This is a genomic window from Streptomyces ficellus (assembly GCF_030406405.1).
Lineage (GTDB): Bacteria > Actinomycetota > Actinomycetes > Streptomycetales > Streptomycetaceae > Streptomyces > Streptomyces ficellus_B.
In genome coordinates this window covers 57102-113521 of record NZ_JAUEPL010000009.1, presented here as the reverse complement: position 1 = coordinate 113521, position 56420 = coordinate 57102, and the positions used below count along the sequence as shown (strand labels likewise).

Below are 56420 nucleotides of genomic sequence, written 5' to 3'. Positions count from 1 at the left end.
GTGGCCTATGGTGTAATTGGCAGCACGACTGATTCTGGTTCAGTTAGTCTAGGTTCGAGTCCTGGTAGGCCAGCTCGCAGAGCTCATCTGCAAAGCCCCCGTTGTGTAGCGGCCTAGCACGCTGCCCTCTCAAGGCAGTAGCGCCGGTTCGAATCCGGTCGGGGGTACAGATCCTTCCCGCGAGATCGTCTGGGTCGCACCCATGATCTCGATGCAGGATCGCTAGGGCCCCCGTTGTGTAGCGGCCTAGCACGCCGCCCTCTCAAGGCGGTAGCGCCGGTTCGAATCCGGTCGGGGGTACGTTGACGAGAGAAGCCCTCCCCAGCAGGGGAGGGCTTCTTCGTTGTACGTGGTCAGGGCGCGGGCGTACGGCCGTACGGAAGCGAGGAAGCCAACTCCGGCCCACCGCTGCGGCGTTGAAGCGGTGAACCGGGAAGCCGGCGGCAGGGACGGGGGATCAGCCCGAGCGGCGCAGCGCCTCCGACAGGCGGGCCGCCGCGTCGATCACCGCCTGGGCGTGCATCCGCCCCGGGTGGCGCGTCAAGCGCTCGATCGGCCCGGAGACCGACACGGCGGCCACGACGCGGTTCGACGGGCCCCGCACGGGCGCGGAGACGGACGCTACGCCCGGCTCGCGCTCACCGATCGACTGGGCCCAGCCGCGGCGCCGTACGCCCGACAGGGCCGTCGCCGTGAAGCGCGCGCCCTGGAGGCCCCGGTGCAGCCGCTCGGGCTCCTCCCAGGCCATCAGGATCTGGGCCGAGGAGCCGGCCTTCATGGTGAGCGTGGAGCCGACCGGCACGGTGTCCCGCAGTCCGGACAGCCGCTCCGCCGCGGCGACACAGATACGCATGTCGCCCTGGCGCCGGTAGAGCTGCGCGCTCTCCCCGGTCACGTCACGCAGATGAGTCAGTACCGGTCCGGCCGTGGCCAGCAGGCGGTCCTCACCGGCCGCGGCGGCGAGCTCCGCCAGCCGCGGACCGAGGATGAACCGGCCCTGCATATCCCTCGCCACCATCCGGTGGTGTTCCAGTGCCACGGCAAGGCGATGTGCCGTGGGTCGTGCGAGCCCTGTCGCCGCGACCAGCCCGGCGAGGGTGGCCGGACCGGACTCCAGGGCGCTCAATACCAGAGCTGCCTTGTCGAGAACGCCGACGCCGCTAGAGTTGTCCATGCAACGATATTCACGTCTCACTCTGTGAAACGCAAGTTCAAATTTCCCGGGAACTTGCCACCCTGTACGTACGGCCCGCGGACCAACGGGTGCGATGCCGACGTCCGGCACGTGGAACGTGGGGTACGGGCGTGGGCCCACAGATCTCTAGAGGTGCCGGCACAACACGCCGGCCGGAGGGAAAGCGATGGGTAGGACTCTCGCGGAGAAGGTCTGGGACGACCATGTCGTCCGGCGCGCCGAAGGCGAGCCCGACCTCCTCTACATCGATCTGCACCTGCTGCACGAGGTGACCAGCCCCCAGGCCTTCGACGGCCTCCGTAAGAGCGGCCGGCAGGTGCGGCGCCTCGACCTCACCATCGCGACCGAGGACCACAACACCCCCACCCTCGACATCGACAAGCCCATCGCCGACCCGGTCTCCCGGGCCCAGCTGGAGACGCTGCGCAAGAACTGCGCGGAGTTCGGCGTGCGCCTGCACCCGCTGGGCGACGTCGAGCAGGGCGTCGTCCACGTCGTGGGACCGCAGCTGGGACTGACCCAGCCGGGCACCACCGTGGTCTGCGGCGACTCCCACACCTCCACGCACGGCGCGTTCGGCGCGCTCGCCTTCGGCATCGGCACCTCCCAGGTCGAGCACGTCCTGGCCACCCAGACGCTGCCCATGGCCCGCCCCAAGACCATGGCCATCACCGTCGAGGGCGAGCTGCCCGAGGATGTCACCGCCAAGGACCTGATCCTGGCGATCATCGCCAAGATCGGCACCGGCGGCGGCCAGGGATACGTCCTGGAATACCGCGGCCCCGCCATCGAGAAGCTCTCGATGGAGGCCCGGATGACCATCTGCAACATGTCGATCGAGGCCGGCGCCCGCGCGGGCATGATCGCCCCGGACGAGACCACCTTCGCCTACCTCAAGGGCCGCGACCACGCCCCCCAGGGCGAGGACTGGGACGCGGCGGTCGCGTACTGGAAGACGCTCAGGACGGACGACGACGCCGTCTTCGACGCCGAGGTCCTCATCGACGCCTCCGAGCTGGCCCCCTTCGTCACCTGGGGCACCAACCCCGGCCAGGGAGCACCGCTTTCCGCGTCCGTCCCCGACCCGGCTTCGTACGAAGACGCTTCGGAGCGCCTCGCCGCCGAAAACGCCCTGAAGTACATGGGGTTGACCGCCGGACAGCCGCTGCGCGACATCAGGGTCGACACCGTCTTCGTAGGCTCCTGCACCAATGGCCGCATCGAGGATCTGCGCAACGCCGCCGCCATCCTGGACGGCCGCAAAGTCGCCGACGGCGTACGGATGCTGGTCGTCCCCGGCTCGGTCCGGGTCGCCCTCCAGGCCGTCGAGGAGGGCCTGGACAAGGTCTTCAAGGAGGCCGGGGCCGAATGGCGGCACGCCGGCTGCTCCATGTGCCTGGGCATGAACCCCGACCAACTGGCGCCCGGTGAGCGTTCCGCGTCCACCTCCAACCGCAACTTCGAGGGCAGGCAGGGCAAGGGCGGCCGCACCCACCTGGTGTCGCCGCAGGTCGCCGCCGCCACCGCGGTGCTGGGCCACCTGGCCTCGCCCGCCGACCTGTCCGAAGCCCCCGCGACCGCCGGAGTCTGAGCAACCATGGAAGCTTTCACCACGCACACCGGCCGGGCCGTCCCGCTGCGCCGCAGCAACGTCGACACCGACCAGATCATCCCGGCGCACTGGCTGAAGAAGGTCACCCGCGACGGCTTCGAGGACGGGCTGTTCGAGGCCTGGCGCAAGGACCCCGAGTTCATCCTCAACCGCCCCGAGCGGCAGGGCGCCACGGTCCTGGTCGCCGGACCGGACTTCGGCACCGGCTCGTCGCGCGAGCACGCCGTCTGGGCGCTGCAGAACTACGGGTTCAAGACCGTCATCTCCTCCCGGTTCGCCGACATCTTCCGCGGCAACTCGCTGAAGAACGGCCTGCTCACCGTCGTACTCGACCAGAAGGTCGTGGACGCGCTGTGGGAGCTGACCGAGACGGACCCGCAGGCGGAGATCACCGTCGACCTGGAGGACCGCCAGGTGCGGGCCCAGGGCATCACGGCCGACTTCGAACTCGACGAGAACGCCCGCTGGCGGCTGCTGAACGGCCTGGACGACATCAGCATCACGCTGCGGAACGAGGCGGACATCGCCGCGTACGAGGCCGAGCGCCCCTCGTACAAGCCGCGCACCGTACAGGTCTGACCCCCCGCGCGCACCCTGCGCGTCCCCACCCGGTGCCCCCGGCCGATCAACGGCCGGGGGCACCGTCGTGTGTGCGGCCGAAGGGTGGTCAACTCCGCCGCGAGGGCCGTGGAGACGATGGCTGAAAGTGACCTTGCAGGGCGGCGCCAGAGCGGGTGAGGGGCCATCCGGCTGACACGGTTGCCACACGGAAGCCCACCCCACCGGGCGGCCCCGAAGCGCCCCGTCCACCGGCCCAAGTGCCGTGGTCCAGAAGCGAGTTGCTGGGTACGCGGGGACTGGCGCGCGGGGCATCCCGTAGGCGCCGAATGGCCGCCGCAGCAGGCTAGTTACCCCCTACGGAGGCGACAACTCGCCCCAGATGGCACAATCGGTGCATGGAACGCGACAGCCAACTCGAGCTCTATCAGGCCGTCGCAGCCCGACTGAAAGAAGCGCACGCCCGAGTGCGCGAACTGCAAGTCCCGGAGGGCGTAAGGATGACGCTGTCCCGGAAGCTGCTGGCCATCACGGCTGCGGCGAAGCACGATCTCGCAGGCGCGGCAAGGCGGCTGGACCGGTTGATGAAGGACCTGGACGAGGGCCGATTCCCCGAAGGGGACTGAGACTCGAAACTCCGCGGCGGCCGACTTCGTTGCGGCACTAGGGTGATTAGCCCGTTTCGTGTTTGATTTGCGGTATATATCTGCCTAACGTGCGAAAAAGCTTGAACACTTTCGTTCCGGCAATGTCTCCGAAGGGGAAGACGTGAACAAGGCGCAGCTCGTAGAAGCGATTGCCGACAAGATGGGTGGCCGCCAGCAGGCCGCCGATGCTGTCGACGCGGTACTCGACGCGATCGTCCGTGCCGTGGTCGCCGGTGACCGGGTCTCGGTCACCGGCTTCGGTTCGTTCGAGAAGGTCGACCGTCCGGCCCGTTACGCCCGCAACCCGCAGACGGGTGAGCGGGTGCGGGTCAAGAAGACCTCCGTTCCCCGCTTCCGTGCTGGTCAGGGCTTCAAGGACCTGGTCAGCGGTTCGAAGAAGCTCCCCAAGGGCGGAGAGGTAGCCGTCAAGAAGGCGCCCAAGGGCAGCCTTTCCGGTCCGCCGCCCACCATCGCCAAGGCCGCCGGCAAGAAGGCCGCCGCCAAGAAGACCACCGCGGCCGCCAAGAAGACCGCCGCCAAGAAGGCCACGCCGGCGAAGAAGACCACCGCCGTGGCCAAGAAGACCACCGCGAAGAAGACGACGGGCGCCGCCAAGAAGACGACGACCGCCAAGAAGGCGACCACGGCGAAGAAGACCGCGGGCGCCGCCAAGAAGACCACCGCCAAGAAGACCGCGCCGGCGAAGAAGGCCACGGCCAAGAAGGCGCCGGCCAAGAAGACGACGGCGCGCAAGACCACCGCCAAGAAGACCACCACCGCGCGGAACAAGTAAGCGGCACAGGGTCACAGGGCCACTCACACGCCGGGCCGGGCTCCCTCACCGGGAGGCCGGCCCGCGGTGTGTGCCACGCAGCGCTGCCCCTTCGGCAGCGCTGCGTCCTCAGCGGCTCCGCGGAAGGGCAGCAGGGTTCGGAAGGTCGGCAGCGCTCGGAAGGGCAGCGGCGCTCAGAAGGTCTGCAGCGTCACCAGCGTGATGCGCAGGGCCTCGCCCTCGCCCTCCGTCTCGATACGGACCCGCTGCCCCGGCCGCAGCAGCCGCAGCCCGCCCGCGTCGAAGGCCGCGGCGGAGAACTCCACCGGGGTGCCGTCGTCGAGCAGCACACTCCCGCTGCGGGATTGTGGGTCGTACGTGTACGCGGTCGCCTGCATGTACGGCAGCTTATCCGGCGCTCTCGCCCGCCGTGCTGACCTCCACCGCCCACCGCTCGGCCGTGCGCGGCCCGACGCCCAGCTCCAGGGCGGCCCGCAGATCGTCCCCGGTGTCCACGTCCTGTCGTACGGAGGCGACGTCGGCCGGCAGCATTTCCACCGCCCCGGACAACAAATGGCGGCGCCGCGACGCCCCGCCGAAAGCCGGGCGCAATTCCACTCCCGGCGCCGCCGACAGCAATGTCGTCCCTATTCCGGCGGCGTCCGCGAGAAAAGCGCGCGGGAATTGCGCGGCGACGGCGAGCACCCGTGACAGTTCCGCGGGCCGCAGCGCCGGCAGGTCGGCGTTGAGGGTCGCGACCGGCGCGCCGGGCCGCCGCGCGCGGATCACCTCCGCCCCGTACGCCAGCGCGGCGTTCAGTCCGGCGCCCGGGCGGTCCGGCACCACCCGCGCCCCGAGGGCGAGCAGCACCGGCGCGGCCGCCGCGTCGTCCGTGACGACGGACACATCCCGTACCGAGGGGCAGGCCAGCGCCGCCGCGACCGTGTCCTGCGCGAAGGCCAGCGCCAGCCGCTGCCGCGCCAGGGGGCCGGCGGCGCCGGCGAGCCGGCTCTTGGCCCGGGCAAGGGGCTTCAGGGGAACGACCAGGGACCAGGAGCCGGTCGGGTCGGCGTTCGTGGCGGGCTCTCCTTCCGTGCCGTGGTCGTGCGGCGGCCGTGCCGTGGGTGTGGGACGGCCGTGCCGTGGGCGTGGGACGGCCGTGCCGTCGCGCTGAGCGTCGCGGCCCATTGTGGCGCGGGCCCCGGCACGACCCGGAGCCACGGTGTCCGAGGCGGGGCGTACGGTGTTCTCGACAGACCAGGGGCCTGGGGCGACACTTGACCCCCCGGCAAGCCAGTCCAGAGGAAGGTGTCCGAGTGTCCCGCCGCAGAATCGGCTTCTGGTACCGCCTTGCGGCGGTCATCGCAAAACCGCCGCTGGTGGTTCTGTTCAAGCGGGACTGGCGGGGAATGGAGCACATTCCGGCCGAGGGCGGATTCATCACCGCGGTCAACCACAACTCGTATCTGGACCCCCTGTCGTACGCGCACTTCCAGTACAACACCGGACGGGTTCCGCGCTTTCTGGCGAAAGCGGCCCTGTTCAAGGGTTCGTTCGTCGGGATGATGCTGCGCGGTACGGGCCAGATCCCCGTCTACCGCGAGACCACCAACGCCCTGGACGCCTTCCGCGCCGCCGTCGCCGCCATCGAGCGGGGCGAGTGCGTCGCGTTCTACCCCGAGGGCACCCTCACCCGCGACCCCGACATGTGGCCGATGGCCGGCAAGACCGGCGCCGCGCGGGTCGCGCTGCTGACCAAGGTGCCCGTCATCCCGGTCGCCCAGTGGGGCGCCAACTTGGCGATGCCGCCGTACGCCAACGAGAACAAGCTCCGCCTCTTCCCGCGCAAGACACTGATCGTGCAGGCCGGTCCGCCCGTCGACCTCACCCGGTTCTACGACAAGGAACCGACCCCCGAGGTACTGCGCGAGGCGACCGAGGCCATCATGGCCGCGATCACCGCCCTGCTGGAGGACGTACGGGGCGAGAAGGCCCCCGCCGAGCTCTACGATCACCGCAAGGCCCGCCTGGAACTGCGGCGCAAGGCCGCAGGGGAGGAAGCGAAGTGACACACCCCGACAAGGCGGGCCGCCCGGTCAAGGCAGCCGTCTTCGGAACCGGATCCTGGGGCACGGCCTTCGGCATGGTGCTCGCCGACGCGGGCTGCCAGGTGACCCTCTGGGGCCGCCGCCAGGAGATCGCCGACGCCATCAACACCACCCGTACCAACCCGGACTACTTCCCGGGCACCGAACTGCCCGAGTCGGTACGCGCCACCACCGACCCCGCCGAGGCGGCGCACGGTGCCGACTTCACCGTGCTGGCCATCCCCTCCCAGACGCTGCGCGGCAACCTCGCCCAGTGGGCGCCGAAGCTGGCCCCCGGCACCGTCCTCGTCTCCCTGATGAAGGGCATCGAGCTGGGCACCGCCAAGCGGATGAGCGAGGTGATCCGGGAGGTCGCCGACGTGCCGGCCGACCGCGTCGCCGTGGTCACCGGCCCCAACCTCGCCAAGGAGATCGTCGCCCGCATGCCCGCCGCGGCCGTCGTCGCCTGCGAGGACGAGGCGGTCGCCCAGCGGCTCCAGGCCGCCTGCCACACGCCGTACTTCCGTCCGTACACCAACACCGACGTCGTCGGCTGCGAGCTCGGCGGCGCGGTGAAGAACGTCATCGGGCTCGCCGTGGGCATCGCGGACGGCATGGGCCTCGGCGACAACGCCAAGGGCTCGCTCATCACCCGGGGCCTGGCCGAAACCACCCGCCTCGGACTGGCGATGGGCGCCGACCCGCTCACCTTCTCCGGCCTCGCCGGCCTCGGCGACCTCGTGGCCACCTGCTCCTCGCCGCTCTCGCGCAACCACACCTTCGGCACCAACCTCGGCAGGGGCATGACCCTCCAGGAGGCCATCGGGGTCACCAAACAGACCGCCGAGGGCGTCAAGTCCTGTGAATCCGTACTCGATCTGGCCCGCAGGCACGGCGTCGACATGCCCATCACGGAGACCGTCGTCGACATCGTCCACGGGGGGAAGCCGCCGATGGTGGCCCTCAAGGAGCTGATGTCACGCGCCGCCAAGCCCGAGCGGCGCTGACGCGGACAGGCGGCCACGCGGTCGCTGACGTGACCCCGATGACCGGGTACGCTCAACGCGATATGAGCAGCGAGAACCTCCCCACCAGCACTGGGCGCAAGCCGCGCGTGGCCGTAGTCTTCGGCGGACGCAGCTCCGAGCACGCCATCTCCGTCGTCACGGCGGGTGCCGTCCTGCGCGCCATCGACCGGACCAAGTACGACGTGCTGCCCATCGGCATCACCACCGACGGCCGCTGGGCGCTGACCGCCGACGAACCGGAGCGGATGGCCATCGCCGGCCGCACGCTGCCGAGCGTCGCCGACCTCGCCGAGTCCGACGAGGGCAGCGTCGTCCTGTCCGTCGACCCCGCCAACCGCGAGGTCGTCTACAGCGAGCCCGGCGCGGTGCCCAAGGCCCTCGGTGACGTCGACGTCGTCTTCCCGATGCTGCACGGCCCGTACGGCGAGGACGGCACCCTCCAGGGGCTGCTGGAGCTCGCCGGTGTGCCCTACGTCGGCGCCGGGGTGCTCTCCTCGGCCGTCGGCCAGGACAAGGAGTACATGAAGCGGGTCTTCCGCTCCTTCGGGCTGCCCGTCTGCCCGTACGAGGTGATCCGCCCCCGGGAGTGGGCGCAGGATCCTTCCGCCGCCCGGAAGAAGATCGCCGACTTCGCCGGTGAGCACGGCTGGCCGCTGTTCGTGAAGCCCGCCAGGGGCGGCTCCTCGATGGGCATCACCAAGGTGGACGACCTCTCCGGACTCGACGCGGCGATCGAGGAGGCCCGGCGCCACGACCCCAAGATCATCGTGGAGTCGCTGCTGACCGGCCGCGAGATCGAGTGCGGCGTCCTGGAGTTCGAGGACGGCCCGCGCGCGTCCGTGCCCGCCTGGATCCCGCCGGTCACCGACCACGACTTCTACGACTTCGAGGCCAAGTACATCGACTCGGCCTCCGGTGTCGTCCCCGCCCCGATCACCCCCGAGCAGACCGCCGAGGTGCAGCGGCTCGCGATCGCCGCGTTCGAGGCGGCGTCCTGTGAGGGCCTGGTCCGCGCGGACTTCTTCCTCACCGACGACGGCGAGTTCGTCATCAACGAGATCAACACCATGCCGGGCTTCACACCCATCTCCATGTACCCGCGCATGTGGCAGGAGAGCGGCGTGAGCTACCCCGAGCTGGTCGACCGGCTCATCCAGGCCGCGCTGCGCCGCCCGACCGGGCTGCGCTGAGCGGCCACCAAGACCCTTGCGGCCCCGGGCCTCCACGGGCGCTTGAGCGCTTAGAGGCTCTTCGGAACCGTCTTCCTGACCGGGGCGGCGAGATCCAGCAGCGGCGTCATCTCGGTGAACCGCTCGTCCAGCGTCACCTCGACGTACGCCGTGCGGTACGTCGTGGTGAAGCGGGTCCCGCCGCCCTCCCGCTGCTCCAGCAGCCAGTCGACCCCGTCCACCTCGACGGCGTCCGCCCCGGGATCGCTCATACCGGCGGGCCGCGCGACACCGCAGCGCAGTACGATCGCCCCGTCCCCCCAACCGGCGGTCAGCTCGGAATCCGGCTCCGGATCACTCCGGTCGAGTCCCGAGACCTTCTCCGGCAGCTCCTCGTGCAGCGCGCTGCACACGGCGGCTTCCTCCGGCGGCGGGCTGGGAACCGTGATCGACGCCTGTGCGTCCGTGGCGGAACAGCCCGCGGCCGCCAGCAGGACAGCGGCGGCAGCGGCGACGGCGGGCAGGGCGGGCAGACGGCGAAGCCGGTGCGAAGACATCACCGGCTCAGGGTAGACGGGGGCTAGAGGTGTACGACCGGGCAGGTCAGGGTGCGCGTGATCCCGTCCACTTGCTGGACCCTGGCGACCACCATGCGACCGAGTTCGTCCACCGTGTCGGCCTCAGCGCGCACAATCACGTCGTACGGACCTGTCACGTCCTCGGCCTGGATCACCCCCGGGATCTTGGAGATGGTCTCGGCGACCGTCGACGCCTTACCCACCTCGGTCTGAATGAGGATGTACGCCTGTACCACGGAACCTCCAGGGCGGCCACGAGGATCTTGTGGGGAACAAAGGGACGCCACGGTACCGCGTCGCCGCGGGCCGCGGGGAGACCCGCGCGGCCCATGGCGCGGGAGGTCGGCGCACGCCACACGGAGTTGGCGGTCTACTTGACGGTACCCAGAGCAGTGACGACGCGCGACCACGAGTCGCGCGGGGCCACGATGACATGGAGAGGTGAACCTCGGTGAAGGGCACTGTGGGCGAGCTGGGCGAGTTCGGGCTCATCAGGGAGCTCACCTCCCGGCTCACCTCCACCCCGGCGGTACGGGTCGGGCCGGGCGACGACGCCGCGGTCGTCGCCGCACCCGACCGGCGCGTGGTGGCCAGCACGGACATCCTGCTGGAGGGACGGCACTTCCGCCGCGACTGGTCCACCGCCTACGACGTGGGCCGCAAGGCCGCCGCGCAGAACCTCGCGGACATCGCCGCCATGGGCGCCGTACCCACCGCCCTGCTGCTCGGCCTGGTCGTCCCGGCCGAACTCCCGGTCACCTGGCCCACCGAGCTGATGGACGGCCTGCGCGACGAGTGCCAGGTCGCCGGCGCGGCCGTGGTCGGCGGCGACGTCGTACGCGGTGACACGATCACCGTGGCCATCACCGCCCTCGGCGACCTGCGTAACCACGAACCTGTCACCCGGGCCGGCGCGCAGCCCGGCGACGTCGTCGCGTACACCGGCTGGCTGGGCTGGTCGGCGGCCGGGTATGCGGTCCTCTCGCGCGGCTTCCGCTCGCCGCGCGCCTTCGTCGAGGCGCACCGGCGCCCCGAGCCGCCCTACCACGCGGGCCCGGCGGCCGCCGGGCTCGGGGCGACCGCCATGTGCGACGTCAGCGACGGCCTGATCGCCGACCTCGGGCACATCGCCGAGGCCAGCAAGGTCCGCATCGACCTGCGCTCGGGCCTCATCGACATCCCGACCCAGATGAACGACATCGGGCAGGCCGTCGGCGTCGACCCCATGCAGTGGGTCCTGACCGGGGGAGAGGACCACGCCATCGTCGCCACCTTCCCGCCGGACGTGAAGCTCCCGGCCCGCTGGAAGGTGATCGGCGAGGTCCTCAACCCCTCCGCGCTGCCCCAGGTGACCGTGGACGGCGCGCCCTGGCACACCACGGGCGGCTGGGACCACTTCGGGGAGGACCAGTGATACCCCGCGTCCTGACGGTCGCCGGGTCCGACTCCGGTGGCGGCGCCGGCATCCAGGCCGACCTGAAGACCATGCTGGCGCTCGGCGTGCACGGCATGAGCGTGATCACCGCCGTCACCGCGCAGAACTCGCTGGGCGTCCAGGGCGCCTGGGAACTGCCGGTGGAGGCGGTCCGCGCCCAGTACCGCAGCGTCGTCGACGACATCGGCGTGCAGGCCGTGAAGACCGGCATGCTGGCGTCCGCCCCGCTGGTCGAGACGGTCGCGGAGCTGCTCGCGGGGACGGCCGCGCCCGTCGTGGTCGACCCGGTCGGGGTCTCCAAGCACGGGGACCCGCTGCTGGCGGCCTCCGCGCTCGATTCCGTACGGACGAAGCTGCTGCCCGTCGCGACGGTGGCGACGCCCAACCTGGACGAGGTGGCCCAGCTCACCGGCGTACGGGTGGCGGAGGAAGCCGATCTGCGGCGGGCGGCGGCCGCGGTGCTGGCGTACGGGCCGCGCTGGGCGCTGATCAAGGGCGGGCACCTGGCCGGTGACGCGGTGGACCTGCTGACCGACGGCGCCGAGGAGCACTGGCTGCGGGCGCCCCGGCACGACAACCGGCACACGCACGGCACGGGCTGCACGCTCGCCTCGGCGGTGGCCGCGGGGCTGGGCAAGGGCATGACGGTGCCGGACGCGGTACGGGAGGCCAAGGCGTACGTCACGGGGGCGATCGCGGCGGGGTTCGCGCTGGGCGGCGGGATCGGCCCGGTGGACCACGGCTGGCGGTTCCGGTAGCGGGGGCCGGGCTACGACGACGGGGGTCTACGGCGCCGCGCCGGGTACGGCAAAAAGCCGGTCCACCGAGGTGGACCGGCTTTTCAAGGCAACCGCAGAGGCTGCGCTACGACGAAACGCCGTCGCGTTAGCGCGAGACCTTGCCGGCCTTGATGCACGAGGTGCAAGCGTTGAGCCGCTTCGGCGTCCCACTGACCACGGCACGCACGCGCTGGATGTTCGGGTTCCAGCGACGAGACGTACGGCGGTGCGAGTGCGAGATGTTGTTGCCGAAGCCCGGCCCCTTGCCGCAGACGTCGCAGTTGGCAGCCACGGGTCACTCCAAAGACTTCAGGTGCACTTACAGTGAAATCCGGCGAGCCGGAATCAGGTCTGGTGACTGAAGTGGCGTTGCCGGGGGAATGGCCCGACTTTCATCGGGCAACCGGAGCAGCATACAACGACCGCTTCGGTACAACGAAACTACCACGGCTCGCCCGGCCCCCGCGGGGGGCCCTGGCCTCATGCGGGTCTACCCTGCGGTGCAGCCCGCAGCCCAAGGAGGATCACCAGGTGCCGCAGATCGACTCCACCGTGGTCCGTACCTGGTGCTCACTCGCTCTGGAGGCGCTGGGCCGGGAGCGCGAGGAGATCGACGCGATCAACGTCTACCCGGTCGCGGACGGGGACACCGGCACCAATCTGTACTTGACGGTCGAATCCGCCCACCAGGCGGTGGAGGCCGTGTTCGCGGCCATCACGGCGCCCGACTTCGGCGACGCGGTGCGGGCCATGGCGCACGGCGCGCTCATCGGCGCGCGGGGCAACTCCGGGACGATCCTGGCGCAGCTGCTGCGGGGCATGGCCGAGGTCCTGGCCGAGGGCCACGACGGCGACCACCTGGCGCGGGCCCTCCGCAGGGCGGCCACGTCGGCCCGGCAGGCGGTCGCGCACCCGGTCGAGGGCACCATCCTGAGCGTGGCGTCGGCCGCGGCGGCGTCGGCCGCGCCCGACGGTGCCGACGTGGTCCGCGTGGCGCGCGCCGCGTACGCCGGTGCCCGTACGGCCCTGGAGGCCACGCCCACCCAGCTCGCCGTCCTGGAGCGGGCGGGCGTCGTGGACGCGGGCGGGCGCGGGCTGGTCACGGTGCTGGGCGCGCTGGTCGAGGCGGTGTCGGGGGAGGCGCCCGCGCGACCGGTGCGCGGCCCCAGGGCGGCCGTCGCGGCCCCGGTCGAGCCGTGCGCGGACGGTGGCCCCGCGTTCGAGGTCATCTACCTGCTGGAGGCGGACGACGCGGCCGTGGCGCGGCTGCGCGGCCGGCTCGACACGCTCGGCGACTCCCTGGTCGTAGTGGGCGGCGACGGGCTCTGGAACGTCCACGTGCACGTTGACGACCCGGGGGCGGCCGTGGAGGCCGGCGTCGAGGCGGGACGCCCGTACCGGATTCGGATCACCCATTTCGGCATGGACGCGGCGCCCGAGGAACGCACGGGGCGTGCCGTGGTGGCGGTCCTGCCGGGCGAGGGGCTCGCGGGCCTGTGCGCCGAGGCCGGCGCCACCACGGTGCTGGCCCGCCCCGGCGAGCCCCCGGCCAGCGGCGAACTCGTCGAGGCCATCAGGCGGGCCCACGCGCGCGAGGTCGTCCTGCTGCCGAACGACGCCGCCCTGCGGCACACCGCCGCGGCCGCCGCGGAGCAGGCCCGCGCGGAGGGCATCCGGGTCGCGCTCATCCCGACCCGGGCCGCCGTCCAGGGCATCGCCGCGCTCGCCGTCCACGAACCGGACCGCCGCTTCGACGAGGACGTGGTCGCCATGACGGCCGCGGCGGGCACCACCCGGTACGGCGAACTCGCCGTCGCCGAGCGCCAGTCGTTCACCTCGGCGGGCGTCTGCCAGGCCGGCGACGTCCTGGGCCTCATCGACGGCGATGTGGCGGTGATCGGCCACGACGTGGCGGCGACCGCCGAGACCGTCCTGGACCGGATGCTCTCGGCGGGCGGCGAACTGGTCACCCTGGTCATCGCCGACGACGCCCCGGAATCCCTCGCCGACCGCCTGGAAACCCACGTCCGCGAAACGCACCTGGCCGTCGACACCCACACCTACCACGGCGGCCCGCAGGCCCCCCTGCTCCTCATCGGCGTCGAATGACCCGCCCCCCGCGGGCCGCGCCGTCCACAGGTGTACGCGCTTGTCAGTGGCGTGGTGTGCAATGGATCCCGTGCCCGCGTTCGACGAACCACTGAAGAAGCTGCTCGGCCCCGCCACCGCCAAGGTGATGGCCGAGCACCTCGACCTGCACACCGTCGGCGACCTGCTCCACCACTACCCGCGGCGGTACGCGGAGCGAGGTGAGCTCACCACGCTCGCCGACCTGCCGCTGGACGAGCACGTCACCGTGGTCGCGCGCGTCGCGGACGCGCGCGTGCTGACGTTCAACAGCGCCAAGGGGCGCGGCCAGCGGCTGGAGGTGACGATCACCGACGGCAGCGGACGGCTGCAACTGGTCTTCTTCGGCAAGGGCGTCCACAAGCCGCACAAGGACCTGCTGCCCGGCACCCGCGCGATGTTCGCCGGCAAGGTGTCCGTCTTCAACCGCAAGACGCAGCTCGCCCACCCCGCGTACGAGCTGCTGCGCGGCGAGGAGGGTGACGGCGCCGTGGACTCGTGGGCCGGGGCGCTCATCCCGATCTACCCGGCCACCACCAAGCTGGAGTCCTGGAAGATCGCCAAGGCGGTCGACGCGGTGCTCCCCAGCGCGGCGGACGCCGTCGATCCGCTGCCGCCCGCACTGCGCGAGGGGCGCGGGCTCATCGGCCTGCCCGAGGCCCTGCGCAAGATCCACCGCCCGCGCACCAAGGCGGACATCGCCGACGCCCGCGACCGGCTCAAGTGGGACGAGGCGTTCGTCCTCCAGGTCGCCCTAGCCCGCCGCCGGTACGCCGACACGCAACTGCCCGCCGTGGCGCGGAAACCCGCCCCGGACGGCATCCTCGCCGCGTTCGACGCCAAGCTGCCGTTCACGCTCACCGAGGGCCAGGAGAAGGTCTCCAGGGAGATCTTCGACGACCTCGCCACCGAGCACCCGATGCACCGCCTCCTCCAAGGAGAGGTGGGCTCGGGCAAGACCATGGTGGCCCTGCGCGCGATGCTCGCCGTGGTCGACGCAGGCGGCCAGGCCGCCATGCTGGCCCCCACCGAGGTGCTGGCCCAGCAGCACCACCGGTCCATCACCGAGATGATGGGCGAGCTGGCCGAAGGGGGCATGCTGGGCGGCGCCGAGAAGGCCACCAAGGTGGTCCTCCTCACCGGCTCCATGAGCGCCGCCGCCCGCCGCCAGGCACTGCTCGACCTGGTCACCGGCGAGGCGGGCATCGTGATCGGCACGCACGCGCTGATCGAGGACAAGGTCCAGTTCCACGACCTGGGCCTGGTCGTCGTGGACGAGCAGCACCGCTTCGGCGTCGAACAGCGCGACGCCCTGCGCGGCAAGGGCAAGCAGCCGCCGCACCTGCTGGTGATGACCGCCACGCCCATTCCGCGCACGGTCGCCATGACCGTCTTCGGCGACCTGGAGACCTCCGTCCTCGACCAGCTGCCGGCCGGCCGCTCCCCGATCGCCAGCCATGTCGTCCCGGCGGCCGACAAGCCGCACTTCCTGGCCCGTGCCTGGGACCGGGTCCGCGAGGAGGTGGAGAACGGCCACCAGGCGTATGTGGTCTGCCCCCGCATCGGCGACGCCCTCGACGAGACGGCCGAGGCGAGGGGGAAGAAGTCCCCGGAGGACGAGGCGGAGAAGCGGCCCCCGCTGGCCGTCCTGGACGTCGCCGACCAGCTCGCCAAGGGGCCGCTCGCCGGTCTGCGCGTCGAGGTGCTGCACGGCAGGATGGCGCCCGACGACAAGGACGCCGTCATGCGCCGCTTCGCCGCCGGCGAGGCCGACGTCCTGGTCGCCACGACCGTCATCGAGGTCGGCGTCAACGTCCCCAACGCCACGGCCATGGTGATCATGGACGCCGACCGGTTCGGCGTCTCCCAGCTGCACCAGCTGCGCGGCCGCGTGGGGCGGGGTTCCGCGCCCGGGCTCTGCCTGCTGGTCACCGACATGCCGGAGGCGAGCCCCGCCCGTCGGCGGCTCGCCGCCGTCGCCTCCACCCTGGACGGCTTCGAGCTGTCCCGTATCGACCTCGAACAGCGCCGCGAGGGCGACGTGCTCGGCCAGGCCCAGTCCGGCGTGCGCTCCAGCCTCCGGATGCTGGCGGTCATCGAGGACGAGGACGTCATCGCGGCCGCCCGCGAGGAGGCGGCGGCCGTCGTCAGCGCCGACCCGGAGCTGGAACACCTCCCCGAGTTGCGCACGGCCCTGCACGCCCTGCTCGACAAGGAGCGGGAGCAGTATCTGGAGAAGGGCTGACCGGTGCATTCGGCACGCGAACCCATATCGTGGAGTCACCACCAACCCGAGGACGACGAGGACTGAGATGACCCGCGTGATCGCCGGTGCGGCCGGCGGACGCCGCCTGGCCGTACCGCCGGGCAACGGCACCCGCCCCACCTCCGACCGGGCGCGCGAGGGGCTCTTCTCCACCTGGGAGGCGCTTCTCGGGAGGCTCGACGGCGTCCGGATCGCCGATCTGTACGCCGGGTCCGGCGCCGTGGGCCTGGAAGCCCTGTCCCGTGGCGCGTCCCACGCCCTGCTCGTCGAGGCCGACAGCCGCGCCGTCCGTACCGTCCGCGAGAACGTCCGGGGGCTCGGCCTGGCCGGCGCCGAGGTCCGCACCGGCAAAGCCGAACAGATCGTGACGGGACCGGCGCCTTCCGACCCGTACGACATCGTCTTCCTCGACCCGCCGTACGCGGTCCCGGACGGCGATCTTGGCGAGATCCTGCTCACACTCCGCACCAAAGGCTGGCTCGCGGACGGTGCGCTCGTCACCGTGGAGCGCAGCACCAGAGGCGGGGAATTCGCCTGGCCGGCCGGGTTCGAGCCGCTGCGGGCCCGTCGCTACGGCGAGGGAACGTTTTGGTACGGTCGCGCCGCCTCTACGTGCGAAGACGCACGATGACCGGACCGGAGAGCGAGGGACTTCAGTTGCGCCGAGCAGTCTGTCCGGGGTCGTTCGACCCCATCACCAACGGACACCTCGACATCATCGCCCGCGCCTCCAAGCTGTACGACGTGGTCCACGTCGCGGTGATGATCAACCAGTCCAAGAAGGGCCTGTTCACGGTGGAGGAGCGGATGGAGCTCATCCGCCAGGTCACCAGTGAGTACGGCAACGTCCAGGTGGAGTCCCACCACGGTCTGCTGGTCGACTTCTGCAAGGAGCGAGACATCCCCGCCATCGTCAAGGGGCTCCGGGCCGTCAGCGACTTCGACTACGAGCTCCAGATGGCCCAGATGAACAACGGCCTCTCCGGCGTCGAGACCCTCTTCGTGCCGACCAACCCCACCTACAGCTTCCTCTCCTCCTCCCTGGTCAAGGAGGTCGCCGCCTGGGGCGGTGACGTCTCGCACCTCCTGCCGCCGGTCGTCCACGAGGCCCTGGTCAAGCGCCTCGGCGAGAAGTGAGCAACTGACAGTCCGCCACTCGGTGTCGGGCCCCCGCCGACTGGCCTTACAGTCGTGCCGTCCGTCTCCAATCCGGCTGTAGAGAGTGGCGAGCACACGGTGGACGTGCAGAAGAAGCTCGACGAGATCGTCGAGACGGTCGAAAACGCCCGTTCCATGCCCATGTCGGCCTCGTGCGTGGTCAACCGCGCCCAACTTCTCGCGCTGCTCGATGAGCTGCGCGAGGCCCTGCCCGGCTCCCTCGCCCAGGCCCAGGAGCTGATCGGCGGCCGCGAGCAGCTGGTCGAGCAGGCCCGCGCCGAGGCCCAGCGGATCATCGAGGCGGCCCACGCCGAGCGCGGCGCGCTGATCTCCGACACCCAGATCGCCCGCCAGTCGCAGGAAGAGGCCGACCGCATCCTCGCCGAGGCCCGCCGCGAGGCCGAGGAGATCCGCGCCGAGGCCGACGACTACGTCGACTCCAAGCTCGCCAACTTCGAGGTCGTCCTCACCAAGACCATCGGCTCGGTGGACCGCGGCCGCGAGAAGCTCCTCGGCCGCGGCCCGGGCCTGGACGACCAGGGGTACGCCGACGAGGACGCCCCCGAGTACAGCGCGGACCCGCAGACCCTGATCCGGCGCGCGGACGACTACGTCGACGCCAAGCTGGGCGCCTTCGAAGCGGTGCTGTCCAAGACCCTGGAGGCGGTCGGCCGCGGCCGCCAGAAGCTCCACGGCCGGATCGCCACCGACGACCTCGGCGCCCACATGGCCGCCCAGGACGCGGCGGGCGCGCCCCAGCAGCACACCTCCGACGCCGACTACCTCGCGGGCCTGGCCGAGCTGGCCGACCCCGAGCCCGCCGCGCGGCCGGTCCACCAGCCGCACATCCCGGCCCAGCAGCCCGACCCGTACGCCTACCAGCCGCCCCACCAGCCCCAGGACGCCTACGCCTACCAGCCCGACCCGTACGCCTACCAGGGCTACGATCAGAGCGGGCAGCAGAGCGGGCACCATGGCGGGCAGCAGGACCAGGGCTACGGCCAGCAGCCCTACGCGTACGAACAGCAGCCGCAGCCCCGGACCGCCGCGCTGGACGAGACCAGCTTCTTCGACACCAGCATGATCGACCTGGAGCAGCTGCGCCGTTACGAACAGGGGCACTGACCGGCCCGGATTGGGCTGTGGGCGAAGCGTCCAGTATCCTGGCTCTTCGGTCGCGAGTACGTCCGCGATCTCGCGTGCCCGCGTCGGCGTCCATTCTGACGCTGGGCCGCCCCCCACACGATCCGAAAGCAGGAAGAACCCTGAGTACGCGCCTCGACCACCGCAACCCCCTCGTGTTCGACACGCACGAGCTGGGGCGGCGTCCTGGTGCCCTCCAGCGGTTGTCCCGCTCGGTCCAGGCCCCCGAGAACCTCGGCATCGCCGCGGTCATCGGCGTGCCGCAGGGCTCGGAAGTCGTGCTGGAGATCCGCCTCGAGTCGGTCATGGAAGGGGTGCTCGTCACAGGCACCGCCCGTGCGTCGGCCGAGGGGGAGTGCGTAAGGTGTCTGGAGCCGCTGCGCCAGGATGTCGCGGCGGATTTCCAGGAGATGTTCTCGTACCCCGACACCGATGACCGGGGCCGTTACGCGGCCGCGGACGACGATGCCGAGGACGACGAGGACATCATTCCCCTCGAGGACGGCATGTTCGACCTCGAGCCCGTGCTGCGTGATGCGGTGGTGCTCGCACTGCCGATGCAGCCGGTGTGCCGGGAGGACTGTGCCGGCCTGTGCCCCGAGTGCGGGGCCAGCCTGAACGACGACCCGGACCACCACCATGACGCCGTCGACATCCGTTGGGCGGCACTGCAGGGACTCGCCGATTCACTCGGGACCGGCGAGAAGGACAACATGAGCGGCGCCGAACCGGGCGTCGACGAGAAGCAGGAGAAGTAGCCGTGGCTGTTCCGAAGCGGAAGATGTCGCGCAGCAACACGCGCCACCGCCGGTCGCAGTGGAAGGCTGCGGTCCCCACCCTGGTTTCGTGTGAGCGTTGCCAGGAGCCGAAGCAGCAGCACATCGCGTGCCCCAGCTGCGGCACGTACAACAAGCGCCAGGTCCTCTCGGTCTGAGCGGGCTGGTGAGAGGCACCGTGTCTAGCCAGAAAACGGCGGATGACGCCAAGAAGCAGGCGGAGAACACGGCCTCGTCCCACACGCTTCTGGAAGGGCGGCTCGGGTACAAGCTCGAGTCCGCCCTTCTGGTGCGTGCGCTGACCCACCGTTCGTACGCATACGAGAACGGCGGCCTGCCCACCAATGAGCGCCTGGAGTTCCTCGGGGACTCCGTGCTCGGCCTGGTGGTCACGGACACGCTGTACCGCACCCACCCCGACCTGCCCGAAGGCCAGCTGGCCAAGTTGCGGGCCGCGGTGGTCAACTCGCGTGCGCTGGCGGAGGTCGGCCGCGGCCTCGACCTGGGCTCCTTCATCCGGCTCGGCCGGGGCGAGGAAGGCACCGGAGGCCGGGACAAGGCATCCATCCTCGCCGACACCCTTGAAGCGGTGATCGGCGCGGTCTATCTCGACCAGGGCCTCGACGCGGCGTCCGAGCTGGTGCACCGGCTCTTCGACCCGCTGATCGAGAAGTCCTCGAACCTCGGCGCGGGCCTGGACTGGAAGACCAGCCTCCAGGAACTCACCGCCGCCGAAGGCCTCGGCGTTCCGGAGTACCTGGTCACCGAGACCGGACCGGACCACGAGAAGACCTTCACTGCTGCTGCCCGCGTCGGTGGTGTCTCGTACGGCACCGGCACCGGCCGCAGCAAGAAGGAAGCGGAGCAGCAGGCCGCGGAGTCCGCCTGGCGGGCCATCCGGGCCGCCGCGGACGAACGGGAGACGGCGGCCAGGGCAAAGGCCGCGGCCACAGCCGCGGCCGGCGACGGCTCCGGCGTCGAAGCCGGATCCGGCGACGGCTCCGGCCCTGCGGCCGAAGCCGAATCGGTCCCGGGAGCCGAAGCCGTAGCCGGCTCTGGCCGTGCACCAGGAGAGGCCGCCGACACCTCTTCGGGCCCGGAATCTCCCCACACCCCCGCGGACTCGGCCACGGCCTGACCGCGTTCGCTTCCCGAGCCCCCGTCGCACCCCGGTGCGGCGGGGTTTTCCCCTTCCACCCCCCTCTTCTTCCACCCTCCGGAGGACCGCCGTGCCCGAGCTGCCCGAGGTCGAAGTCGTACGGCGCGGCCTGGAGCGCTGGGTCAGTGGCCGGACCGTCGCGGACGTCCAGGTCCTGCACCCCCGTGCCGTACGGCGGCACCTCGCCGGCGGCGAGGACTTCGCGGCCCGGCTGAAGGGGCACCGCTTCGGCGTCGCCCGGCGGCGCGGCAAGTACCTGTGGCTGCCGCTGGCGGACACCGACGCGTCCGTGCTGGGGCACCTGGGCATGAGCGGGCAGCTGCTCGTCCAGCCCTCGGACGCCCCGGACGAGAAGCACCTCCGTATCCGGGTGCGCTTCGAGGACGCCCTCGGCACCGAGCTGCGCTTCGTCGACCAGCGGACCTTCGGCGGGCTCTCGCTCCACGAGAACACCCCCGAGGGGCTGCCGCTGCCCATCGCGCACATCGCCCGCGACCCGCTCGACCCCGACTTCGACGACACCGCCTTCCATGTCGCGCTGCGCCTGCGGCGTACGACGGTCAAACGCGCCCTGCTCGACCAGTCCTTGATCAGCGGTGTCGGCAATATCTACGCGGACGAGGCGCTGTGGCGCTCCCGCCTCCACTACGACCGCCCCACCACGGCCCTCACCCGCCCGCGGTCCGTGGAACTCCTCGGCCACGTACGGGAGGTGATGACCGCCGCCCTCGCGGTCGGCGGCACCAGCTTCGACAGCCTGTACGTCAACGTCAACGGCGAGTCCGGATACTTCGACCGGTCCCTGGACGCGTACGGCCGCGAAGGCGAGCCCTGCCGGCGGTGCGGCACCCCCATACGCCGCCGCCCCTGGATGAACCGCTCCAGCTACTACTGCCCCCGTTGTCAGCGCCCGCCGCGCGCCGCGTCATAACGCTCGCGGGCGGCGATGACCTCGGGCATCCGGGCCTCGACCAGCTCGATCAGCCCGAGGAGGCGCTCGGCGACGGCCCGCCCGAGGGGCGTCAGCTCGTAGTCGACGCGCGGCGGGTTCGTCGGCTGGGCCTCCCGGTGGACCAGACCGTCCCGCTCCAGGGCGTGCAGCGTCTGGGAGAGCATCTTCTCGCTCACCCCGTCCACGCGGCGCCGCAGCTCGTTGAAGCGGAAGCCGCTCTCGGACAGCGCGGTCAGGGTCAGCGCGCCCCACCGCCCCGTCACATGCTCCAGCGTGCCGCGTGAGGGGCACTGCCGGGAGAACACGTCGAACGCCAGGCCCTCATCCATGTCCGCCAGCGTACTGCGGGGGTTCAACAGGTCCGAGGCCTCAGAAGCCGAAGCTCTGCGTCCACCAGGGGCCGCCCTCGCCGAAGTGCACGCCGACGCCCAGTGTCGTGTAGTCGCAGTTGAGGATGTTGGCGCGGTGACCGTCGCTGTTCATCCAGGACTCCATCACGGCCTCGGCGTCCGCCTGGCCGCGGGCTATGTTCTCGGCGCCCAGGCCCTCGACGCCCGCCTTGGCGGCGCGGTCCCAGGGCGTGGCCCCGTCCGGGTCGGTGTGCGAGAAGAAACCGCGCTCGGCCATGTCCTGGCTGAACGCCCTGGCCAGCGATGCCAGCGGGGCGGAGGCGCGTACCGGGGCGCAGCCCACCGTGGCCCGCTCGGCGTTGACCAGGTTCAGCACCGCGGCCTCGGCGGCCGCCTGGCGGCCGGTCACGGCGGCGGGGCCGGAGGGGGCCTTGGGGCGCTCCGTGGTCTTCTCGGGCGTGGCGGTACGCAGGGGGGCCGCGCTCTCGACGGCCGTCTTCTTCGGCGCCGGCGCCTTGGTCCGCTTCGGCTGCTCGGCCTGCTTCGTCTTCGGCGCGGAGGGCTTGGACGGGGTCGGGGACGGCGTCTTGGACGGCGTGGGGGCCCGCTCGGCGCTCCGGCTCGCGGAGGCGGACGGACGGTCGCTCGCGGTGACGCCGGAACCGCCCTGCGCGTTCAGGTCGGGGGAGCGCCCGGCGTGTACCCGCTCGCCGGAGGTGCCGCCGCCGACGGTGAAGGTGTCGCCGCCGGGCAGCAGGCCGGAGGCCACGGCGACGGCGCCGACCGCCATCGCGGCGGAGGCGCCGAGCAGCCCGGTCCGTACGGGCACCACGGCCCGCTTTTTCCGGTGGCGTCCCATCTGCTCTGCCCTTCCTGGTTCAACGTCTGGTCAGGACGTCAAGGTGACTCACCCGAACGAGTGAGGGGTCATTGCGTCGGGACTGTACGCCATGACGCCTGGGGCGGAAGTGCTCCGTGGGGGATTGGCCGGTTAGCGTGCAGCCATGAACGACGACGCACGGCTCACCGCCTGGGTGCGCGGCCGGGTACAGGGAGTGGGCTTCCGCTGGTTCACCAGGGCAAACGCTCTGGAGATCGGCGGCCTCACCGGTTTCGCCTCCAACCTTGAGGACGGCAGGGTGCAGGTGGTGGCCGAGGGCCCGAGTGAGAATTGCCACCGTTTGCTGGAATGGCTCCGCTCCGGCGACACACCCGGGCGCGTCGACGGAGTCACCGAGATCTGGGATGCCCCGCGCGGAGGGTACGACGGCTTTGACATCCGCTGATGATCTTGAGGCCGGTGCCGGGTCCGTCCCGCGCGCCGGCAGCCCGCAAAGTGCGCCCGGCATGTGCGTACGGCAGAAATGACCTGGTGGTTGCCAAGAATCGCTTGTCATGCCAGGCTGCGCGGGTAAGGATGATCCACAGGATCCTTCTACGCCCCTGGGACACCGCGCGAGAGGCGCCGCCGCATCATCCGCGGCCGCAGGCCCCCCGGTTGCCCCCGATGCCGTGCGTGATCGTGTTGACCGTCAAACTTTTTGGTGAGACTCTGGAAGCCCCGCGCACCTTAGCTGTTTGGCAGTGAGAACGCAGCAGCACCAAGCACTGCTGGACACCGCGGGTGCGAACCCTCACGACCCACACCGCTTCGGTCGGTCACTCAGTGTGGAGGACCAAAAGTCATGGCAAAGGCGCTTCTCGGTTATGTCGGCGGTTCCGACCCGCGACTTCTCGCCGAGATGCGACGGCTTCAGCAGCGCGTTCAGGACCTTGAGTCCGAGCTGGTACGGATCCAGTCCGAGAACGACGCGCTCAACGCCGCCGCACACAGCGAGTCGCTGCTCGACGGCATCGACATCGACGTACCCAAGGCGGAGCCTGCGCTCACCTGATCCCAGCCCCCGCCGGCAAGGCCCGTATCGGCATCTGACGGTAACGGGCAGGGTGAGAAACACTCTCGCGAGATATGCAAGGGACGCTTCGGCGTCCCTTCTTCTTTTCGCCCCCTGTGTTCACCGCCGTTCCACCCCTCCGCCCCCGCGCCTTAACGTCTGATGTGCCCTGCGCATTCGTGAGTCAAACGAGACTCGACAGGTAGAGTCCGGGGGCGTGCACCTCAAGGCCCTGACCCTGCGCGGGTTCAAATCGTTCGCCTCCGCCACGACACTCCGGTTCGAGCCGGGAATCACCTGCGTCGTGGGGCCGAACGGCTCGGGCAAGTCCAATGTGGTGGACGCCCTCTCCTGGGTCATGGGGGAGCAGGGCGCGAAGTCGCTGCGCGGCGGCAAGATGGAGGACGTCATCTTCGCCGGGACGACCGGCCGGCCGCCGCTGGGCCGCGCCGAGGTCTCGCTCACCATCGACAACTCCGACGGCGCGCTGCCCATCGACTACGCCGAAGTCACCATCACACGGATCATGTTCCGCAATGGCGGCAGCGAATATCAGATCAACGGCGATACGTGCCGGCTGCTCGATATCCAAGATCTTCTCAGCGATTCCGGTATCGGCCGCGAAATGCATGTGATCGTCGGGCAGGGCCAGCTGGACTCCGTACTGCACGCCGACCCGATGGGCCGCCGGGCGTTCATCGAGGAGGCCGCGGGCGTCCTCAAGCACCGCAAGCGCAAGGAGAAGGCGCTGCGGAAGTTGGACGCGATGCGGGCCAACCTCGCCCGCGTACAGGACCTCACCGACGAGCTGCGGCGGCAGCTCAAGCCGCTGGGGCGGCAGGCCGCGGTGGCGCGGCGGGCCGCCGTCATCCAGGCAGACCTGCGCGACGCCCGGCTGCGGCTCCTCGCCGACGATCTCGTACGCCTCCAGGAGGCGCTGAAGGCGGAGATCGCCGACGAGGCGGCGCTCAAGGAGCGCAAGGAGCGGGCGGAGGCCGAGCTGAAGGCGGCGCTCGCGCGGGAGGCCGACCTTGAGGACGAGGTACGGCGCCTCGCGCCGCGCCTCCAGCGCGCCCAGCAGACCTGGTACGAGCTGTCGCAGCTCGCCGAGCGGGTGCGCGGCACGATCTCGCTGGCCGACGCGCGGGTCAAGAGCGCCACCGCGCCGCCGGTGGAGGAGCGGCGCGGGCGCGACCCCGAGGACATGGAGCGGGAGGCCGCCCGCATCCGCGAGCAGGAAGCGGAGCTGGAGGCCGCGCTGGAGGCGGCCGAACGTGCGCTGGAGGACACCGTCGCCCACCGCGCCGAACTGGAGCGCGCGCTCGCGGTGGAGGAGCGGCGGCTGAAGGACGCGGCCCGGGCGATCGCCGACCGCCGCGAGGGCCTGGCCCGGCTGTCCGGGCAGGTGGGCGCGGCCCGCTCGCGCGCCGCCTCCGCGCAGGCCGAGATCGACCGGCTGGCAGCCGCCCGCGACGAGGCACAGGAGCGCGCGGTCGCCGCTCAGGAGGAGTACGAGGCGCTCAAGGCCGAGGTCGACGGGCTGGACGAGGGCGACGCCGAACTGGCCGGCCGGCACGAGGCCGCCAAGCGGGAACTCGCCGACGCGGAGGCCGCGCTCACGGCCGCGCGGGAGGCTGTCACCACGGCGGAACGGAAGCGGGCCGCTGTGGCCGCACGGCACGATGCCCTGGCGCTCGGGCTGCGCCGCAAGGACGGCACGGGCGCGCTGCTGGCGGCCGAGGACCGGCTCGCCGGCCTGCTGGGCCCGGCCGCCGAACTCCTCACCGTGACCCCCGGCTACGAGGTGCCGGTCGCCGCCGCACTGGGCGCGGCCGCCGACGCGATCGCGGTCCGGGACCCGGCCACGGCCGCCGAGGCGATCCGGCTGCTGCGCAAGCAGGACGCGGGCCGCGCCGCCCTGCTGGTGGCCCCTCCGCAGGGCGGTGCCCCTGCGGGCGGGCAGCCCCCTCTGGTGCCCAACCAGGCGGCGCCTGCCGCCACCCGGGCCGGTGGTGTCGCGTCCCCCGACCGGGGTTCGGCGGTGGCCGGCGTGCCGGTGGGCGGCGCGGGCACGGGCGGTGCCCCGGCCGCCGTGCCGGTGGGCGGCGCGGGCACGGGCGGTCCCTCGTCCGCCGAGGCGGTGGGGGGCGCGGGTGCTGGGGGCGCCGAGGGCTCCGGGCAGGCGGGAGGGCTGGGTGCTGGCGGTGCCTCGGCCGCCGAGGCGGTGCGAGACCCGGGCGCCGGCGGTGCCGCGTCCGCCGGGCGGGCGACGGCCACTCGCGGTGCCGCGACCGTCGCACCCCCGGTGGCCGAGCTCGTGCAGGGGCCCGAGGGGCTGGTCGCGGCCGTGCGGCGGCTCGTGCGGGGCATGGTCGTCGTCGGGACGCTGGAGGACGCCGAGGACCTGGTCGCCGCGCACCCGGAGGCGATCGCGGTCACCGCCGAGGGCGACGTACTCGGGGCGCACTTCGCGCAGGGCGGGTCCGCCGGGGCGCCCAGCCTGCTGGAGGTGCAGGCGTCCGTCGACGAGGCGGCCGCCGAGCTGGCGGAGCTGGCCGTACGGTGCGAGGAACTGGCCGTACGGCAGCGGGAGGCGACCGAGCGGCGGGGCGAGTGCGCCGCGCGCGTCGAGGAGCTGGGGGAGCGGCGCCGGGCCGCCGACCGCGAGAAGTCGCAGGTCGCCCAGCAGCTCGGCCGGCTCGCCGGGCAGGCCCGTGGCGCGGCGGGCGAGGCCGAGCGTACGGCCGCGGCCGCGGCCCGCGCCCAGGAGGCCCTGGAGAGGGCCACCGAAGAGGCCGAGGAGCTGGCCGAGCGGCTGGCGGTCGCCGAGGAGGCGCCGGCCGAGGAGGAGCCCGACACCTCCGTGCGCGACCGGCTCGCCGCCGATGGGGCCAACGCCCGCCAGACCGAGATGGAGGCCCGCCTCCAGGTGCGTACGCACGAGGAGCGGGTCAAGGGCCTGGCGGGGCGGGCCGACGCCCTGGACCGCGGCGCCCGCGCGGAACGGGAGGCACGCGCGCGTGCGGAGCGGCGCCGCGCCCGGCTGCGCCATGAGGCGGAGGTCGCCGCGGCGGTGGCGTCGGGCGCGCGGCAGCTGCTGGCGCACGTGGAGGTGTCCCTCGTACGGGCCGAGCGGGAGCGGGCCGCCGCCGAGGCCGCCAAGGCGGCGCGCGAACGGGACCTGGCCGCCGCCCGCGTGCGGGGCCGGGAGCTGAAGGCCGAGCTGGACAAGCTCACGGACTCGGTCCACCGGGGCGAGGTGCTCGGCGCGGAGAAGCGGCTGCGGATCGAGCAGCTGGAGACCAAGGCGCTGGAGGAACTGGGCGTGGAGCCGGCCGGCCTGGTGGCCGAGTACGGGCCCGACCAGCTCGTCCCGCCGTCCCTGCCCGCCGAGGGCGAAGACCTGCCGGAGGACCCTGAGCACCCGCGCAACCAGCCGAGACGTTTCGTCCGGGCGGAGCAGGAAAAACGACTGAAGTCGGCGGAACGGGCCTACCAACAGCTCGGAAAGGTCAATCCCCTCGCGCTGGAGGAGTTCGCGGCGCTGGAGGAGCGCCACCAGTTCCTCTCCGAGCAGCTCGAAGACCTGAAGAAGACGCGGGCCGACCTCCTTCAGGTGGTGAAGGAGGTGGACGAACGCGTCGAGCAGGTGTTCACGGAGGCGTACCGGGACACGGCCCGGGAGTTCGAGGGTGTCTTCTCGCGGCTCTTCCCCGGCGGCGAGGGGCGGCTCGTCCTGACCGATCCCGACAACATGCTCACCACGGGCGTGGACGTCGAGGCCCGCCCGCCCGGCAAGAAGGTCAAGCGGCTGTCGCTGCTGTCCGGCGGGGAGCGGTCGCTGACGGCCGTCGCGATGCTGGTGTCGATCTTCAAGGCGCGGCCGAGCCCCTTCTATGTGATGGACGAGGTCGAGGCGGCGCTGGACGACACCAACCTCCAGCGGCTGATCCGGATCATGCAGGAGCTCCAGGAGAGCTCCCAGCTGATCGTGATCACCCACCAGAAGCGGACCATGGAGGTCGCGGACGCGCTCTATGGCGTGTCCATGCAGGGCGACGGGGTGTCCAAGGTGATCAGCCAGCGCCTGCGCTGAGCGCCATCGGCGGCTTGGCTGAGCCTTCGTTCCCAGCTGTCTTCATTTCGTGAACGCAAGTCGACACACCGGGTGTCAAGAATCATCACTCCCAGACTCTTGACTTCGAAACTTGAAGGCATAGTCTCTGCAACGTTGCTTTTACCTTCAAGTGGTGGGTGACGCGAAGTTGTGCGCCACTTGAAGGGCTCGCCCCCCAGCCCGGCGACGGCGCCGGGTACCAGGAGTTCACGTGACCAGCACAGCGCAGCCACCGGCGTCGGGGGCCCGAGAGGCCCACCCCGATCACCTCGGGCATGTCATCTTCATCACGGCCGCCGCCGCGATGGGTGGTTTCCTCTTCGGCTACGACAGCTCAGTGATCAACGGCGCCGTCGAGGCGATCAGGCACCGGTACGAGATCGGCTCCGGCACCCTCGCCCAGGTCATCGCCGTCGCCCTGATCGGCTGCGCCATCGGCGCCGCGACCGCCGGCCGGATCGCCGACCGCATCGGCCGCATCCGCTGTATGCAGATCGCCGCCGTGCTGTTCACGATCAGCGCCATCGGGTCCGCGCTCCCGTTCTCCCTGTGGGACCTCGCGCTGTGGCGCGTGGTCGGCGGCTTCGCCATCGGCATGGCCTCGGTGATCGGCCCGGCGTACATCGCCGAGGTCGCCCCCGCCGCCTACCGGGGCCGGCTGGGCTCCTTCCAGCAGGCCGCCATCGTCGTCGGTATCGCCGTCTCGCAGCTGGTCAACTGGGCCATCCTCAACATGGCGGACGGCGACCAGCGCGGTGAGATCGCCGGCCTGGAGGCCTGGCAGTGGATGCTCGGCGTCATGGTCGTCCCGGCCATGCTGTACGGGCTGCTCTCCTTCGCGATCCCCGAGTCGCCCCGCTTCCTGATCTCCGTCGGCCGCCATGACAAGGCCCGGCAGGTCCTCTCCGAGGTCGAGGGACACAACGTCGACCTCGACGCGCGCGTGGCCGAGATCGAGACCGCCATGCACCGCGAGCACAAGTCCACCTTCCGGGACCTGCTCGGCAGCCGCTTCGGCTTCCTGCCGATCGTCTGGGTCGGCATCGGCCTGTCGGTCTTCCAGCAGCTCGTCGGCATCAACGTCGCGTTCTACTACTCCTCGACGCTGTGGCAGTCCGTCGGCGTCAACCCGGAGAGCTCCTTCTTCTACTCGTTCACCACGTCGATCATCAACATCGTCGGCACCGTGATCGCGATGGTCCTGGTGGACCGGGTCGGCCGCAAGCCGCTCGCCCTCGTCGGCTCCGCCGGTATGGCGCTCGCCCTCGCCTTCGAGGCCTGGGCCTTCTCCGCCGACCTGGTGGGCGGCAAGCTGCCCACCACGCAGGGCATCGTCGCCCTGGTCGCCGCCCACCTGTTCGTGCTGTTCTTCGCCCTCTCGTGGGGCGTGGTGGTCTGGGTCTTCCTCGGCGAGATGTTCCCCAACCGGATCCGCGCCGCCGCCCTCGGCGTCGCCGCCTCCGCGCAGTGGATCGCCAACTGGGCCATCACCGCGAGCTTCCCGTCCCTGGCGGACTGGAACCTTTCCGGCACGTACGTCATTTACACGATCTTCGCCGTGCTCTCCATCCCCTTCGTGCTGAAGTACGTGAAGGAGACCAAGGGCAAGGCGTTGGAGGAGATGGGCTAATCCCCGCTGCCCCTCTCCTCGACCACGGAACTGCCCCGGCTCGCTTCCCGAGCCGGGGCAGTGCGTGTTGGGCCGCGACCGCACCGCCGTTGGTCCGTCCACGGGACGGCCATGAGAAATCCCCCTCCGCCGGACGGTGAACCGGCGAAGGGGGACGGTGGCTGACGGAGGTCAGAGGGAGACGGCCGCGGCCTTGGTCCCGGGCGTCCCGGGCGTCTCGGGCTCTTCGGCCGGGGCGCGCTCCGAGCCCTGAGCGAGCTCCTGCTCCAGCTCCTGCTCCAGCCCGTGCTCCGGCTTCGGCGTACGCGGCAGCAGAGCGTACAGCGCCGCCGCGACCACGATCGTCACCAGCCAGCCCAGGCCGTTGGTGCCGATCCAGGACCCGGCCAGCGGCCCGGCGAACCAGTCGACCTTGGTGAACAGCAGCCCCACCACCAGGGCCACCGCCCACGCGGCCATGGCCTGCGGCGCGAAACCGCGCCGGTACCAGTACGCGCTCGTACGGGTGGTGTCCATCAGCGCCTCACCGTCGTACGACCTCCGGCGCAGCATGTCCACGCCGAAGACGCCGATCCACGCCGAGAACGCCACCGCCAGCAGCGTCAGGAAGGAGATGAACGAACCGATGAAGCTGCTCGCCACGACCATCAGCAGGAAGCCGAAGACCAGGGAGATCACGGCGTTCACACTGACCGCCCAGGTACGTGGGACGTTGATGCCGAGCGTCTGCGCGGTGAACCCGGCCGAGTACATCGACATCGAGTTGATCAGCAGCATGCCGATCAGCGCGATCAGCAGGTACGGCACCGAGATCCACGCCGGCAGCAGCTGACCGATGAACGACACCGGGTCCTGCGCGGACGCCAGGTCCGGCGTCGACACCGCCATGACCGCGCCCATCAGCACCATCGGCAGGACGACGATCCCGGCGCCGCCGACCGTCGAGCCGACCATGGCCTTGGAGGACGCCGTACGCGGCAGATAGCGGGTGAAGTCCGGGCCGGAGGGTACCCAGCTGATACCGCCCGCCGCGATCGTGCCGATGCCCGCGATCAGCATCGCCGTCGAACCGGCCGGCTTGGCGAAGACGGCACTCCACTGCGTGTTCGCGACCAGGTGGACCAGCACGAGGACGGAGAAGGCGCCGAAGAGGTACGTCGACCACTTGCTGCACACGCGCAGCGCGTTGATGCCGAGACCCGACACCAGGAAGGTCGCCGCGACGAAGAGCAGCAGGGTGACGATGATCAGAGGCGTACTGCTCTTGATCCCGAAGAGCAGGTCGAGCACCGTGAGCACGGCGTACGCACCCGTGACCGCGTTGATCGTCTCCCAGCCCCAGCGGGCCACCCAGATGAGCGTTCCGGGGAAGAGATTGCCGCGCTGTCCGAAAACCGCTCGCGACAGCGCCATGCCCGGCGAACCGCCGCGCTTGCCGGCGATCGAGATCAGACCGACGATGCCGTACGAGAGGACGGGCGCGGCGATCGCGACGATCAGCACCTGCCAGAAGTTCAGGCCGTTGAAGACGATCAGACCGGCACCCATGGTGAGCAGCAGCACACTGATGTTCGCCGCCACCCAGGTGGGAAACAGCTCCCGGATGTGACCAGTGCGCTCGATATCGGGGACGGGTTCGAGACCACGGGTCTCTATCGCGCCTTCGGACTCGGAGGCGTGGGGCATGGATCAGCTCCGTGCGGGAGGAGGGGGACTCCAAGCATCGTACGTTCCTCCGCAAAGAGGTCCAAACGGTCCTTCCCGGCAGCCGGCACCTCCCGGCGCGCGAGCTGACGGGTCCGCGCTTCCCGCGATCGCCCGCCGGTCGTGACCGATACTGGACGGGTTATGGAAATCGTCATCCTTGCTGTAGTCATCGCTCTGGTCGCGGTCGGCGCGATCAGCGGCCTCGTGGTCAGCAGCCGCAAGAAGAAGAAGCAGCTGCCTCCGGCCAAGGCGCCGTCGAGCACGCCGACCATCACCGCTCCGCCCGCCGAGCCGCACGTCGGCGAGGAGGCGGAGACCCCGCGGGAGGAACCGCGCCGCACCATCGAGGAGGTCGAGCTCCCGACGGCCGAAGAGGCCCTCGAAGCCCCGGCCGCCGTCGAGGACCCGCTCGTCGCGGCGCCGCCCGAGCCCGAGATCGAGGTCCCCGAACCGACCGCCGGCCGGCTGGTCCGGCTGCGCGCCCGGCTCGCCCGCTCACAGAACACCCTCGGCAAGGGGCTGCTCACCCTGCTGTCGCGGGAACACCTCGACGAGGAGACCTGGGAGGAGATCGAGGACACCCTCCTCACCGCGGACGTCGGCGTCGCGCCGACCCAGGAGCTGGTCGAGCGGCTCCGTGAGCGCGTACGCGTCCTGGGCACCCGCACACCCGATGAGCTGCGCACCCTGCTGCGCGATGAGCTGCTCGCCCTCATCGGCACGGACTTCGACCGCTCGGTCAAGACCGACAGCGGCCTCGACACGCCCGCCGTGGTGATGGTCGTCGGCGTCAACGGCACCGGCAAGACCACGACCACCGGCAAGCTGGCGCGGGTGCTCGTGGCGGACGGGCGGTCGGTCGTGCTCGGCGCGGCGGACACGTTCCGCGCGGCGGCCACCGACCAGCTCCAGACCTGGGGCGACCGGGTCGGCGCCCGGACGATCCGGGGGCCCGAGAACGGCGACCCGGCCTCGGTCGCGTACGACGCGGTCAAGGAGGGCATCGCGGAGGGCGCGGATGTCGTCCTGATCGACACGGCGGGCCGGCTGCACACCAAGACCGGCCTGATGGACGAGCTCGGCAAGGTCAAGCGGGTCGTGGAGAAGCACGGCCCGGTGAACGAGGTCCTGCTCGTCCTGGACGCCACCACCGGCCAGAACGGCCTGGTCCAGGCGCGGGTGTTCCGCGAGGTCGTGGACATCACCGGCATCGTGCTCACCAAGCTGGACGGCACGGCCAAGGGCGGCATCGTCGTCGCGGTCCAGCGCGAGCTGGGCGTCCCGGTGAAGCTCATCGGCCTGGGCGAGGGCCCGGACGACCTGGCGCCCTTCGAGCCGGAGGCGTTCGTCGACGCCCTGATCGGCGACTGACCCCCGCGCCGGGTGGGCGCCCCTCCGCAGGGGCGCCCACCCCGGCTTGCGGCGTCCCATGCCGGGGCGCCCACCCCGGCTTGCGGCGTCCCATGCCGGGGCGCCCACCCCGGCTTGCGGCGTCCCACTGCCGGGGTGGCCGACCGGCCTCGCTACGCCGCCGAGCGGTGGGAGATGTAGGCCAGCGTGCCGAGCAGCAGGCGGGCCTGGGGCGGCGGCCCGGCGTCGAGGGTGGGTGGCCGCAGCCAGCGGGAGGGGCCCAGGCCGCCGTGGTCCGAGGGCGGCGCCGTGATGTACGCGCCGGGGCCCAGGCACCGCAGGTCCAGGTCCGCGTCGTCCCAGCCCATGCGGTACAGCAGCTGCGGCAGTTCGGCCGCCGCGCCGGGCGCCACGAAGAACTGGGCCCGGCCCGTCGGCGTGGCGCACACCGGGCCGAGCGGCAGGCCCATCCGTTCCAGCCGGACCAGCGCCCGGCGCCCGGCCTCCTCCGCGACCTCCAGGACGTCGAACTCGCGGCCCACGGGCAGCATCAGCGCGGCGCCCGGGAACCGGGACCACGCCTCGGCGGCCGTGTCGAGCGTCGAGCCCGCCGGCACCTCGGGCGCGAAGCCGAGGGGGTGCGCCCCCGGAGCCGTGCAGGCGGAGTCGCCGCAGGAGCAGCGGCCCGAGGAGGCCCGCGCGCCCGGGACCACGTCCCAGCCCCACAGGCCGGTGTACTCCGCCACCACGGTGCACTCCGTGGCGACGCGGCCGACGCGCCGCCGCGCGCCGGACAGGATGCGGGTGCCGCCGATCGTGAAGCCCATGCCCCCTCCAACGGGTGGAACTCGCCGGTGGTTACGACCCGGAGTATGTCCGTGACGCTCCGTCGCGACCGCTCCCACATGGGTGGCGCACGGTGGCACGGAGGGTGGTGCGTCCGGCCGCGCGCTCCTCTCCGTGCGACAGTCCGCCGACTCCCGATCGTCGTCGTGTCAAGTCAATCGCGCCTGGCGGCGGCTGAGTTCATCCGAAGGGGTGGCGAATGGTGGCGTTTATGGAAACGACCTCGCCGGACGGGTGATCGTAGGATTACTTTGAGTGCACGAACCCCGGGTAGCCGCCGCGCTGATGGGTATGCCGGAGGCAAGCCGGTTCCCTGTTCGAAGGGTGCAACCACCGGACGGACGACTGCAACTGACGGCATTCTGATACGGGTTCGCGCAACAGCGATTCAGCGGATGGGGGCGTTCCAGTGGGCGGCAGTGGCGCAGACGGTACGAATGCCGGGAAGCGCCCGAACGAGCAACTGAGCTCGTGGTTCGTGCGCAGCGGCTGGTCCAAGGGCGAGCTCGCGCGTCAAGTGAACCGCCGGGCGCGCCAGATGGGCGCACACCACATCAGCACCGACACCTCGCGCGTACGGCGCTGGCTGGACGGTGAGCAGCCGCGCGAGCCCATTCCGCGCATCCTCTCGGAGCTGTTCTCCGAGCGGTTCGGCAGCGTCGTCGCGATCGAGGACCTCGGTCTGCGCACGGCCCACCAGTCACCCTCGGTGTCCGGCGTCGACCTCCCGTGGGCCGGGCCCCAGACCGTCGCACTGCTCAGCGACTTCTCCCGCAGCGACCTGATGCTGGCCCGGCGCGGCTTCCTCGGCACCTCGCTCGCCCTCGCCGCCGGCCCCGCCCTCATCGAGCCCATGCAGCGCTGGCTCGTACCCACCCCGGCCTCCGAACCGCCCCGCACCGACCCGGCCGCCCTGCGCCGCCCCACCCGGCTCTCCCGCGCGGAGCTGGACCTGCTGGAGACCACCACCGTCATGTTCCGCCAGTGGGACGCCCAGTGCGGTGGCGGACTGCGCCGCAAGGCGGTCGTCGGCCAGCTCCACGAGGTCACCGACCTGCTCCAGGAACCGCAGCCCGCCGCCACGGCGAAACGGCTCTTCAAGTGCGCGGCCGAACTGGCCGAACTGGCCGGCTGGATGAGCTACGACGTGGGCCTCCAGCCCACCGCCCAGAAGTATTTCGTGCTCGCCCTGCACGCCGCCAAGGAAGCCGGCGACAAGCCGCTCGGCTCGTACATCCTGTCCTCCATGAGCCGCCAGATGATCCACCTCGGGCGGCCCGACGACGCGCTCGAACTCATCCACCTCGCCCAGTACGGAAGCCGCGACTGCGCCACCTCGCGCACCCAGGCCATGCTGTATGCGATGGAGGCCCGCGCGTACGCCAACATGGGCCAGCCCAGCAAGTGCAAGCGGGCCGTGCGCATGGCCGAGGACACCTTCGCCGACGTCGGTCTCGACGGTGAGCCCGAGCCGGACTGGATCCGCTTCTTCTCCGAGGCCGAGCTCAACGGCGAGAACGCCCACTCCTACCGCGACCTCGCCTATGTGGCCGGCCGCAGCCCCACGTACGCCTCGCTCGCCGAGCCCGTGATGGAGCGCGCGGTGCGGCTCTTCGCCAAGGACGAGGACCACCAGCGGTCGTACGCGCTCAACCTGGTCGGCATGGCCACCGTGCACCTGCTCAAGCGGGAACCCGAGCAGGCCACCCAGCTGGCCGAGCGCGCCCTCGGGGTCGCCAAGCGGGTCCGCTCCGAGCGGGTCAACACCCGGCTGCGCAAGACCGTCGACACCGCGGCCAGGGACTTCGGCGACGTACCCGAGGTCGCCCGGCTCACCGACATCCTCACAGCCCAGCTGCCCGAGACCGCCGAAGCGGTCTGAGACATTCCGTCACCAGACCCCGGCCGCGACCGTCACCCGTACAGCCCGACTCGGCTCCCCCATCGCCAGGTCAACAGGGTGACCGTCGCGGCCGGTCCTCTTGACGTCCGCGGAGGGTAGTCCCGTTACATGTCCGTGACCCAGTGGTTCACGGTGCCGTAACACGGCGGTCCTCTTCGTCACTGACGCGAAACATCGTGCGGCATCGACCGAAACCGTGCTGCGTAAACCTCGGGGCTCATAACCGGCCACCCCTCATAGCCGGGCAGCACCGGCTCCGCCCCGCACAGGCCGCATGACGACGACGAGGAGACGCCGATGCCCCCAGGCATCACGACGCTTGCCGCAGACACGCCCACGCTGTCCGCCGCCAACACCGGGTTCATGCTCATCTGTTCCGCCCTGGTGATGCTGATGACGCCGGCCCTCGCCTTCTTCTACGGAGGCATGGTCCGCGTGAAGTCCACCCTCAACATGCTGATGATGAGCTTCATCAGCCTGGGGATCGTCACGATCCTGTGGGTGCTCTACGGCTTCAGCCTCGCCTTCGGCACCGACTCGGGCTCCATCATCGGATGGTCCTCCGACTACGTAGGCCTCAGCGGCATCGGGATCACCCAGCTCTGGGACGGCTACACCATCCCGGTGTACGTCTTCGCCGTCTTCCAGCTGATGTTCGCGATCATCACGCCCGCCCTGATCAGCGGCGCCCTCGCGGACCGGGTGAAGTTCACCGCCTGGGCCCTGTTCATCGCCCTGTGGGTGACCGTCGTCTACTTCCCGGTCGCGCACTGGGTCTGGGGCACCGGAGGCTGGCTCTTCGAGATGGGCGTCATCGACTTCGCCGGCGGTACCGCCGTCCACATCAACGCGGGCGCCGCGGCCCTCGGCGTCATCCTGGTGATCGGCAAGCGCGTCGGCTTCAAGAAGGACCCGATGCGGCCGCACAGCCTCCCGCTGGTCATGCTCGGCGCCGGTCTGCTGTGGTTCGGCTGGTTCGGCTTCAACGCCGGCTCGTGGCTCGGCAACGACGACGGCGTCGGCGCGGTGATGTTCCTCAACACCCAGGTCGCCACCGCCGCCGCGATGTGCGCCTGGCTCGCGTACGAGAAGATCCGCCACGGCGCGTTCACCACCCTCGGTGCCGCCTCCGGCGCGGTCGCCGGCCTCGTCGCCATCACCCCGGCCGGCGGATCCTGCTCGCCGCTCGGCGCGATCGCCATCGGCGCCGTCGCCGGCCTGCTCTGCGCCATGGCCGTCGGCCTGAAGTACACGTTCGGCTACGACGACTCCCTCGATGTCGTCGGCGTCCACCTCGTCGGCGGCGTGGTCGGCTCCCTGCTGGTCGGGTTCTTCGCCACCGGCGGTGTCCAGTCCGAGGCCAAGGGCCTGTTCTACGGCGGCGGCCTGGAACAGCTCGGCAAGCAGGCCACCGGTGTCTTCGCGGTCCTCGCCTACTCCCTGATCGTCTCCGCGCTGCTCGCCTTCATCGTCGACAAGGTGATGGGCATGCGGGTCAGCGAGGACGACGAGGTCCTCGGCATCGACCAGGTCGAGCACGCCGAGACGGCGTACGACTTCAGCGGCGCCGGCGGCGGCGGATCGCGCAAGACCCTCACCGAGGCCCTTCCCGCAGCGGAGAACAAGAAGGTGGACGCATGAAGCTCATCACCGCGGTGGTCAAGCCGCACCGGCTGGACGAGATCAAGGAGGCCCTCCAGGCCTTCGGAGTCCAGGGCCTGACCGTCACCGAGGCCAGCGGCTACGGACGCCAGCGCGGCCACACCGAGGTCTACCGTGGCGCCGAGTACACCGTCGACCTGGTCCCCAAGATCCGCATCGAGGTGCTGGTCGAGGACGAGGACGCCGAACAGCTCATCGAGGTCGTCGTGAAGGCGGCCCGCACCGGCAAGATCGGTGACGGCAAGGTGTGGAGCGTCCCCGTCGAGACCGCCGTACGCGTCCGCACCGGCGAACGCGGACCGGACGCACTGTAAAGGAGCTGCTGGGTGTCGAGTGTCGATGTGAGTACGCGAGCGGAAGACTCGGGACCCAGCGGTTACGCGGCGGCCCGGCTGCGCCTCCTCCAGGAGGAGACGCGGTCCGGGCCGCCGCGCCGTGCCGCCCTCGCCCGGCTGACCGACGACTGGCTGGCCGCCCTCCACACGGCCGCCGCGCCGCCGCGGGGCACCGCCCTCGTCGCCGTCGGCGGGTACGGACGCGGCGAGCTGTCGCCCCGCAGCGACCTCGACCTGCTCCTCCTCCACGACGGCACCGCCGACCCCGCCACCATCGCGGCGCTCGCCGACCGCGTCTGGTACCCCGTCTGGGACCTCGGCCTCGACCTCGACCACTCGGTGCGCACCCCCGCCGAAGCGCGCAAGACCGCCGCCGAGGACCTCAAGGTCCAGCTCGGCCTGCTCGACGCCCGCCACATCGCGGGCGACCTCGCCATCGTCACCGCCCTGCGCACCGCCGTCCTCGCCGACTGGCGCAACCAGGCCCCCAGGCGCCTCCCCGAGCTGGACGAGCTGTGCCGGGAGCGGGCCGAGAGGCAGGGCGAGCTGCAGTTCCTGCTGGAGCCCGACCTCAAGGAGGCCAGGGGCGGGCTGCGCGACGCCACCGCCCTGCGCGCCGTCGCCGCCTCCTGGCTCGCCGACGCGCCCCGCGAAGGGCTCGCCGAGGCGCGCCGCGTCCTCCTCGACACCCGCGACGCGCTCCACCTCGTCACCGGGCGGGCCGGCGACCGGCTCGCCCTCCAGGAACAGGACCAGGTCACCGCCGCGCTCGGCCTGCTCGACGCCGACACCCTGCTGCGCCGGGTGTACGAGGCCGCGCGCACCATCTCGTACGCCGGTGACGTCACCTGGCGCGAGGTCAACCGCGTTCTGCGGGCCCGCTCCGTACGCCCCAGGCTGCGCGCCATGCTCGGCGGCGGCCGGCCCCAGCCCGAGCGCACGCCGCTGGCCGAGGGCGTGGTCGAGATGGACGGCGAGGTGGTCCTCGCCCGCACCGCCCGCCCGGAACGCGACCCGGTCCTTCCCCTGCGCGCCGCCGCCGCGGCCGCCCAGAACGGCCTGCCGATCTCCCTGCACGCCGTACGCCGCCTGGCCGCCACGGCCAAGCCGCTGCCCGTGCCGTGGCCGGCCGAGGCCCGTGAGGAACTGGTCACCCTCCTCGGCGCGGGCGAGCCCACCGTCCCCGTGTGGGAGGCCCTCGAAGCCGAAGGCCTCATCACGCGCCTGCTGCCCGACTGGGAGCGCGTCCGCTGCCGCCCGCAGCGCAACCCCGTGCACACCTGGACCGTCGACCGCCACCTGGTCGAGGCCACGGTCCGCGCCTCCGCCCTGGCCCGCCGCGTCGGCCGCCCCGACCTGCTTCTCGTCGCCGCGCTGCTGCACGACATCGGCAAGGGCTGGCCCGGTGACCACTCGGTGGCCGGCGAGACCATCGCCCGCGACGTCGCCGCCCGCATCGGCTTCGACCGGCACGACATCGCCGTCATCGCCGCCCTCGTACGCCACCACCTCCTGCTCATCGAGACGGCGACCCGCCGGGACCTGGACGACCCGGCCGCCATCCAGTCCGTGGCCGAGGCCGTGGAGACGCCGTCCACGCTGGAACTCCTGCACGCCCTCACCGAGGCGGACGCGCTCGCCACCGGGCCCGCGGCCTGGTCGTCCTGGCGCGGCTCGCTCGTCGCCGACCTGGTCGAACGGGTCGCGGGCGTCCTCGCGGGTGACGCCCCGCCGGCCGCCGAGCCCACCGCGCCCAGCGCCGAGGAGGAACGGCTCGCCATCGAGGCCCTGCGCACCGGGGAGCCCATGCTGACCCTGCACGCCGACACCCCGCCCGACGGCGACGAACCGGAACCGGTCGGCGTCGAACTGCTCATCGCCCTGCCCGACCAGCCGGGCGTCCTGCCCGCCCTCGCCGGGGTCCTCGCCCTGCACCGGCTCACCGTCCGCTCCGCCGACCTGCGCGCGATCGACCTGCGGGACCTGGGCGACGGTGCCGTGCTCGTCCTCAACTGGCGCGTCGCCGCCGAGTACGGCTCCCTGCCGCAGGCCACCCGGCTGCGCGCCGACCTCCTGCGGGCCCTGGACGGCTCGCTGGACATCCGGGCCCGCCTCGCCGAGCGGGAGGCCGCCTACCCGCGGCGTCGCGGCATGAAGGCCCCGCCGCCGCGCGTCACCGTCGCGGCGGCCGGCTCCGCCCGGGCGACCGTCATCGAGGTCCGCGCCCACGACGCCCCGGGCCTGCTGCACCGCATCGGCCGCGCCCTGGAGACGGCCGCGGTCCGCGTGCGCAGCGCGCACGTCTCGACGCTGGGCGCCAACGCGGTGGACGCCTTCTACGTCACGGACGCGAAGGGCAACCCGCTCCCGGCGGAAGAGGCGGTAGTGGTGGCCCGCACCCTGGAAACGGCGCTGCGCACCTGAAGTCCCCACGAGGGCGCCCACGAGGGCTGATCCGGACAGGGCTGATGCGTAACCGCGTCGGCCGGATACCCTGGGGGGCGACTGCCCGCCCTCCCCCGAGCTCTTACGAGCAGGGGGTACCCCCACCGAGACCCGAGGATCCGCGACCACCGTGTTCGATACCCTCTCCGACCGCCTTGCAGCGACATTCAAGAACCTCCGGGGCAAGGGGCGCCTGTCCGAGGCGGACATCGACGCCACCGCCCGCGAGATCCGAATCGCGCTGCTGGAAGCCGACGTCGCGCTGCCCGTCGTCCGCGCGTTCATCAAGCAGGTCAAGGAGCGGGCGCTCGGGGCCGAGGTCTCGCAGGCGCTGAACCCCGCCCAGCAGGTCATCAAGATCGTCAACGAGGAGCTCATCGGCATCCTCGGCGGCGAGACCCGCCGTCTGCGGTTCGCCAAGAACCCGCCGACCGTCATCATGCTCGCGGGTCTCCAGGGTGCCGGTAAGACCACCCTCGCCGGAAAGCTCGGCCTCTGGCTGAAGGGGCAGGGGCACGCCCCGCTCCTCGTCGCCTGCGACCTGCAGCGCCCCAACGCCGTCAACCAGCTCGCCGTCGTCGCCGAGCGCGCCGGTGTCGGCGTCTACGCGCCGGAGCCCGGCAACGGCGTCGGTGACCCGGTGCAGGTCGCCAAGGACTCCATCGACTACGCCAAGAGCAAGCAGTACGACGTCGTCATCGTCGACACCGCCGGCCGTCTCGGTATCGACCAGGAGCTGATGCGGCAGGCCGCGGACATCCGCGACGCCGTCAGCCCCGACGAGGTCCTGTTCGTCGTGGACGCGATGATCGGCCAGGACGCGGTCAACACGGCCGAGGCCTTCCGGGACGGCGTCGGCTTCGACGGCGTCGTGCTGTCCAAGCTCGACGGCGACGCCCGCGGTGGCGCCGCCCTGTCGATCGCGCACGTCACCGGCCGCCAGATCATGTTCGCCTCCAACGGCGAGAAGCTGGACGACTTCGACGCGTTCCACCCGGACCGCATGGCGTCCCGCATCCTCGGCATGGGCGACATGCTCTCGCTGATCGAGAAGGCCGAGCAGACCTTCAGCCAGGAAGAGGCCGCCAAGATGGCCTCCAAGCTGGCTTCGTCCAAGGGCAAGGACTTCACGCTCGACGACTTCCTGGCCCAGATGGAGCAGGTCAGGAAGATGGGCTCCATCTCCAAGCTGCTCGGGATGCTGCCGGGCATGGCACAGATGAAGGAGCAGATCAACAGCATCGACGAGCGTGACGTGGACCGTACGGCCGCGATCATCAAGTCGATGACCCCGGGCGAGCGCCAGGACCCGACGATCATCAACGGCTCCCGCCGGGCCCGTATCGCCAAGGGTTCCGGCGTCGACGTCAGCGCGGTCAAGTCGCTGGTCGAGCGGTTCTTCGAGGCCCGCAAGATGATGTCGCGCATGGCGCAGGGCGGCGGCATGCCGGGGATGCCGGGCATCCCGGGCATGGGCGGTGGCCCCGGCCGGCAGAAGAAGCAGCAGAAGCAGGCCAAGGGCAAGCGCAAGAGCGGCAACCCGATGAAGCGCAAGGCCGAGGAGCAGGCCGCCGCGGCACGGCGCGAACAGGCGCAGCAGGGTGGCGCGTTCGGGCTCCCTGACGGTCAGCCGGGCCAGGACTTCGAGCTGCCGGACGAGTTCAAGAAGTTCATGGGCTGAGCATGACGAGTCGGGTAAGGGGCGTCCACCATGGGTGGGCGTCCCTTACTTCACGTTCGCGATGGCACATAAGCCCGTAATGCCGCATTCGTGCGCCTCTTCAATAATTGCCGTGTCGCCGGTCCTCGGCATGACCCGGCATGAGGAGAGAGCAGCGTGGCCAGTCCCGTACCCCCGCGCGACCGCACCGACCAGCCCTGGCGCTCGGAGGGCGCACCTCCGCCGCCCCCGCCCCGCCGCAAGATGCCGGGCGGCTGGGCCGGGCTGCTCATCGCCGCGGTGGCGATCTTCGTTCTCACCAACCTGGCCCTGTCCTTCTTCGGCGACGGCGACGAGCGCACCGTCTCGTACACCGAATTCAGCCGGCAGGTCGCCGACGGCAATGTCACCAAGATCTACTCCAAGGGCGACGCCATCGAGGGGGAGCTGAAGAACAAGGAGCGCTTCACCACCCAGCGGCCGGCGTTCGCGGACGACAACCTCTGGTCGGAGCTGACGAAGCACAAGGTCACGGTGACCGCCGAGCCGGTCGTCGAGAGGCCGAGCCTCCTCGCCAATCTGCTGTTCTCGCTGGCGCCGATCCTGCTGCTCGTCGTGCTGTGGGTGTTCCTCGCCCGGCGGATGCGCGCCGGGCTCGGAGCCGGCGGCATGCTCGGCCGCAAGGCGCCGCCCAAGCCGGTCGAGCTGGAACCGGGAGCGCGCACCACCTTCGCCGACGTCGCGGGGATCGACGAGGTGGAGGAAGAGCTCAACGACGTCGTCGACTTCCTGAAGAGCCCCCAGGCGTACCGCAGGATGGGCGCCAAGATGCCGCGCGGCGTGCTGCTCTCCGGCCCGCCCGGCACGGGCAAGACGCTGCTGGCACGGGCCGTGGCGGGCGAGGCGGGGGTGCCGTTCTTCTCCGCCTCCGCCTCCGAGTTCATCGAGATGATCGTGGGCGTCGGCGCCTCGCGCGTACGCGAACTGTTCAACGAGGCCCGCAAGGTGGCGCCCGCGATCATCTTCATCGACGAGATCGACACCATCGGCCGGGCCCGGGGCGGCGGCGCCGCCATGGGCGGACACGACGAGCGCGAGCAGACGCTCAACCAGATCCTCACCGAGATGGACGGCTTCTCCGGTTCCGAGGGCGTCATCGTCATCGCGGCCACCAACCGCGCCGATGTGCTGGATCCGGCTCTGACCCGGCCCGGCCGCTTCGACCGGATCGTCAACGTCAGCCCGCCCGACCGTGGCGGCCGGGAGGCCATCCTCAAGATCCACACCCGCGAGATCCCGCTCTCCGAGGACGTCGACCTCGCCCAGGTCGCCCGTACGACCCCGGGAATGACCGGCGCGGAGCTCGCCAACCTCGCCAACGAGGCCGCCCTGCTCGCGGTCAAGCGCCGGCGGACCGAGGTGACCCCGGCGGACCTGTCGGACGCGCTGGAGAAGGTCCAACTGGGCGCGGAACGCTCCCTGGTCATGCCGGCCGAGGAGCGGCGCCGTACCGCGTACCACGAGAGCGGGCACGCGCTGCTCGGCATGCTCCAGCCCGGCGCCGACCCGGTCCGCAAGGTCACCATCGTCCCGCGCGGGCGGGCGCTGGGCGTGACCCTGTCGACGCCCGACGCCGACAAGTACGCGTACACGGAGGACTATCTGCGCGGCCGGATCATCGGGGCCCTGGGGGGCATGGCGGCCGAGCAGATCGTCTTCGGCGTCATCACGACGGGTTCGGAGAACGACCTGGAGCAGGTCACCAGGATCGCGCGCGGCATGGCGGGCCGCTGGGGGATGAGCGAGCGGGTGGGCAGGCTCAGCGCGATCCCCGACGACGTGCAGCAGGCGTACGGGTTGTCGGCGGCGCCCGCGACGCTGGACGCGGTCGCCGAGGAGACGCGCCGCATCGTCGACGAGTGCTACGAGAGTGCCTGCCGGCTGCTCCAGGAGCACCGCCCCAGGCTGGACGCTCTGGCGGCGGCGCTGCTGGAGAACGAGACCCTGGACGAGGAGGCGGCCTACCGGGCCGCCGGCATCCCCCGCCTCGCCAAGCACGAGCCGTCGTAGCCCCCGCGACGCTTCCAAGCTCGCCCGGGCGCCGTGGCGCCGTGGTGCCCAGGGGCCGGGAGAGTCCTGGTGGGGGCTCCCCGGGCGTCCTGGGCACATCCAACGGGCCCCACGGGGGCGACGGGCCCGGAAGACGGGTCCAACGGGCCCCACGGGGGCGACGGGGTCAGGGCGTCCTGGCGACGAGGTAGCGGAACACGTTGGGCATCCACACCGTCCCGTCGGGGCGCACGTGCGGGTGGAGGGCCTCGGTGACCTCCTTCTCCACCGTCGCCTGGTCCGAGGCGGCCACCGCCGCGTCGAACAGGCCGGTCGAGAACAGTCCCCGTACGGCGCTGTCCGTGTCCGCGTACCCGAACGGGCACGCCACCCGTCCCGAACCGTCCGGCCTCAGCCCCGCCCGCGCGGCCACGTCCTCCAGGTCGTCCCGGAGCGCCGGGCGCCAGGTCGCGGCCGTGCGCAGCCGCTCGGTCAGCCGGCCCGCCACCCGCAGTACCGCCGACGTGGCGCACCGCTCGGGCGGTCCCCAGCCCGCCAGCACCACCGCGCTGCCCCGCTCGGCCATCCGTACGGCCGCCGAGAGGGCGGGTGCCAGCCCGTCGGAGTCGCCCGCGGTGCAGCCGATCGGCTGGAAGGCCGTGATCAGGTTGTAGGCCGGACGGGTGGGATCCGCCGCGTCGGCGGGACCGCCGTACAGCAGCCTCGTCTCGCCGCAGCGCTGGGGCGCGTGCCCGGCCGGGTCGTGCCCGCCCGCATCGGGCAGCAGCCGTTTCCTGGCCAGGTCCACGCGCGCGTGGTCCGTGTCGACGCCCGTCACCTGCGCGCCGCGCGCGGCGGCCATCAGCAGGGCGAGCCCTGAGCCGCAACCGAGTCCCAGCAGCCGCGTCCCGCTGCCGACCTCCAGATGCTCGTACACCGCTTCGTAGAGCGGAACCAGCATCCGTTCCTGGATCTCCGCCCAGTCGCGGGCACGGCCGGGCGCATCCGTAGCCGGAGGGGCCGAGGCCGGGTGGGGGTGGTGCTGGACGAGCATAGGTGTCATCGAAAGCGCCCCAATCCGCCGAGAGGTCCATCTGTGCGTCTGTGCCCTGATTGACAGCCCCCGTGTACGTGCGCTCGCACTCCCCGTAGCCAGGGAACTCCGCATCCGGCCCCAAGTCCAGGGGTCGGGGAGCAATGCTTGCGTGCCCCGGTTGTGCGCCCCCGAGAGCGGCGCGAACCACCTCCCATAGTGGAGCCGCACCGCGAATCCCGCCATGGCAGGGCAACGTCCCAGGTCCCGCCGCGCTTTCCCGCCCGGCGGCCCGGCCGCCGTGGCCGGGCCCCCGGGCCGGTGCCGTGCGCCGGGGACGGCCCGGGTACTGTCGGTCTCCTGGGCGGCTGCGGGGCATGGACTCTTGCGGGCGCCCCCAGGGACCGGCCCACCGCCGCCGCTGCGGCCCGCTTGACGCGGGGCGCGCACAGGATGCGTTCGCGCCGGGGCGTACGCGCCGGTACGTACCAGCTTGTTGTGGCTTCTCCGCAGATCAGCGCACTGGCCCTCGTCAGGACGCAACAATGCCAACTGACTGGTACGTGCAAATTATTTGGGATGCCCCGGAATGGAACCCGCGGGCACTCCGGCTCGTTGTCACGACGTGAGCACGACACCACCTGTTCTCGCCGCAGAGCTGGCACAGGCGTGGGCCGACATTCAGCGGCACCACCCCGAGCTGCCCGATCTTGCCGCGCCCGAATCCCTGATCGGAGAGTCGTCGTCCGCATGTGGCGCCGAGCTCTCCTTCGAGCGACTGCTCCATGAGGCAGTCCACGGCATCGCCGCCGCGCGAGGGGTCCGCGACACCTCACGCGCCGGTCGCTATCACAACCGCAGATTCCTGGCGATCGCCGAGGAGATGGGCCTGAACCACCCCGAGGAGCCGCACCCCAGCAGCGGTTTCTCCCTGGTCACGCTCAGCCCCGAGGCCAAGCGCCGGTACCGCCCGACCATCGAGCGGCTGCAGCGCGCCCTCAAGGCGCACACGGCCGCCACGGCCGGCGACACCAAGCGCTCCTTCCGGGGGCCGGCCGCCCGGCACGGCTCGTCCGGTGGTGGCGTGCGGGTCAAGGCCGTGTGCGACTGCGGTCGCAACGTACGGGTCGTGCCCTCGGTCCTCGCGCAGGCGCCCATCGTGTGCGGCGGCTGCGGGAAGCCGTTCCGCATTCCGGAGACCGTGGGCGCGGCGAGCTGACCCGGCGTGGTGTGGCACAATGGCTAGCTGTACTCGACAGTCGAACAGGACCCCTCTCTCCTCCGGCTGACGCGTCCATCGGGCACTCGAGTACCGCAACCCCACGCGGCATCTCGTCGTGCCCAACCACGTCAAGACCAGGAGACACCACACCCGTGGCAGTCAAGATCAAGCTGAAGCGTCTGGGCAAGATCCGTTCGCCTCACTACCGCATCGTCGTCGCCGACTCCCGTACCCGCCGTGACGGCCGGGCCATCGAGGAGATCGGCCTGTACCACCCGGTGCAGAACCCCTCGCGCATCGAGGTCGACTCGGAGCGTGCGCAGTACTGGCTGTCCGTCGGCGCCCAGCCGACCGAGCCGGTCCTCGCGATCCTGAAGCTCACCGGCGACTGGCAGAAGGTCAAGGGCCTGCCGGCCCCGGAGAAGCCGCTGCTCGCCCCGGCGACCAAGGAAGACAAGCGCGCCTCCTTCGACGCCTTCGCCAAGGCGCTCGAGGGCGACGAGGCCAAGGGTGAGGCCATCACCCCGAAGGCGAAGAAGGCCGACAAGAAGGCGGACGAGGCGGAAGCCGCGTCCACCGAGTCGACCGAGGCCTGAGCATGCTCGAGGAGGCTCTCGAGCACCTCGTGAAGGGCATCGTCGACAACCCCGACGATGTGCAGGTGGCCTCGCGCAACCTGCGCCGAGGGCGTGTGCTTGAGGTCCGGGTCCACCCCGACGACCTCGGCAAGGTGATCGGCCGCAACGGCCGCACCGCGCGCGCTCTGCGCACCGTCGTGGGCGCCATCGGCGGCCGTGGCATCCGGGTCGACCTCGTCGACGTGGACCAGGTCCGCTGAGAGTTGAACACCGGCACGGGCCGGGGAGGGCTACGGCCCGCCCCGGCCCGTAGTCGTCTGCGAAGTAATGCCGTAGGCACACGACAGGAGAGTTGAAGACGTGCAGCTGGTAGTCGCACGGATCGGCCGCGCACATGGCATCAAGGGCGAGGTCACCGTCGAGGTGCGCACGGACGAGCCCGAGCTGCGGCTGGCGCCGGGCGCCGTCCTGGCCACGGACCCGGCGTCCGCCGGACCGCTGACCATCGAGACCGGCCGCGTACACAGCGGTCGGCTGCTGCTGCGTTTCGAGGGCGTACGGGACCGCAATGCCGCCGAGGCGCTGCGCAACACCCTGCTGATCGCCGACGTGGACCCGGACGAGCGCCCGGAAGAGCCCGACGAGTTCTACGACCACCAGCTGATGGACCTGGACGTCGTCCTCGCGGACGGCACCGAGGTCGGGCGGATCACCGAGATCTCCCACCTGCCCTCCCAGGACCTGTTCGTGGTCGAGCGGCCCGACGGCAGTGAGGTCATGATCCCCTTCGTCGAGGAAATCGTCCGCGACATCGACCTGGAGCAGCAGAGGGCCGTCATCACCCCGCCGCCGGGGCTCATCGACGACCGCGCCGAGATCGCCTCCGCCCGTGACGAGGGCAAGGACGAGTCCTGATGCGGCTCGACGTCGTCACCATCTTCCCCGAGTACCTGGAGCCGCTGAACGTCTCGCTCGTCGGCAAGGCACGCGCGCGTGGCCGGCTCGACGTCCACGTCCACGACCTCCGGAACTGGACCTACGACCGGCACAACACGGTGGACGACACCCCCTACGGCGGCGGCCCCGGCATGGTCATGAAAACCGAGCCCTGGGGCGACGCCCTGGACGACGTGCTGGCCGGCGGGTACGAGACCGGCGCGCACGGACCCGTCCTGGTGGTCCCCACCCCCAGCGGGCGGCCCTTCACCCAGGAACTCGCCGTCGAGCTGTCCCAGCGCCCCTGGCTGATCTTCACCCCGGCGCGGTACGAGGGCATCGACCGCCGTGTCATGGACGAGTACGCCACCCGGATACCCGTGTACGAGGTGTCCATCGGCGACTATGTGCTGGCGGGTGGCGAGGCCGCCGTACTGGTCATCACCGAAGCCGTGGCGCGGCTGCTGCCCGGCGTCCTCGGCAACGCCGAATCCCACCGGGACGACTCCTTCGCCCCCGGCGCGATGGCCAACCTGCTGGAAGGCCCCGTCTACACCAAGCCCCCCGAGTGGCGCGGCCGCGGCATCCCCGATGTCCTGCTCAGCGGGCACCACGGGAAGATCGCACGCTGGCGGCGGGACGAGGCGCTGCGCAGAACCGCGCTCAACCGGCCCGACCTGATCGAGCGTTGCGAGCCCTCGGCCTTCGACAAGAAGGACCGTGAAACGCTCTCCCTGCTCGGCTGGGCACCGGAGCCCGGTGGCCGATTTTGGCGCAGGCCCCAGGCCATGGAAGAATAGGCCGCTGCTGTACGTCCGGCGTGCGCCCCTGCCACAGGGGGACACGACGCCCGCCCGACGCGATCAGCACCCCTTTTCTCATCACGATATTCCGCTGATGACCTGTGGCATCAGCGAGGAAGCAGACACATATGTCGCACCTGCTCGACTCCGTCGACGCCGCGTCGCTGCGTACGGACGTCCCCGCGTTCCGCCCCGGCGACACCGTGAACGTCCACGTTCGCGTCATCGAGGGCAACCGCTCCCGTATCCAGCAGTTCAAGGGCGTCGTCATCCGCCGCCAGGGCGCCGGCGTCCGCGAGACCTTCACGGTCCGCAAGGTCTCCTTCTCCGTCGGCGTCGAGCGCACCTTCCCGGTGCACAGCCCGATCTTCGAGAAGATCGAGCTCGTGACCCGCGGTGACGTCCGTCGCGCCAAGCTGTACTACCTGCGCGAGCTGCGCGGCAAGGCTGCCAAGATCAAGGAGAAGCGCGACAACTGAGCCTCGGCTCACCCTCCGTCGCGCGGAGGTCCCTGGGGCGGCCGGATACCATCTGGCTGCGATGGACACCGAAGCACAGCACACAGAGCGCGACCGCTCCTCCGACACGGAGGAACGGTCGCGCTCCGTGCGTTCCGGGACCGGCGACCGGTTCTCCCCCCTCTGGCGGCTCTCCCCCCTGTCCCGGCTCTCCGCGTTCTCCCGGCTGTCCGCGTTCTCCCGGCCCTCTCCGTTCCCCTCCCGGTTCTCCGCGTTCTCCCGGCCCTCCGGGGGCGTGTGGCGCAGGCCGGGGCTGATCGGGCTGGCCTGTGCCGTCTTCCTGCTGCTCCTCAGCCACTTCGTGGTCCAGCCCTTCCAGATCCCCAGCGGCTCCATGGAACCCACTCTCCGTATCGGGGACCGCGTCCTGGTGAACAAGGTGGCGTACCGTTTCGGTTCCGTCCCCGCGCGCGGGGACGTGGTCGTCTTCGACGGCACCGGCTCCTTCGTCCGCGAGGCGCCGGAGCAGAACCCGGTCGCCGGGCTGCTGCACGGGGCGGCCGCGGCCCTCGGCCTCGCCGAGCCCGCCGACACCGACTTCGTCAAGCGTGTGGTGGGGGTGGGAGGCGACCGCGTGACGTGCTGCGACAAGGGGGGACAGGTCGAGGTGAACGGCGTACCCGTGGACGAGGACTACCTGTACCTCGGCGACGCGCCCTCGCAGGTGCCCTTCGACATCGTCGTGCCGCACGGCACCCTCTGGGTCATGGGTGACCACCGCAGCCACTCCCGCGACTCCCGCGACCACCTGGGCGACCCGGGCGGCGGCGTGGTGCCCGTGGAGATGGTGATCGGGCGGGCCGACTGGATCGGCTGGCCGTTCGGGCGCTGGTCCACGGTGCGGCCGACGGACGCCTTCCGCGACGTACCGCGAGCGGGGACCCCGGGCGCGGGCCATGGGTAACCGCGGCAAGCAGGGCAGCCACCGGGCCGATACGCGGCTGCCCACCGGATCACGGCCGACCGACGGCGCCCGGCCGCTGCCGGGGCGCGCGGAACGGCGCAAGCTGGCCCGCAAGGTGAAGCGCCGCCGGCGCCGTTCGGCCATCAAGGAGATTCCCCTCCTCATCACCGTGGCGCTGCTCATCGCGCTCGTACTGAAGACCTTCCTGGTGCAGGCCTTCGTGATCCCGTCCGGCTCCATGGAGCAGACGATCAGGATTGACGACCGGGTACTGGTGGACAAGCTCACGCCCTGGTTCGGTTCGAAGCCGCAGCGCGGCGACGTCGTCGTCTTCAAGGACCCCGGCGGCTGGCTGCGGCAGGAGCAGACGCCCAAGAAGGACGACCCGGTGGGCGTCAAGCAGGTCAAGCAGGTACTGACCTTCATCGGCCTGCTGCCCTCCGACGACGAACAGGACCTGATCAAACGGGTCGTCGCGGTCGGCGGGGACACGGTCATGTGCTGCGACACGGAGGGCCGGGTCACCGTCAACGGCGTACCGCTCACCGAACCGTACGTGCATCCCGGGGACGTTCCCTCCGTCATCAAGTTCGACGTGAAGGTTCCCGAGGGGCGGATCTTCGTGCTGGGCGACCACCGCTCCGACTCGGCCGATTCGCGGTTCCACCTGAACGAGCGGTTTCAGGGCACGGTGTCGGAGGAGGAGGTGGTCGGGCAGGCGGTCTTCATCGCCTGGCCGTTCGACCACTGGCGCAGGCTGGAGGAACCCGACACCTTCGCCTCCGTGCCGGACTCCCCGGCACGGACTGCGACGGCCCTCGGCGCGTCGCATAGTGTGTCCTCTCGGAATGTGAACGGATTGACCGGGCTCCCGACCCCTGCGGAACTCCCGCTCGTTATGGGAGTGGTGGGCCTGCCCCTGCTGTGGGGCAGGCGGTTGCACGGAGTGAGGAGTGGATGTGGGGGATGTGGCGGTGGGCGCGCGATCCGGACACGACGGGCCCGAGGAGAGGCCGGAGGAGTACGGCGAGGCTCCCTCTTCCGGCTCCGGTTCGGGCTCCGGGTCCGGTTCGGGCCCCGGCACCGGCCCCGGCTCCGGTTCGGGCCTCGGCCCCGGCTCCGGTTCGGGGTTCGGCACCGGCCCCGGCTCCGGTTCGGGGTCCGGCGGGGAGCCCCCGTCCGCGACCGGTCCGGCTGACGGCGACACCGCCGAGGACGACGGTCCCCGGGCGCCGAAGAAGCCGCGTTCCTTCTGGAAGGAACTGCCGCTGCTGATCGGCATCGCGCTGCTGCTCGCGCTGCTGATCAAGACCTTCCTGGTGCAGGCGTTCTCGATCCCCTCCGACTCGATGATGAACACCCTGCAGCGTGGTGACCGGGTGCTGGTCGACAAGCTGACCCCGTGGTTCGGCTCGGAGCCGGATCGCGGCGAGGTCGTCGTCTTCCACGACCCGGGCGGCTGGCTGGAGGGCGAGCCCACCCCCGAGCCGAACGTGGTGCAGAAGTTCCTGAGCTTCATCGGCCTGATGCCGTCCGCGGAGGAGAAGGACCTCATCAAGCGGGTCATCGCGGTCGGTGGCGACACGGTGAGCTGCAAGAAGGGCGGCAAGGTCATCGTCAACGGCAAGCCGCTGGACGAGACCTCGTACATCCACCCCGGCTCCACGCCGTGCGACGACGAGCCGTTCGGACCGATCAAGGTGCCCGAGGGCCGTATCTGGGTGATGGGCGACAACCGCCAGAACTCGCTGGACTCCCGCTACCACCAGGAGCTTCCGGGCAGCGGCACGGTCGCCAACGACCAGGTCGTCGGGCGCGCGGTCGTGGTGGCCTGGCCGCTGACCCGCTGGTCCACCCTGCCGGTGCCGGACACCTTCGACCAGCCGGGACTGAGCGCGGCGGCCGCTGCGACGGCGGCGGTATCGGCCACGGCTTCGGCGACGGCTTCGATGGCCGGTCCGGGGGCGCTGGGGCTCGTGGGTGCGCTGCCGGTGGTGCTGTGGCGGCGCAAGCGGTCGGCGGCCGACGCCGGTGATAGGGCCCTGTCCGGCGGCCGTACCGCCCGGTAGGGCACCGCGGGTAGGGTGCCGTCCCAGGTCGTCGATCTCCGAAAGTGGGGAGCGCTGGGATGAGCGGAAGCGTAACAACGGGTGACGGCCGCGGCCGTCTCGGCAGCGCGCTGTCGGGACTGGCCGTGGCCGTCGGCTGTGTGCTCTTCCTCGGCGGGTTCGTCTGGGGAGCCGTCCAGTACCAGCCCTATACGGTCCCCACCGACTCGATGTCCCCGACCGTGGACGCGGGGGAGCGGGTGCTGGCGCAGCGCATCGACGGCGCCGAGGTGCGGCGCGGTGACGTCGTGGTCTTCAAGGACTCGACGTGGGGAGATCTGCCGATGGTCAAGCGCGTGGTCGGCGTGGGCGGCGACAAGGTCGCCTGCTGCGACGGCGCGGGGCGGCTGACGATCAACGGCAGGGCGGTGGAAGAACCGTATCTGCGGGGTAATGGGCCGGCGTCCTCGATGGCCTTCACGGCAGCGGTGCCCGAGGGGCAGCTGTTTCTGCTCGGTGACGAGCGCATGGGCTCCCAGGACTCCCGCGTCCACCTCCAGGACCCTGGGCACGGCTCGGTGCCGCGCAGTGCGGTGAGCGCGCGGGTGGATGCCGTGGCATGGCCGCTGGGCGCGATGGTGGACCGGCCCCGGAGCTTCGCGGCGCTGCCGGGCGGTGTGTCGCGGCCCGGTCCGCTGAAGCTGGTGGTCGGCTCGGTGGCGGTCGGAGCGGTGCTGATCCTGGGCGGCGCGGCGTACGGGCCGGTCGCGAGGGCGCTGTCGCGGGCCCGGGGGGCTGGTGCCGGGGGTGGGCCGAGGCGCGCTGGGGCCGGGGGTGGGGCGCGTGCCGCTGGAGAGGGGCGTGCCGATGCCTGAGGAACTGCCCCCGGGCGGGCTGCGCAGGGTGGCCCGTGTGGTGTTGCTCGACCCCGCGGACCGGATCCTGCTGCTGCACGGGTACGAGCCGGACGATCCCTCCCACACCTGGTGGTTCACACCCGGAGGTGGTGTCGAGGGCGACGAGACGCGCGAGGAGGCGGCGCTGCGCGAGCTCGCCGAGGAGACCGGGCTCACGGATGTGGAGCTCGGGCCGGTGGTGTGGCGGCGGGTCTGCTCGTTCCCGTTCGCCGGGCGGCGCTGGGACCAGGACGAGTGGTACTACCTGGCCCGTACGGAGCGGACGACGGTCGCTCTGGGTGACCTCACCGAGCTGGAGACGCGCAGTGTCGCGGGGCTGAGGTGGTGGACCTCCGCCGAACTGTCGGCGGCCCGTGAGACGGTGTACCCGACACGACTCGCCGAGCTGCTGCGCACGCTGCTCGACGAGGGACCCCCCAGTACGCCGGTGGTCCTGGCCCCTGAAATCGTCTAGGGGCGCAGGAGACTGGAGCACAATAGGGGGACGCACGGCTGAAGGGGAACATGCCATGAGCGCCGAGGACCTCGAGAAGTACGAGACCGAGATGGAGCTGAAGCTCTACCGGGAGTACCGCGATGTCGTCGGTCTGTTCAAATACGTGATCGAGACCGAGCGTCGTTTCTACCTCACCAATGACTACGAGATGCAGGTCCACTCGGTGCAGGGTGAGGTTTTCTTTGAAGTGTCCATGGCGGACGCATGGGTCTGGGACATGTACCGGCCGGCGAGGTTCGTCAAGCAGGTTCGCGTACTGACCTTCAAGGACGTGAACATCGAGGAGCTCAACAAGTCCGACCTGGAGCTTCCCGGCAGCTGAGCCGGGGGAGCGCCGGGCCGCTGTGCCCGAGGCTTCCGGGCGCCGCCGGGCCTGGAGCTTCGGGGCGGCTGGGCCTGCGGCTTCGGGAGCGCTGGCCGCTGGGGTCTGAGGCTTCCGGGAGCGCTGGCCGCTAGGGTCCGACGTTTCCGGCCGCTCGGCCTGGAGCTTCGGGGTGGCCGGGGCTGGGCCCAGCGGGAGCTGAGCAGGCGTTTCGCAAGCATGCCGCGGCGGTGCGTTCACCGGTGTGGGCGACGTGGTTGTCCACAACCGGTCGGTTGTCCACCAAGATCCACTAGCTCGGCGCCGACGCGTCACAGTCGGTGCCGGAGGTGGTGCCTGAATGAACGCGACGGGGGCACTGGGGCGGTACGGCGAAGAGCTGGCGGTACGCCGGCTCGGCGAGGCCGGAATGGCGACGCTCGCCCGGAACTGGCGGTGCGGGCGGGCCGGTGAGATCGACATCGTCGCCCGGGACGGCGACACGGTCGTCGTCTGCGAGGTCAAGACCCGAAGAGAGGGTGGCTTCGAGCACCCCATGGCGGGGGTCACGCCTGCCAAGGCGGAGCGGCTCAGGCGGCTGGCCCAGTGCTGGCTGGAGCGGCACGGCGGGTCACCGCCGGGCGGGGTGCGCATCGACCTGGTCGGGGTGCTGGTGCCCCGGCGGGGCGCGCCGGTGGTGGAGCACGTGCGGGGGGTGGCCTGATGGGGTTCGCGCGGACGTGTTCGGTCGCGCTGGTGGGCGTCGAGGGCGTGGTCGTCGAGGTCCAGGCGGACCTGGAACCGGGGGTGGCGGCCTTCGCGCTGGTCGGGCTGCCCGACAAGAGCCTCTCGGAGAGCCGTGACCGGGTGCGGGCGGCGGTGGTGAACTCGGGTGCCGAGTGGCCGCAGAAGAAACTCACGGTGGGGCTCAGCCCGGCCTCCGTGCCCAAAGGGGGCTCGGGCTTCGATCTGGCCGTTGCGTGCGCTGTGCTGGGCGCGGCCGAGCGGATCGACCCGCGCACCATCGCCGATCTCGTACTCATCGGCGAGCTCGGCCTCGACGGCCGGGTCAGACCCGTGCGGGGCGTGCTGCCGGCGGTGCTCGCCGCGGCGGAGGCGGGCTACCAGCAGGTCGTCGTCCCGGAGCGGACGGCCGCGGAGGCCGCCCTCGTGCCGGGCGTCTCCGTCCTCGGGGTCCGCACGCTGCGGCAGCTGATCGCCGTACTGGCGGACGAGCCGGTGCCTGAGGAGGAACCGGACGAACCGGGGCGGCCCGACGCCATGCTGGCCGGGCTGCTGGTCCCGGGCGCCGGCGTCGGTACCGGACTGGCCGCCGACCCCTTGGACGGACCCGACCTGGCGGACGTGGCGGGGCAACGGGCGGCGCGCGTCGCCCTGGAGGTGGCGGCGGCGGGCGGTCATCACCTGCTGCTGTCCGGCCCGCCGGGCGCGGGCAAGACGATGCTGGCCGAGCGGTTGCCGGGCGTCCTGCCGCCGCTGACCCGGCAGGACGCGCTGGAGGTCACCGCGGTGCACTCGGTGGCGGGCATCCTCCCGCCGGGCGAGCCGCTCGTGCGCAGGCCGCCGTACTGCGCGCCGCACCACTCCGCGACGATGCAGTCGCTGGTCGGCGGCGGGAACGGCCTGCCGAGACCGGGCGCCGTCTCCTTGGCGCACCGCGGCGTGCTCTTCCTCGACGAGGCTCCGGAGTTCTCCGGCAAAGCGCTGGACGCGCTGCGGCAGCCGCTGGAGGGCGGCCATGTGGTCGTGGCGCGGAGCGCGGGCGTGGTGCGGCTGCCCGCGAGGTTCCTGATGGTGCTGGCCGCCAACCCGTGCCCGTGCGGGCGGCACACATTGCACGGGGCGGGCTGCGAGTGCCCGGCCTCGGTGATCCGCCGCTACCAGGCCCGGCTGTCGGGGCCGTTGCTCGACCGGGTCGACCTGCGCGTCGAGGTGGAGCCGGTCACCCGCGCCGACCTGCTCGGCCAGGGCGGTCGCGGGGAGTCCACCGAGACGGTCGCCGTTCGTGTACGGGAGGCCAGGGCGCGTGCCGCGGCCCGGCTCGACGGCACGCCCTGGAACGTCAACTGCGAGGTGCCCGGGCACGAGCTGCGCACCCGCTGGCAGGTCGCCCCGGGCTCCCTCGCGGCCGCCGAGCGGGACATCGAGCGCGGCCTGCTCACCGCGCGGGGGCTCGACCGGGTGCTGCGCGTCGCCTGGACACTCGCCGACCTCGCGGGCCGCGACCGCCCCGGCCCCGGCGACGTCCACCTGGCACTGGAACTGCGAACCGGCATCGCCCGCGGCGTACCCCTGACGGTCGGGGAGCCCCTGTGAGCCGGCCCCACCCGGCGACCCCGACGGTCCGTGGCCTCACACGGCGGTGCGCCCCCGCGGCTGCGCGGGCGGAAGGGGCGCGCGGAAGGGAGGCGGCCCCTTGGCGGGGCGAGCGGCGGAGGACGGTGGCGGCCCGCTTGGCGGGGCCGGTGCCGACCGGACGACGGGGGCCTTGGCGGGGCGAGTGGCAGGCGAAGTCGGGAGGCCCCCTGGAGGGGCAGGCGTGCGGATGACGGGGAGGCGGCGTGGGTGAGGGTGTGACGGGCCGGGAGCGGTTGGCGCGGGCGGCGCTGACACGGGTCATCGAACCGGGTGACGAGCATGGCGGGCGCTGGCTGCGGGAGCTGGGGGCCGTGGAGGTGCTGCGGCGGCTGACGTCCGTGCCGTGTGAGGAAGGGGCACTCACCGGGGCGAGTGAGCAGCGGATCCAGGGCTTCCGGATACGGGCCGTCAAGGCCGAGCCGGAACGGGACCTCGCGGCCGTGGAGGCGGTCGGCGGGCGGTTCGTGGTGCCGGGTGACCCCGAGTGGCCCACCCAGCTCGACGACCTCGGCGACGGCCGACCCGTTGGCCTCTGGGTGCGGGGGCGGCCCGACCTGCGCCGCTGGGCGCTGCGCTCGGTCGCCGTGGTGGGGGCGCGGGCCTGCACACCGTACGGGGCGCACATGGCGGCCACGCTCGCCTCGGGGCTCGCCGAGCGCGGCTGGGTCGTCGTCTCCGGCGCGGCGTTCGGCGTCGACGGCGCGGCGCACCGGGGCACGCTGGCCGTCGGCGGGGCCACGGTCGCGGTGCTCGCCTGCGGGGTCGACGTCGCCTATCCGCGCGGCCATGCCGAGCTCCTCGAACGCGTCGCTCAACAGGGGCTGGTGATCGGCGAGTTGCCGCCGGGCGCGCACCCCACACCGAGCCGGTTCATCCTCCGCAACCGCGTGATCGC

The 56420-nt window shown here is 71.6% G+C and carries 54 protein-coding genes, 3 tRNA genes and 1 pseudogene (1 of these 58 only partly in view); 47 read left to right on the top strand and 11 right to left on the bottom strand.

The genetic code is table 11. The annotated features are described in order from the left end of the window. Nucleotide 1: 1 nt before the first annotated feature. The 3 genes from QWM81_RS09510 to QWM81_RS09500 all read left to right on the top strand — a co-directional run bounded on the left by QWM81_RS09510 (nt 2) and on the right by QWM81_RS09500 (nt 300). Nucleotides 2–73, top strand: a tRNA-Gln gene (locus QWM81_RS09510). Between the two features lie 21 nt (nt 74–94). Continuing rightward, nucleotides 95–167, top strand: a tRNA-Glu gene (locus QWM81_RS09505). A 60-nt stretch (nt 168–227) separates the two neighbouring features. Then, nucleotides 228–300, top strand: a tRNA-Glu gene (locus tag QWM81_RS09500). A 157-nt stretch (nt 301–457) separates the two neighbouring features. Here the strand turns inward: QWM81_RS09500 and ndgR are convergent. Further along, on the bottom strand, nt 458–1174 hold the full coding sequence (gene ndgR / locus QWM81_RS09495) for an IclR family transcriptional regulator NdgR (protein WP_026278050.1): 717 nt from the start codon (nt 1172–1174) through the stop codon (nt 458–460). A gap of 187 nt (nt 1175–1361) precedes the next feature. On the opposite strand from ndgR, the gene leuC reads away from it, so the two are divergent. From leuC to QWM81_RS09475, 4 genes are all read left to right on the top strand, one after another. Next, complete coding sequence (gene leuC / locus QWM81_RS09490; protein ID WP_290111319.1) at nt 1362–2786, top strand: 3-isopropylmalate dehydratase large subunit; 1425 nt, start codon at nt 1362–1364, stop codon at nt 2784–2786. Between the two features lie 6 nt (nt 2787–2792). Beyond that, entirely contained in the window at nt 2793–3386 is a 594-nt protein-coding gene (gene leuD, locus QWM81_RS09485) for a 3-isopropylmalate dehydratase small subunit (protein ID WP_290111318.1), read from the top strand. Nucleotides 3387–3763: 377 nt separating this feature from the next. Then, complete coding sequence (locus QWM81_RS09480; RefSeq protein WP_290111317.1) at nt 3764–3991, top strand: SCO5555 family protein; 228 nt, start codon at nt 3764–3766, stop codon at nt 3989–3991. A gap of 142 nt (nt 3992–4133) precedes the next feature. Next, the gene (locus QWM81_RS09475) at nt 4134–4805 is read left to right on the top strand and encodes an HU family DNA-binding protein (protein ID WP_290111316.1); all 672 of its coding nucleotides are present in this window, start codon (nt 4134–4136) and stop codon (nt 4803–4805) included. Nucleotides 4806–4978: 173 nt separating this feature from the next. On the opposite strand, the gene QWM81_RS09470 is transcribed toward QWM81_RS09475, so the two are convergent. Together QWM81_RS09470 and cofC are read right to left on the bottom strand one after the other, a co-directional pair. Further along, nucleotides 4979–5182 (bottom strand): hypothetical protein, encoded by a 204-nt coding sequence (locus QWM81_RS09470; RefSeq protein ID WP_290111315.1) that lies wholly within the window; start codon nt 5180–5182, stop codon nt 4979–4981. 10 nt (nt 5183–5192) lie between these two features. Beyond that, nucleotides 5193–5972 carry a 2-phospho-L-lactate guanylyltransferase gene (cofC, locus tag QWM81_RS09465; protein ID WP_290111314.1) on the bottom strand — a complete coding sequence of 260 codons (780 nt, stop codon included), beginning with the start codon at nt 5970–5972 and terminating at the stop codon, nt 5193–5195. Between the two features lie 128 nt (nt 5973–6100). Between cofC and QWM81_RS09460 the strand changes: the two genes are divergently transcribed. The 3 genes from QWM81_RS09460 to QWM81_RS09450 all read left to right on the top strand — a co-directional run bounded on the left by QWM81_RS09460 (nt 6101) and on the right by QWM81_RS09450 (nt 9089). Next, the gene (locus QWM81_RS09460; RefSeq protein WP_290111313.1) at nt 6101–6853 is read left to right on the top strand and encodes a lysophospholipid acyltransferase family protein; all 753 of its coding nucleotides are present in this window, start codon (nt 6101–6103) and stop codon (nt 6851–6853) included. Next, nucleotides 6850–7878, top strand: coding sequence for an NAD(P)H-dependent glycerol-3-phosphate dehydrogenase (locus QWM81_RS09455; RefSeq protein ID WP_290111312.1), 1029 nt, complete (start codon nt 6850–6852; stop codon nt 7876–7878). The genes QWM81_RS09460 and QWM81_RS09455 overlap by 4 nt, the downstream gene beginning before the upstream one ends. A 62-nt stretch (nt 7879–7940) precedes the next feature. After that, nucleotides 7941–9089, top strand: coding sequence for a D-alanine--D-alanine ligase family protein (locus QWM81_RS09450; RefSeq protein ID WP_290111311.1), 1149 nt, complete (start codon nt 7941–7943; stop codon nt 9087–9089). Between the two features lie 50 nt (nt 9090–9139). On the opposite strand, the gene QWM81_RS09445 is transcribed toward QWM81_RS09450, so the two are convergent. Together QWM81_RS09445 and QWM81_RS09440 are read right to left on the bottom strand one after the other, a co-directional pair. After that, entirely contained in the window at nt 9140–9625 is a 486-nt protein-coding gene (locus tag QWM81_RS09445; RefSeq protein WP_290111346.1) for a DUF3515 domain-containing protein, read from the bottom strand. Between the two features lie 23 nt (nt 9626–9648). Then, nucleotides 9649–9882, bottom strand: a complete 234-nt coding sequence (locus QWM81_RS09440) for an Lrp/AsnC family transcriptional regulator (RefSeq protein ID WP_290111309.1) — start codon at nt 9880–9882, stop codon at nt 9649–9651. 215 nt (nt 9883–10097) lie between these two features. Between QWM81_RS09440 and QWM81_RS09435 the strand changes: the two genes are divergently transcribed. Next, nucleotides 10098–11060, top strand: a complete 963-nt coding sequence (locus QWM81_RS09435; RefSeq protein ID WP_290111307.1) for a thiamine-phosphate kinase — start codon at nt 10098–10100, stop codon at nt 11058–11060. Continuing rightward, nucleotides 11057–11839, top strand: coding sequence for a bifunctional hydroxymethylpyrimidine kinase/phosphomethylpyrimidine kinase (gene thiD, locus QWM81_RS09430; RefSeq protein ID WP_290111306.1), 783 nt, complete (start codon nt 11057–11059; stop codon nt 11837–11839). Before QWM81_RS09435 ends, thiD begins: the two co-directional genes overlap by 4 nt. 127 nt (nt 11840–11966) lie before the next feature. Here thiD and rpmB read toward each other — a convergent pair whose 3' ends face one another. Further along, on the bottom strand, nt 11967–12152 hold the full coding sequence (gene rpmB, locus QWM81_RS09425; RefSeq protein WP_064070327.1) for a 50S ribosomal protein L28: 186 nt from the start codon (nt 12150–12152) through the stop codon (nt 11967–11969). A gap of 239 nt (nt 12153–12391) precedes the next feature. Between rpmB and QWM81_RS09420 the strand changes: the two genes are divergently transcribed. The 9 genes from QWM81_RS09420 (at nt 12392) to mutM (ending at nt 21420) form a co-directional block, all read left to right on the top strand. After that, nucleotides 12392–13969: a DAK2 domain-containing protein gene (locus tag QWM81_RS09420; protein ID WP_290111304.1), complete on the top strand. Its 1578-nt coding sequence runs from the start codon at nt 12392–12394 to the stop codon at nt 13967–13969. A gap of 61 nt (nt 13970–14030) precedes the next feature. After that, on the top strand, nt 14031–16232 hold the full coding sequence (recG, locus tag QWM81_RS09415; protein ID WP_290111302.1) for an ATP-dependent DNA helicase RecG: 2202 nt from the start codon (nt 14031–14033) through the stop codon (nt 16230–16232). 67 nt (nt 16233–16299) lie between these two features. Further along, on the top strand, nt 16300–16884 hold the full coding sequence (gene rsmD, locus QWM81_RS09410; protein WP_290111301.1) for a 16S rRNA (guanine(966)-N(2))-methyltransferase RsmD: 585 nt from the start codon (nt 16300–16302) through the stop codon (nt 16882–16884). A 26-nt stretch (nt 16885–16910) separates the two neighbouring features. Beyond that, nucleotides 16911–17390: a pantetheine-phosphate adenylyltransferase gene (coaD, locus tag QWM81_RS09405; protein WP_290111345.1), complete on the top strand. Its 480-nt coding sequence runs from the start codon at nt 16911–16913 to the stop codon at nt 17388–17390. Between the two features lie 99 nt (nt 17391–17489). After that, nucleotides 17490–18536 carry a F0F1 ATP synthase subunit B gene (locus QWM81_RS09400; protein ID WP_290111344.1) on the top strand — a complete coding sequence of 349 codons (1047 nt, stop codon included), beginning with the start codon at nt 17490–17492 and terminating at the stop codon, nt 18534–18536. Between the two features lie 140 nt (nt 18537–18676). Continuing rightward, complete coding sequence (locus QWM81_RS09395) at nt 18677–19312, top strand: YceD family protein (protein ID WP_290111343.1); 636 nt, start codon at nt 18677–18679, stop codon at nt 19310–19312. Between the two features lie 2 nt (nt 19313–19314). After that, the gene (gene rpmF / locus QWM81_RS09390; RefSeq protein WP_030496967.1) at nt 19315–19488 is read left to right on the top strand and encodes a 50S ribosomal protein L32; all 174 of its coding nucleotides are present in this window, start codon (nt 19315–19317) and stop codon (nt 19486–19488) included. An 8-nt stretch (nt 19489–19496) separates the two neighbouring features. Further along, nucleotides 19497–20468 carry a ribonuclease III gene (rnc, locus tag QWM81_RS09385; RefSeq protein ID WP_290111300.1) on the top strand — a complete coding sequence of 324 codons (972 nt, stop codon included), beginning with the start codon at nt 19497–19499 and terminating at the stop codon, nt 20466–20468. 91 nt (nt 20469–20559) lie between these two features. After that, nucleotides 20560–21420, top strand: a complete 861-nt coding sequence (gene mutM / locus QWM81_RS09380; RefSeq protein ID WP_290111299.1) for a bifunctional DNA-formamidopyrimidine glycosylase/DNA-(apurinic or apyrimidinic site) lyase — start codon at nt 20560–20562, stop codon at nt 21418–21420. Here the strand turns inward: mutM and QWM81_RS09375 are convergent. Together QWM81_RS09375 and QWM81_RS09370 are read right to left on the bottom strand one after the other, a co-directional pair. Then, complete coding sequence (locus tag QWM81_RS09375) at nt 21393–21770, bottom strand: winged helix-turn-helix transcriptional regulator (protein ID WP_290111297.1); 378 nt, start codon at nt 21768–21770, stop codon at nt 21393–21395. The genes mutM and QWM81_RS09375 overlap by 28 nt on opposite strands. 40 nt (nt 21771–21810) lie before the next feature. Continuing rightward, nucleotides 21811–22650 carry a CAP domain-containing protein gene (locus QWM81_RS09370; protein WP_290111295.1) on the bottom strand — a complete coding sequence of 280 codons (840 nt, stop codon included), beginning with the start codon at nt 22648–22650 and terminating at the stop codon, nt 21811–21813. Between the two features lie 145 nt (nt 22651–22795). On the opposite strand from QWM81_RS09370, the gene QWM81_RS09365 reads away from it, so the two are divergent. The 4 genes from QWM81_RS09365 (at nt 22796) to QWM81_RS09350 (ending at nt 29433) form a co-directional block, all read left to right on the top strand. After that, complete coding sequence (locus tag QWM81_RS09365) at nt 22796–23077, top strand: acylphosphatase (RefSeq protein WP_290111294.1); 282 nt, start codon at nt 22796–22798, stop codon at nt 23075–23077. Nucleotides 23078–23476: 399 nt separating this feature from the next. Further along, the gene (locus tag QWM81_RS09360; protein ID WP_073754570.1) at nt 23477–23686 is read left to right on the top strand and encodes a hypothetical protein; all 210 of its coding nucleotides are present in this window, start codon (nt 23477–23479) and stop codon (nt 23684–23686) included. Nucleotides 23687–23903: 217 nt separating this feature from the next. Then, nucleotides 23904–27782 (top strand): AAA family ATPase, encoded by a 3879-nt coding sequence (locus tag QWM81_RS09355; RefSeq protein WP_290111293.1) that lies wholly within the window; start codon nt 23904–23906, stop codon nt 27780–27782. 232 nt (nt 27783–28014) lie between these two features. Beyond that, entirely contained in the window at nt 28015–29433 is a 1419-nt protein-coding gene (locus tag QWM81_RS09350; RefSeq protein ID WP_290111292.1) for a sugar porter family MFS transporter, read from the top strand. A gap of 171 nt (nt 29434–29604) precedes the next feature. Here QWM81_RS09350 and QWM81_RS09345 read toward each other — a convergent pair whose 3' ends face one another. After that, nucleotides 29605–31119 (bottom strand): cytosine permease, encoded by a 1515-nt coding sequence (locus QWM81_RS09345; RefSeq protein WP_290111290.1) that lies wholly within the window; start codon nt 31117–31119, stop codon nt 29605–29607. Nucleotides 31120–31281: 162 nt separating this feature from the next. Here QWM81_RS09345 and ftsY point away from each other — a divergent pair, with 162 nt between their 5' ends. Next, a complete protein-coding gene (gene ftsY, locus QWM81_RS09340) occupies nt 31282–32511 on the top strand; it encodes a signal recognition particle-docking protein FtsY (protein ID WP_290111287.1) in 1230 nt (409 codons plus the stop codon). A gap of 152 nt (nt 32512–32663) precedes the next feature. Here the strand turns inward: ftsY and QWM81_RS09335 are convergent, their stop codons facing one another. Continuing rightward, nucleotides 32664–33317 (bottom strand): bifunctional DNA primase/polymerase, encoded by a 654-nt coding sequence (locus tag QWM81_RS09335; RefSeq protein ID WP_290111286.1) that lies wholly within the window; start codon nt 33315–33317, stop codon nt 32664–32666. A 428-nt stretch (nt 33318–33745) separates the two neighbouring features. On the opposite strand from QWM81_RS09335, the gene nsdA reads away from it, so the two are divergent. The 6 genes from nsdA (at nt 33746) to ftsH (ending at nt 43411) form a co-directional block, all read left to right on the top strand. After that, nucleotides 33746–35218, top strand: coding sequence for a transcriptional repressor NsdA (gene nsdA / locus QWM81_RS09330; RefSeq protein WP_290111285.1), 1473 nt, complete (start codon nt 33746–33748; stop codon nt 35216–35218). Nucleotides 35219–35536: 318 nt separating this feature from the next. Beyond that, the gene (locus QWM81_RS09325; RefSeq protein WP_290111284.1) at nt 35537–36880 is read left to right on the top strand and encodes an ammonium transporter; all 1344 of its coding nucleotides are present in this window, start codon (nt 35537–35539) and stop codon (nt 36878–36880) included. After that, nucleotides 36877–37215 (top strand): P-II family nitrogen regulator, encoded by a 339-nt coding sequence (locus tag QWM81_RS09320; RefSeq protein WP_003965965.1) that lies wholly within the window; start codon nt 36877–36879, stop codon nt 37213–37215. Before QWM81_RS09325 ends, QWM81_RS09320 begins: the two co-directional genes overlap by 4 nt. 12 nt (nt 37216–37227) lie before the next feature. After that, nucleotides 37228–39660 carry a [protein-PII] uridylyltransferase gene (locus QWM81_RS09315; protein ID WP_290111281.1) on the top strand — a complete coding sequence of 811 codons (2433 nt, stop codon included), beginning with the start codon at nt 37228–37230 and terminating at the stop codon, nt 39658–39660. 151 nt (nt 39661–39811) lie between these two features. Further along, nucleotides 39812–41362, top strand: coding sequence for a signal recognition particle protein (gene ffh / locus QWM81_RS09310; RefSeq protein WP_290111280.1), 1551 nt, complete (start codon nt 39812–39814; stop codon nt 41360–41362). A gap of 156 nt (nt 41363–41518) precedes the next feature. After that, the gene (gene ftsH, locus QWM81_RS09305; RefSeq protein WP_290111279.1) at nt 41519–43411 is read left to right on the top strand and encodes an ATP-dependent zinc metalloprotease FtsH; all 1893 of its coding nucleotides are present in this window, start codon (nt 41519–41521) and stop codon (nt 43409–43411) included. A gap of 166 nt (nt 43412–43577) precedes the next feature. Here the strand turns inward: ftsH and QWM81_RS09300 are convergent, their stop codons facing one another. Continuing rightward, nucleotides 43578–44453: a methyltransferase domain-containing protein gene (locus tag QWM81_RS09300; protein WP_290111278.1), complete on the bottom strand. Its 876-nt coding sequence runs from the start codon at nt 44451–44453 to the stop codon at nt 43578–43580. 559 nt (nt 44454–45012) lie between these two features. Here QWM81_RS09300 and QWM81_RS09295 point away from each other — a divergent pair. The 15 genes and pseudogenes from QWM81_RS09295 to dprA all read left to right on the top strand — a co-directional run. Continuing rightward, nucleotides 45013–45642 (top strand): hypothetical protein, encoded by a 630-nt coding sequence (locus QWM81_RS09295; protein ID WP_290111277.1) that lies wholly within the window; start codon nt 45013–45015, stop codon nt 45640–45642. Between the two features lie 155 nt (nt 45643–45797). After that, the gene (gene rpsP, locus QWM81_RS09290; protein ID WP_031074686.1) at nt 45798–46241 is read left to right on the top strand and encodes a 30S ribosomal protein S16; all 444 of its coding nucleotides are present in this window, start codon (nt 45798–45800) and stop codon (nt 46239–46241) included. Nucleotides 46242–46243: 2 nt separating this feature from the next. Continuing rightward, complete coding sequence (locus QWM81_RS09285; RefSeq protein ID WP_005311361.1) at nt 46244–46483, top strand: RNA-binding protein; 240 nt, start codon at nt 46244–46246, stop codon at nt 46481–46483. Nucleotides 46484–46583: 100 nt separating this feature from the next. Beyond that, the gene (rimM, locus tag QWM81_RS09280) at nt 46584–47138 is read left to right on the top strand and encodes a ribosome maturation factor RimM (RefSeq protein ID WP_290111276.1); all 555 of its coding nucleotides are present in this window, start codon (nt 46584–46586) and stop codon (nt 47136–47138) included. Next, nucleotides 47138–47959 (top strand): tRNA (guanosine(37)-N1)-methyltransferase TrmD, encoded by an 822-nt coding sequence (gene trmD / locus QWM81_RS09275; RefSeq protein WP_290111274.1) that lies wholly within the window; start codon nt 47138–47140, stop codon nt 47957–47959. The genes rimM and trmD overlap by 1 nt, the downstream gene beginning before the upstream one ends. A 131-nt stretch (nt 47960–48090) precedes the next feature. Beyond that, complete coding sequence (gene rplS, locus QWM81_RS09270; protein WP_290111273.1) at nt 48091–48441, top strand: 50S ribosomal protein L19; 351 nt, start codon at nt 48091–48093, stop codon at nt 48439–48441. Between the two features lie 61 nt (nt 48442–48502). Beyond that, nucleotides 48503–49384 (top strand): signal peptidase I, encoded by an 882-nt coding sequence (lepB, locus tag QWM81_RS09265; RefSeq protein WP_290111272.1) that lies wholly within the window; start codon nt 48503–48505, stop codon nt 49382–49384. Then, nucleotides 49377–50411, top strand: a pseudogene (lepB, locus tag QWM81_RS09260) (signal peptidase I); the annotation flags it as partial. The gene lepB (QWM81_RS09265) and the pseudogene lepB (QWM81_RS09260), both read left to right, overlap by 8 nt. Then, complete coding sequence (gene lepB / locus QWM81_RS09255; RefSeq protein ID WP_435372346.1) at nt 50353–51453, top strand: signal peptidase I; 1101 nt, start codon at nt 50353–50355, stop codon at nt 51451–51453. The pseudogene lepB (QWM81_RS09260) and the gene lepB (QWM81_RS09255), both read left to right, overlap by 59 nt. Nucleotides 51454–51512: 59 nt before the next feature. Then, complete coding sequence (lepB, locus tag QWM81_RS09250) at nt 51513–52307, top strand: signal peptidase I (protein ID WP_290111270.1); 795 nt, start codon at nt 51513–51515, stop codon at nt 52305–52307. Continuing rightward, nucleotides 52300–52803, top strand: a complete 504-nt coding sequence (locus QWM81_RS09245; RefSeq protein WP_290111268.1) for an NUDIX hydrolase — start codon at nt 52300–52302, stop codon at nt 52801–52803. The genes lepB (QWM81_RS09250) and QWM81_RS09245 overlap by 8 nt, the downstream gene beginning before the upstream one ends. Before the next feature lie 55 nt (nt 52804–52858). Then, nucleotides 52859–53167 carry a DUF2469 domain-containing protein gene (locus tag QWM81_RS09240; protein WP_005311352.1) on the top strand — a complete coding sequence of 103 codons (309 nt, stop codon included), beginning with the start codon at nt 52859–52861 and terminating at the stop codon, nt 53165–53167. A gap of 340 nt (nt 53168–53507) precedes the next feature. Next, nucleotides 53508–53870, top strand: coding sequence for a YraN family protein (locus QWM81_RS09235; protein WP_290111267.1), 363 nt, complete (start codon nt 53508–53510; stop codon nt 53868–53870). After that, on the top strand, nt 53870–55483 hold the full coding sequence (locus tag QWM81_RS09230) for a YifB family Mg chelatase-like AAA ATPase (RefSeq protein WP_290111266.1): 1614 nt from the start codon (nt 53870–53872) through the stop codon (nt 55481–55483). The genes QWM81_RS09235 and QWM81_RS09230 overlap by 1 nt, the downstream gene beginning before the upstream one ends. Nucleotides 55484–55728: 245 nt before the next feature. Continuing rightward, nucleotides 55729–56420, top strand: the 5' portion of a protein-coding gene (gene dprA / locus QWM81_RS09225) for a DNA-processing protein DprA (RefSeq protein WP_290111264.1). Its footprint extends 478 nt past the window's final position; 692 of the gene's 1170 nt are visible here — the first part of the coding sequence; its start codon is at nt 55729–55731; its stop codon lies off the right edge, out of view.

Coding starts and splice junctions, on each gene's coding strand:
- ndgR (WP_026278050.1), bottom strand. CDS start 1,174: ATGGACAACTCTAGCGGCGTCGGCGTTCTCGACAAGGCAGCTCTGGTA.
- leuC (WP_290111319.1), top strand. CDS start 1,362: ATGGGTAGGACTCTCGCGGAGAAGGTCTGGGACGACCATGTCGTCCGG.
- leuD (WP_290111318.1), top strand. CDS start 2,793: ATGGAAGCTTTCACCACGCACACCGGCCGGGCCGTCCCGCTGCGCCGC.
- QWM81_RS09480 (WP_290111317.1), top strand. CDS start 3,764: ATGGAACGCGACAGCCAACTCGAGCTCTATCAGGCCGTCGCAGCCCGA.
- QWM81_RS09470 (WP_290111315.1), bottom strand. CDS start 5,182: ATGCAGGCGACCGCGTACACGTACGACCCACAATCCCGCAGCGGGAGT.
- cofC (WP_290111314.1), bottom strand. CDS start 5,972: ATGGGCCGCGACGCTCAGCGCGACGGCACGGCCGTCCCACGCCCACGG.
- QWM81_RS09450 (WP_290111311.1), top strand. CDS start 7,941: ATGAGCAGCGAGAACCTCCCCACCAGCACTGGGCGCAAGCCGCGCGTG.
- QWM81_RS09445 (WP_290111346.1), bottom strand. CDS start 9,625: ATGTCTTCGCACCGGCTTCGCCGTCTGCCCGCCCTGCCCGCCGTCGCC.
- recG (WP_290111302.1), top strand. CDS start 14,031: ATGGATCCCGTGCCCGCGTTCGACGAACCACTGAAGAAGCTGCTCGGC.
- rsmD (WP_290111301.1), top strand. CDS start 16,300: ATGACCCGCGTGATCGCCGGTGCGGCCGGCGGACGCCGCCTGGCCGTA.
- QWM81_RS09375 (WP_290111297.1), bottom strand. CDS start 21,770: ATGGATGAGGGCCTGGCGTTCGACGTGTTCTCCCGGCAGTGCCCCTCA.
- QWM81_RS09370 (WP_290111295.1), bottom strand. CDS start 22,650: ATGGGACGCCACCGGAAAAAGCGGGCCGTGGTGCCCGTACGGACCGGG.
- QWM81_RS09365 (WP_290111294.1), top strand. CDS start 22,796: ATGAACGACGACGCACGGCTCACCGCCTGGGTGCGCGGCCGGGTACAG.
- QWM81_RS09360 (WP_073754570.1), top strand. CDS start 23,477: ATGGCAAAGGCGCTTCTCGGTTATGTCGGCGGTTCCGACCCGCGACTT.
- QWM81_RS09345 (WP_290111290.1), bottom strand. CDS start 31,119: ATGCCCCACGCCTCCGAGTCCGAAGGCGCGATAGAGACCCGTGGTCTC.
- ftsY (WP_290111287.1), top strand. CDS start 31,282: ATGGAAATCGTCATCCTTGCTGTAGTCATCGCTCTGGTCGCGGTCGGC.
- QWM81_RS09335 (WP_290111286.1), bottom strand. CDS start 33,317: ATGGGCTTCACGATCGGCGGCACCCGCATCCTGTCCGGCGCGCGGCGG.
- QWM81_RS09325 (WP_290111284.1), top strand. CDS start 35,537: ATGCCCCCAGGCATCACGACGCTTGCCGCAGACACGCCCACGCTGTCC.
- QWM81_RS09320 (WP_003965965.1), top strand. CDS start 36,877: ATGAAGCTCATCACCGCGGTGGTCAAGCCGCACCGGCTGGACGAGATC.
- QWM81_RS09300 (WP_290111278.1), bottom strand. CDS start 44,453: ATGACACCTATGCTCGTCCAGCACCACCCCCACCCGGCCTCGGCCCCT.
- QWM81_RS09295 (WP_290111277.1), top strand. CDS start 45,013: ATGGAACCCGCGGGCACTCCGGCTCGTTGTCACGACGTGAGCACGACA.
- QWM81_RS09285 (WP_005311361.1), top strand. CDS start 46,244: ATGCTCGAGGAGGCTCTCGAGCACCTCGTGAAGGGCATCGTCGACAAC.
- trmD (WP_290111274.1), top strand. CDS start 47,138: ATGCGGCTCGACGTCGTCACCATCTTCCCCGAGTACCTGGAGCCGCTG.
- rplS (WP_290111273.1), top strand. CDS start 48,091: ATGTCGCACCTGCTCGACTCCGTCGACGCCGCGTCGCTGCGTACGGAC.
- lepB (WP_290111272.1), top strand. CDS start 48,503: ATGGACACCGAAGCACAGCACACAGAGCGCGACCGCTCCTCCGACACG.
- lepB (WP_290111270.1), top strand. CDS start 51,513: ATGAGCGGAAGCGTAACAACGGGTGACGGCCGCGGCCGTCTCGGCAGC.
- QWM81_RS09245 (WP_290111268.1), top strand. CDS start 52,300: ATGCCTGAGGAACTGCCCCCGGGCGGGCTGCGCAGGGTGGCCCGTGTG.
- QWM81_RS09240 (WP_005311352.1), top strand. CDS start 52,859: ATGAGCGCCGAGGACCTCGAGAAGTACGAGACCGAGATGGAGCTGAAG.
- QWM81_RS09235 (WP_290111267.1), top strand. CDS start 53,508: ATGAACGCGACGGGGGCACTGGGGCGGTACGGCGAAGAGCTGGCGGTA.
- QWM81_RS09230 (WP_290111266.1), top strand. CDS start 53,870: ATGGGGTTCGCGCGGACGTGTTCGGTCGCGCTGGTGGGCGTCGAGGGC.